Source organism: Robertkochia flava, from assembly GCF_020166515.1.
Taxonomy (GTDB): domain Bacteria; phylum Bacteroidota; class Bacteroidia; order Flavobacteriales; family Flavobacteriaceae; genus Robertkochia; species Robertkochia flava.
The window spans coordinates 288,358-346,028 of record NZ_JAINZT010000006.1; the positions used below are offsets into that span (position 1 = coordinate 288,358).

Annotated in this window: 56 protein-coding genes, 1 other RNA gene and 1 pseudogene (1 of these 58 running past the window's edge); 42 read left to right on the forward strand and 16 right to left on the reverse strand. The window is 43.9% G+C overall.

Annotated features, from left to right (window positions below; translation table 11 throughout):
- Positions 1-338 precede the first annotated feature (338 nt).
- The 9 genes from K7R11_RS10390 to K7R11_RS10430 all read left to right on the forward strand — a co-directional run bounded on the left by K7R11_RS10390 (position 339) and on the right by K7R11_RS10430 (position 3,837).
- Positions 339-500 carry a hypothetical protein gene (locus tag K7R11_RS10390; RefSeq protein WP_224490529.1) on the forward strand — a complete coding sequence of 54 codons (162 nt, stop codon included), beginning with the start codon at positions 339-341 and terminating at the stop codon, positions 498-500.
- 46 nt (positions 501-546) lie between these two features.
- Positions 547-705 (forward strand): hypothetical protein, encoded by a 159-nt coding sequence (locus K7R11_RS10395; protein ID WP_224490530.1) that lies wholly within the window; start codon positions 547-549, stop codon positions 703-705.
- 47 nt (positions 706-752) lie between these two features.
- Entirely contained in the window at positions 753-911 is a 159-nt protein-coding gene (locus K7R11_RS10400) for a hypothetical protein (protein ID WP_224490531.1), read from the forward strand.
- Between the two features lie 47 nt (positions 912-958).
- The gene (locus tag K7R11_RS10405) at positions 959-1,117 is read left to right on the forward strand and encodes a hypothetical protein (protein WP_224490532.1); all 159 of its coding nucleotides are present in this window, start codon (positions 959-961) and stop codon (positions 1,115-1,117) included.
- Between the two features lie 47 nt (positions 1,118-1,164).
- A complete protein-coding gene (locus K7R11_RS10410) occupies positions 1,165-1,323 on the forward strand; it encodes a hypothetical protein (RefSeq protein ID WP_224490533.1) in 159 nt (52 codons plus the stop codon).
- Positions 1,324-1,370: 47 nt separating this feature from the next.
- A complete protein-coding gene (locus tag K7R11_RS10415) occupies positions 1,371-1,529 on the forward strand; it encodes a hypothetical protein (RefSeq protein WP_224490535.1) in 159 nt (52 codons plus the stop codon).
- A 163-nt stretch (positions 1,530-1,692) separates the two neighbouring features.
- Positions 1,693-2,214, forward strand: coding sequence for a hypothetical protein (locus K7R11_RS10420; RefSeq protein WP_224490537.1), 522 nt, complete (start codon positions 1,693-1,695; stop codon positions 2,212-2,214).
- 38 nt (positions 2,215-2,252) lie between these two features.
- Entirely contained in the window at positions 2,253-3,452 is a 1,200-nt protein-coding gene (locus K7R11_RS10425; RefSeq protein WP_224490539.1) for an alanine dehydrogenase, read from the forward strand.
- A gap of 7 nt (positions 3,453-3,459) precedes the next feature.
- Positions 3,460-3,837, forward strand: coding sequence for a DUF4258 domain-containing protein (locus K7R11_RS10430; protein WP_224490540.1), 378 nt, complete (start codon positions 3,460-3,462; stop codon positions 3,835-3,837).
- Here K7R11_RS10430 and K7R11_RS10435 read toward each other — a convergent pair.
- On the reverse strand, positions 3,834-5,003 hold the full coding sequence (locus K7R11_RS10435; protein WP_224490542.1) for a proline dehydrogenase family protein: 1,170 nt from the start codon (positions 5,001-5,003) through the stop codon (positions 3,834-3,836). The two genes, K7R11_RS10430 and K7R11_RS10435, sit on opposite strands and share 4 nt — an antisense overlap.
- Positions 5,004-5,099: 96 nt before the next feature.
- Here K7R11_RS10435 and aroB point away from each other — a divergent pair, with 96 nt between their 5' ends.
- The 5 genes from aroB (at position 5,100) to K7R11_RS10460 (ending at position 10,067) form a co-directional block, all read left to right on the forward strand.
- Positions 5,100-6,170, forward strand: coding sequence for a 3-dehydroquinate synthase (gene aroB / locus K7R11_RS10440; protein WP_224490543.1), 1,071 nt, complete (start codon positions 5,100-5,102; stop codon positions 6,168-6,170).
- A gap of 288 nt (positions 6,171-6,458) precedes the next feature.
- Positions 6,459-7,856 (forward strand): arginine decarboxylase, encoded by a 1,398-nt coding sequence (locus K7R11_RS10445; RefSeq protein WP_224490544.1) that lies wholly within the window; start codon positions 6,459-6,461, stop codon positions 7,854-7,856.
- The gene (gene speB, locus K7R11_RS10450; protein WP_224490547.1) at positions 7,849-8,733 is read left to right on the forward strand and encodes an agmatinase; all 885 of its coding nucleotides are present in this window, start codon (positions 7,849-7,851) and stop codon (positions 8,731-8,733) included. Before K7R11_RS10445 ends, speB begins: the two co-directional genes overlap by 8 nt.
- Positions 8,723-9,697, forward strand: coding sequence for a deoxyhypusine synthase family protein (locus K7R11_RS10455; protein ID WP_224490548.1), 975 nt, complete (start codon positions 8,723-8,725; stop codon positions 9,695-9,697). The genes speB and K7R11_RS10455 overlap by 11 nt, the downstream gene beginning before the upstream one ends.
- A 70-nt stretch (positions 9,698-9,767) precedes the next feature.
- On the forward strand, positions 9,768-10,067 hold the full coding sequence (locus tag K7R11_RS10460; RefSeq protein WP_224490550.1) for a hypothetical protein: 300 nt from the start codon (positions 9,768-9,770) through the stop codon (positions 10,065-10,067).
- Between the two features lie 44 nt (positions 10,068-10,111).
- Here the strand turns inward: K7R11_RS10460 and K7R11_RS10465 are convergent, their stop codons facing one another.
- Positions 10,112-10,633: a DinB family protein gene (locus K7R11_RS10465; RefSeq protein ID WP_224490552.1), complete on the reverse strand. Its 522-nt coding sequence runs from the start codon at positions 10,631-10,633 to the stop codon at positions 10,112-10,114.
- Between the two features lie 158 nt (positions 10,634-10,791).
- Here K7R11_RS10465 and K7R11_RS10470 point away from each other — a divergent pair, with 158 nt between their 5' ends.
- Positions 10,792-13,611: a metalloprotease gene (locus tag K7R11_RS10470; RefSeq protein WP_410528197.1), complete on the forward strand. Its 2,820-nt coding sequence runs from the start codon at positions 10,792-10,794 to the stop codon at positions 13,609-13,611.
- 216 nt (positions 13,612-13,827) lie between these two features.
- On the forward strand, positions 13,828-16,236 hold the full coding sequence (locus tag K7R11_RS10475) for an alpha-ketoacid dehydrogenase subunit alpha/beta (RefSeq protein WP_224490555.1): 2,409 nt from the start codon (positions 13,828-13,830) through the stop codon (positions 16,234-16,236).
- 42 nt (positions 16,237-16,278) lie between these two features.
- Here the strand turns inward: K7R11_RS10475 and holA are convergent, their stop codons facing one another.
- On the reverse strand, positions 16,279-17,289 hold the full coding sequence (holA, locus tag K7R11_RS10480; RefSeq protein ID WP_224490558.1) for a DNA polymerase III subunit delta: 1,011 nt from the start codon (positions 17,287-17,289) through the stop codon (positions 16,279-16,281).
- A 77-nt stretch (positions 17,290-17,366) separates the two neighbouring features.
- On the opposite strand from holA, the gene K7R11_RS10485 reads away from it, so the two are divergent.
- The 3 genes from K7R11_RS10485 to K7R11_RS10495 all read left to right on the forward strand — a co-directional run bounded on the left by K7R11_RS10485 (position 17,367) and on the right by K7R11_RS10495 (position 19,849).
- A complete protein-coding gene (locus tag K7R11_RS10485) occupies positions 17,367-17,813 on the forward strand; it encodes a type I restriction enzyme HsdR N-terminal domain-containing protein (protein ID WP_224490560.1) in 447 nt (148 codons plus the stop codon).
- A gap of 41 nt (positions 17,814-17,854) precedes the next feature.
- Positions 17,855-18,853, forward strand: a complete 999-nt coding sequence (locus tag K7R11_RS10490; protein ID WP_224490562.1) for a glycosyltransferase family 2 protein — start codon at positions 17,855-17,857, stop codon at positions 18,851-18,853.
- A gap of 132 nt (positions 18,854-18,985) precedes the next feature.
- The gene (locus K7R11_RS10495; protein WP_224490564.1) at positions 18,986-19,849 is read left to right on the forward strand and encodes an OmpA/MotB family protein; all 864 of its coding nucleotides are present in this window, start codon (positions 18,986-18,988) and stop codon (positions 19,847-19,849) included.
- Between the two features lie 71 nt (positions 19,850-19,920).
- Here the strand turns inward: K7R11_RS10495 and K7R11_RS10500 are convergent, their stop codons facing one another.
- Together K7R11_RS10500 and K7R11_RS10505 are read right to left on the reverse strand one after the other, a co-directional pair.
- Positions 19,921-20,547 (reverse strand): L-threonylcarbamoyladenylate synthase, encoded by a 627-nt coding sequence (locus K7R11_RS10500; RefSeq protein WP_224490567.1) that lies wholly within the window; start codon positions 20,545-20,547, stop codon positions 19,921-19,923.
- A 68-nt stretch (positions 20,548-20,615) separates the two neighbouring features.
- A complete protein-coding gene (locus tag K7R11_RS10505) occupies positions 20,616-22,952 on the reverse strand; it encodes an ATP-dependent helicase (RefSeq protein ID WP_224490570.1) in 2,337 nt (778 codons plus the stop codon).
- A 181-nt stretch (positions 22,953-23,133) separates the two neighbouring features.
- Here K7R11_RS10505 and K7R11_RS10510 point away from each other — a divergent pair, with 181 nt between their 5' ends.
- From K7R11_RS10510 to K7R11_RS10520, 3 genes and pseudogenes are all read left to right on the forward strand, one after another.
- A complete protein-coding gene (locus K7R11_RS10510; protein ID WP_224490571.1) occupies positions 23,134-23,679 on the forward strand; it encodes a DsrE family protein in 546 nt (181 codons plus the stop codon).
- Between the two features lie 222 nt (positions 23,680-23,901).
- A pseudogene (locus K7R11_RS10515) lies at positions 23,902-25,191 on the forward strand (amidohydrolase).
- Between the two features lie 149 nt (positions 25,192-25,340).
- Positions 25,341-25,856, forward strand: a complete 516-nt coding sequence (locus K7R11_RS10520) for a DUF7935 family protein (RefSeq protein ID WP_224490572.1) — start codon at positions 25,341-25,343, stop codon at positions 25,854-25,856.
- A 2-nt stretch (positions 25,857-25,858) separates the two neighbouring features.
- Here the strand turns inward: K7R11_RS10520 and K7R11_RS10525 are convergent, their stop codons facing one another.
- From K7R11_RS10525 to K7R11_RS10535, 3 genes are read right to left on the reverse strand one after another with little or no spacing between them, the layout of a single operon-like run.
- Positions 25,859-26,782, reverse strand: coding sequence for a patatin-like phospholipase family protein (locus K7R11_RS10525; RefSeq protein ID WP_224490573.1), 924 nt, complete (start codon positions 26,780-26,782; stop codon positions 25,859-25,861).
- Entirely contained in the window at positions 26,779-27,684 is a 906-nt protein-coding gene (locus K7R11_RS10530; protein ID WP_224490575.1) for a patatin-like phospholipase family protein, read from the reverse strand. Before K7R11_RS10530 ends, K7R11_RS10525 begins: the two co-directional genes overlap by 4 nt.
- 17 nt (positions 27,685-27,701) lie before the next feature.
- The gene (locus K7R11_RS10535; RefSeq protein WP_224490577.1) at positions 27,702-29,834 is read right to left on the reverse strand and encodes a M1 family metallopeptidase; all 2,133 of its coding nucleotides are present in this window, start codon (positions 29,832-29,834) and stop codon (positions 27,702-27,704) included.
- A 126-nt stretch (positions 29,835-29,960) separates the two neighbouring features.
- On the opposite strand from K7R11_RS10535, the gene recG reads away from it, so the two are divergent.
- The 4 genes from recG to K7R11_RS10555 all read left to right on the forward strand — a co-directional run bounded on the left by recG (position 29,961) and on the right by K7R11_RS10555 (position 35,848).
- The gene (gene recG, locus K7R11_RS10540; protein WP_262899807.1) at positions 29,961-32,066 is read left to right on the forward strand and encodes an ATP-dependent DNA helicase RecG; all 2,106 of its coding nucleotides are present in this window, start codon (positions 29,961-29,963) and stop codon (positions 32,064-32,066) included.
- A gap of 161 nt (positions 32,067-32,227) precedes the next feature.
- Positions 32,228-34,654 carry a phenylalanine--tRNA ligase subunit beta gene (gene pheT / locus K7R11_RS10545; RefSeq protein ID WP_224490579.1) on the forward strand — a complete coding sequence of 809 codons (2,427 nt, stop codon included), beginning with the start codon at positions 32,228-32,230 and terminating at the stop codon, positions 34,652-34,654.
- A gap of 170 nt (positions 34,655-34,824) precedes the next feature.
- On the forward strand, positions 34,825-35,541 hold the full coding sequence (locus tag K7R11_RS10550; RefSeq protein ID WP_224490581.1) for a hypothetical protein: 717 nt from the start codon (positions 34,825-34,827) through the stop codon (positions 35,539-35,541).
- A 37-nt stretch (positions 35,542-35,578) separates the two neighbouring features.
- Entirely contained in the window at positions 35,579-35,848 is a 270-nt protein-coding gene (locus tag K7R11_RS10555; RefSeq protein WP_224490583.1) for a DUF2007 domain-containing protein, read from the forward strand.
- A gap of 73 nt (positions 35,849-35,921) precedes the next feature.
- Here K7R11_RS10555 and K7R11_RS10560 read toward each other — a convergent pair whose 3' ends face one another.
- Positions 35,922-37,547, reverse strand: a complete 1,626-nt coding sequence (locus tag K7R11_RS10560) for an ABC-F family ATP-binding cassette domain-containing protein (RefSeq protein WP_224490586.1) — start codon at positions 37,545-37,547, stop codon at positions 35,922-35,924.
- 188 nt (positions 37,548-37,735) lie between these two features.
- On the opposite strand from K7R11_RS10560, the gene K7R11_RS10565 reads away from it, so the two are divergent.
- Positions 37,736-39,154, forward strand: coding sequence for a TlpA family protein disulfide reductase (locus K7R11_RS10565; protein WP_224490588.1), 1,419 nt, complete (start codon positions 37,736-37,738; stop codon positions 39,152-39,154).
- A gap of 109 nt (positions 39,155-39,263) precedes the next feature.
- On the opposite strand, the gene fsa is transcribed toward K7R11_RS10565, so the two are convergent.
- The 3 genes from fsa to ffs form a co-directional block, all read right to left on the reverse strand.
- Entirely contained in the window at positions 39,264-39,917 is a 654-nt protein-coding gene (gene fsa, locus K7R11_RS10570) for a fructose-6-phosphate aldolase (RefSeq protein ID WP_224490590.1), read from the reverse strand.
- Positions 39,918-39,987: 70 nt separating this feature from the next.
- On the reverse strand, positions 39,988-40,797 hold the full coding sequence (locus tag K7R11_RS10575; protein WP_224490592.1) for an SDR family oxidoreductase: 810 nt from the start codon (positions 40,795-40,797) through the stop codon (positions 39,988-39,990).
- A 48-nt stretch (positions 40,798-40,845) separates the two neighbouring features.
- Positions 40,846-40,944, reverse strand: an RNA gene (ffs, locus tag K7R11_RS10580) — signal recognition particle sRNA small type.
- Between the two features lie 90 nt (positions 40,945-41,034).
- Here ffs and K7R11_RS10585 point away from each other — a divergent pair.
- Genes K7R11_RS10585 through K7R11_RS10595 form a run of 3 tightly spaced genes read left to right on the forward strand, consistent with a single transcriptional unit; the run spans position 41,035 to position 44,058 of the window.
- Positions 41,035-42,084, forward strand: coding sequence for a glutaminyl-peptide cyclotransferase (locus K7R11_RS10585; RefSeq protein WP_224490593.1), 1,050 nt, complete (start codon positions 41,035-41,037; stop codon positions 42,082-42,084).
- Positions 42,081-42,470 (forward strand): acyl-CoA thioesterase, encoded by a 390-nt coding sequence (locus K7R11_RS10590; protein WP_224490595.1) that lies wholly within the window; start codon positions 42,081-42,083, stop codon positions 42,468-42,470. Before K7R11_RS10585 ends, K7R11_RS10590 begins: the two co-directional genes overlap by 4 nt.
- A gap of 49 nt (positions 42,471-42,519) precedes the next feature.
- On the forward strand, positions 42,520-44,058 hold the full coding sequence (locus K7R11_RS10595; RefSeq protein WP_224490597.1) for a choice-of-anchor Q domain-containing protein: 1,539 nt from the start codon (positions 42,520-42,522) through the stop codon (positions 44,056-44,058).
- Here K7R11_RS10595 and K7R11_RS15100 read toward each other — a convergent pair.
- Together K7R11_RS15100 and glyA are read right to left on the reverse strand one after the other, a co-directional pair.
- A complete protein-coding gene (locus K7R11_RS15100; protein WP_224490599.1) occupies positions 44,045-45,289 on the reverse strand; it encodes a glycosyltransferase family 4 protein in 1,245 nt (414 codons plus the stop codon). The two genes, K7R11_RS10595 and K7R11_RS15100, sit on opposite strands and share 14 nt — an antisense overlap.
- 75 nt (positions 45,290-45,364) lie before the next feature.
- The gene (glyA, locus tag K7R11_RS10605; protein WP_224490600.1) at positions 45,365-46,639 is read right to left on the reverse strand and encodes a serine hydroxymethyltransferase; all 1,275 of its coding nucleotides are present in this window, start codon (positions 46,637-46,639) and stop codon (positions 45,365-45,367) included.
- Positions 46,640-46,750: 111 nt separating this feature from the next.
- On the opposite strand from glyA, the gene fahA reads away from it, so the two are divergent.
- The 6 genes from fahA (at position 46,751) to K7R11_RS10635 (ending at position 52,397) form a co-directional block, all read left to right on the forward strand.
- A complete protein-coding gene (fahA, locus tag K7R11_RS10610; protein ID WP_224490601.1) occupies positions 46,751-48,043 on the forward strand; it encodes a fumarylacetoacetase in 1,293 nt (430 codons plus the stop codon).
- Between the two features lie 97 nt (positions 48,044-48,140).
- Positions 48,141-49,340, forward strand: coding sequence for a hypothetical protein (locus K7R11_RS10615; RefSeq protein WP_224490603.1), 1,200 nt, complete (start codon positions 48,141-48,143; stop codon positions 49,338-49,340).
- A 55-nt stretch (positions 49,341-49,395) separates the two neighbouring features.
- Entirely contained in the window at positions 49,396-49,842 is a 447-nt protein-coding gene (locus K7R11_RS10620; protein WP_224490605.1) for a DUF2059 domain-containing protein, read from the forward strand.
- Positions 49,843-49,928: 86 nt separating this feature from the next.
- Positions 49,929-50,483 carry a RidA family protein gene (locus K7R11_RS10625; RefSeq protein WP_224490607.1) on the forward strand — a complete coding sequence of 185 codons (555 nt, stop codon included), beginning with the start codon at positions 49,929-49,931 and terminating at the stop codon, positions 50,481-50,483.
- A gap of 16 nt (positions 50,484-50,499) precedes the next feature.
- Positions 50,500-50,946, forward strand: coding sequence for an SRPBCC family protein (locus tag K7R11_RS10630; RefSeq protein ID WP_224490609.1), 447 nt, complete (start codon positions 50,500-50,502; stop codon positions 50,944-50,946).
- Positions 50,947-51,080: 134 nt separating this feature from the next.
- The gene (locus K7R11_RS10635) at positions 51,081-52,397 is read left to right on the forward strand and encodes an adenylate/guanylate cyclase domain-containing protein (RefSeq protein WP_224490611.1); all 1,317 of its coding nucleotides are present in this window, start codon (positions 51,081-51,083) and stop codon (positions 52,395-52,397) included.
- A 50-nt stretch (positions 52,398-52,447) separates the two neighbouring features.
- On the opposite strand, the gene K7R11_RS10640 is transcribed toward K7R11_RS10635, so the two are convergent.
- Positions 52,448-52,954: a cupin domain-containing protein gene (locus K7R11_RS10640; RefSeq protein WP_224490613.1), complete on the reverse strand. Its 507-nt coding sequence runs from the start codon at positions 52,952-52,954 to the stop codon at positions 52,448-52,450.
- Positions 52,955-53,123: 169 nt separating this feature from the next.
- Here K7R11_RS10640 and K7R11_RS10645 point away from each other — a divergent pair, with 169 nt between their 5' ends.
- The 5 genes from K7R11_RS10645 (at position 53,124) to K7R11_RS10665 (ending at position 56,740) form a co-directional block, all read left to right on the forward strand.
- A complete protein-coding gene (locus tag K7R11_RS10645; protein WP_224490615.1) occupies positions 53,124-53,630 on the forward strand; it encodes a hypothetical protein in 507 nt (168 codons plus the stop codon).
- 262 nt (positions 53,631-53,892) lie between these two features.
- Positions 53,893-54,063, forward strand: a complete 171-nt coding sequence (locus K7R11_RS10650) for a hypothetical protein (RefSeq protein WP_224490618.1) — start codon at positions 53,893-53,895, stop codon at positions 54,061-54,063.
- 315 nt (positions 54,064-54,378) lie between these two features.
- Positions 54,379-54,912, forward strand: coding sequence for a GNAT family N-acetyltransferase (locus tag K7R11_RS10655; RefSeq protein WP_224490619.1), 534 nt, complete (start codon positions 54,379-54,381; stop codon positions 54,910-54,912).
- 66 nt (positions 54,913-54,978) lie between these two features.
- Positions 54,979-56,013: a hypothetical protein gene (locus tag K7R11_RS10660; protein WP_224490620.1), complete on the forward strand. Its 1,035-nt coding sequence runs from the start codon at positions 54,979-54,981 to the stop codon at positions 56,011-56,013.
- A gap of 103 nt (positions 56,014-56,116) precedes the next feature.
- The gene (locus K7R11_RS10665) at positions 56,117-56,740 is read left to right on the forward strand and encodes a class I SAM-dependent methyltransferase (protein ID WP_224490621.1); all 624 of its coding nucleotides are present in this window, start codon (positions 56,117-56,119) and stop codon (positions 56,738-56,740) included.
- Positions 56,741-56,744: 4 nt separating this feature from the next.
- Here the strand turns inward: K7R11_RS10665 and ytxJ are convergent, their stop codons facing one another.
- Positions 56,745-57,131, reverse strand: coding sequence for a bacillithiol system redox-active protein YtxJ (gene ytxJ / locus K7R11_RS10670; protein WP_224490623.1), 387 nt, complete (start codon positions 57,129-57,131; stop codon positions 56,745-56,747).
- Positions 57,132-57,295: 164 nt separating this feature from the next.
- Here ytxJ and clpB point away from each other — a divergent pair, with 164 nt between their 5' ends.
- Positions 57,296-57,671 carry the 5' portion of an ATP-dependent chaperone ClpB gene (clpB, locus tag K7R11_RS10675; protein ID WP_224490625.1) on the forward strand. The gene runs 2,240 nt beyond the window's last position, so only the first 376 of its 2,616 coding nucleotides appear in the window; its start codon is at positions 57,296-57,298; its stop codon lies beyond the right edge, outside the window.

Sequence of the window (57,671 nt, forward strand, 5' to 3'; positions counted from 1 at the left end):
TATACCCCCCAAATGTCCCCCATAAAAACATTTGACGGTTACCTGTGCCTGAAACCGAAAAAACCAATGATCCCGGATAGCCGTTTATAACAAAACCAGAAACCAAAAGATAACAGCCTAACCAGATCTTAAAATGAAAGCCACCAAGAGCTACTACAATCTCCTGTTTCCTGATCCAGGGAAGCTTTCCAAAAAATCAAACTTTGCACCATGGCGGAATTCAGGTCGAATCTCCACTGCTCACTAGGTGCATTATCCTGTTTTCCTGGAAGGCACTGCCTAAATATCTTAAATCAGTAGATTATTCAACTATCAGAACCTTATAAAACACCATTATCATGAAAACAACCGGAAAAATTTTATCATTTGTTTTTGCCATCGGCATCCTGAGCATTAGTGTCGTATCCTGCTCTAAATCATCTGTTGCTGACGAAGATTCTCTTTACGAACAACACGAAGGAGTTGACAGATATAAAGTTCAGGTGCCTGAAAACGGTTAATCTTTAATAACAAATTTTATCAAACTAACATCTTAAACAATCACACATGAAACCTTCAAAACTAATAACCTGCACCTTCGCTATTGCCCTGCTGGGACTAACCACCGTATCCTGTTCTAAATCATCTGTTGCTGACGAAGATTCTCTTTACGAACAACCCGAAGGAGTTGACAGATATAAAGTTCAGGTGCCTGAAAACGGTTAATCCTTAATAACAAATTTCTATCAAACTAACATCTTAAACAATCACACATGAAACCTTCAAAACTAATAACCTGCACCTTCGCTATTGCCCTGCTGGGGCTAACCACCGTATCCTGCTCTAAATCTGCTGTTGCAGACGAAGATTCCCTTTACGAACAACACGAAGGAGTTGACAGATATAAAGTTCAGGTGCCTGAAAACGGTTAATCTTTAATAACAAATTTCTATCAAACTAACATCTTAAACAATCACACATGAAACCTTCAAAACTAATAACCTGCACCTTCGCTATTGCCCTACTGGGACTAACCACCGTATCCTGTTCTAAATCATCTGTTGCTGACGAAGATTCTCTTTACGAACAACACGAAGGAGTTGACAGATATAAAGTTCAGGTGCCTGAAAACGGTTAATCTTTAATAACAAATTTTTATCAAACTAACATCTTAAACGATCACACATGAAACCTTCAAAACTAATAACCTGCACCTTCACTATTGTCCTGCTGGGACTAACCACCGTATCCTGTTCTAAATCATCTGTTGCTGACGAAGATTCTCTTTACGAACAACACGAAGGAGTTGACAGATATAAAGTTCAGGTGCCTGAAAACGGTTAATCTTTAATAACAAATTTCATCAAATTACCTTCCAAAAATAATCACATATGAAACTTTCAAAACTGATTACCTTCACCTTCGCTATCGCCCTGCTGGGACTGACCTCCGTATCCTGCTCTAAATCTGCTGTTGCTGATGAAGATGCCCTCTATGAACAACACGAAGGAGTTGACAGATATAAAGTTCAGGTACCTGAAAACGGTTAAGTAAAGTATAAGTACAAGTCTTTTTTTTAGAATTTAACATACCATGACTTAATTGGACTTATCACTAAGCAATCTTCAAAAATTATTTTTGCAAGATAATTCTTAGCCATTTTGTCAAATTATTTAATTTTGGTATTATAGTTATTTCAAAGCCCCTAGAAATATGATACCTACTAAATTCAAGAAACGCAAAGAGTCTTTCAACTTGGTCACTGGCTCTATAGTTGCAATTTTAATTGCGGTTTCACCTTATATATTTTATTTATACGAAAGTTTCCCTCGTGAAGAAACTTGGAAAACTTGGTTTTTTTATTTCTCAAGTAAAAGAGATCTTTTTACAACTGCTTGGCTAATTTTCAGCAAGCTAGTACCACTATATTTAATTACTATTTGGTTTCTAACTTGTAAACACTGGTGGTATCATGCTATACTTATTCCTATATCAATGTATGTTTTCCAACTAATGAGTTTATTCAATGAAGATATTCGTTTTATTGATGAATTTGAAATATATTATATCATTCCCATTATGATGATCGTAATTCCTCTTGTCTATCTTATCCGATTAAAAATTTTCGATAAGGTTGTACATGGAATTGATCTAAAACAAATTGATAAGGAATTGGAAAAATACGATGCTCTTGACCGGGAATTGGAGCGGGAGTCCAGATTCTACCAATCTTAAAAAGATTACTTAACTTTAGGGAATTCAATTAACCGGCCATGTCCTATCCAAATTCGCCCTTCAGCAAACAGGAACTCATTCCTCAGGAAGAAACGCTGGAGATCCTCAAGAAAAAAGGAGAGTTATTCATTGGAATTCCCAAAGAAAGCTCTTACCAGGAACGGCGTGTATGCCTCACTCCGGATGCTGTAAATGCCTTAACAGCCCATGGACATCGGGTAATTATAGAATCCAAAGCCGGAGAAGGGGCTAATTACAGTGATCGGGAATATAGTGAGGCTGGGGCCGAGATCACTTCCGACACCCAGAAAGTATACTCCTGCCCCATTGTCCTCAAAGTAGAACCCCCTTCCCTTAAAGAACTGGAATTGATCAACCCACAAACGATCATTATTTCAGCCCTTCAAATAAAAACACAAAGCAAAAAGTACTTTGAAACCCTGGCCAAAAAACGCATCACGGCCATGGCTTTCGAATTCATCAAGGATGAGGTTGGCAACTACCCTGCCGTTCGTGCCCTAAGTGAAATAGCCGGTACTGCTTCGGTGCTTATAGCCGCCGAGCTCATGACCAATATGAATCACGGTAACGGACTCATGTTTGGTAATATCACCGGGGTACCTCCGGTAAATGTAGTGATCCTTGGCGCCGGCACCGTTGGGGAATTCGCTGCCAGGGCCGCACTTGGACTAGGAGCCGATGTTAAGATCTTCGACAACTCCATCACGCGCCTAAGAAGCCTCCAAAACAACCTGAACAGGATCCTGTACACCTCTACCCTTCAGCCCAAGAATCTGCTGAAAGCACTAAAAAGATGCGATGTGCTTATCGGTGCAGTAAGAGGAATTGAAAGAGCTCCTGTAGTGGTAACAGAAACCATGGTCGAAAACATGAAGAACGGAGCCGTACTTATAGACGTAAGTATAGACATGGGAGGCTGTATCGAAACTTCGGAGATTACCACCCACGATAACCCTACCTTTGTCAAGCACGGCGTCACCCATTATTGTGTACCCAACATCCCTTCGAGGTATGCCCGCTCTGCCTCCGTGTCTATCAGCAATATATTTACGCCTTATCTTCTGAAAATTGGCGAAGATGGCGGACTTGAACAATCCTTAAGATTTGACAAGGGTTTAAGAAATGGTTTGTATTTTTACCACGGAATTTTAACCAGCAAGGCTGTTGCCGACTGGTTTGATCTTTCCTATCGCGATATAAACCTATTGATCTTTTAATTCAAGAATGTCTTTTCTAAAAAAAATCGGATTTTACCTTATTGGCCTTTCTATCGGTATTGTTTTTCTCACCTTTTTCTTAAAAGGTAAGAACACAGAGATTTGCTACTTCCCTACTTGTCGTGTACTTAAGGATATCAGATCCAAAGATCTTAACTACAGTCCTCAGGTCCAGGAACTCCTGAACAACAACGTATTAAAATCCGAGCAGATCGACCTGATCCTGCGAAACGGAGATATCGATTTTGGTCGTAGCGAAACCGAGAGCAAACCCTGCAAATCGTATATTATTGAAGGGGATATCAATGAAAAAGCCATCGAGCTGGTGGTAAAAAGCTGCGATGGCTATGCTGAAATCGTTTCTGTAACGGAACTTCAGGATTAATTTAGTTTTCTCCTTCTTCGCTCCTCAGTGAGTAAACTCAATTCTCTTGTGGTTTGTCCGGCTACAGAGGTATTCTCCTCTGCCCTGCGTATCAGGTAGGGCATCACGTCCCGCACCGGTCCAAATGGAAGGTATTTGGCAACGTTATAGCCATTTCCGGCAAGGTTAAAACTAATATGATCACTCATACCATAAAGCTGGCCGAACCATATCCGGGGATCATTTTGTTCGATTCCTTTTTGCGCCATAAGATCCATAAGAAGGTATGAACTATCCTCGTTATGAGTTCCCAGAAATACAGCCATCTCTTCGAGATGCTCCATCATATAATGCACGGTTGCATTAAAATTATCATCCGTATCTTTCTTTGAGGCACAGATCGGAGTGGGATAGTTCTTTTCCTTCGCCCTGGCATTTTCCTTCTCCATATAAGCCCCTCTTACCAACTTCATTCCAATCACGAATTTTTCTTCCCGGGCTTTTTGATGGAGGGCCTTCAGGTAATCCAGTCTGTCCCAACGATAGAGTTGAAGGGTGTTGTACACTACAGCTCTTTCTTTATTGTACTTCTTCATCATAAGTTCGCAGAGCTCATCTGCGGCATCCTGCATCCAGCTCTCTTCTGAATCGATAAGTAAGGAAATCTCCAGCTCATAGGCCTTTTTACAAATCACTTCATAGCGCTTTTTCACACGATTCCACTCGTTGATCTCCTCTTCATTAAGCGCCTCACCTGAACTTACTTTTTTATACAGATCGAATCTTCCAACCGCCGTGGGTTTAAAGACCGCGAAAGGAATCGCATCCTTTTCCTTTACAAAATCGAGTATCTTCAGGGTTCTGGCCACTACATCATCAAATTGCCTGTCTGATTCTTTTCCTTCTACTGAATAGTCGAGTACGGAGCTCACTCCGGCCTCATACATTTTATCAATTACCGGCATACAATCCAACTCGCTTACTCCTCCGCAAAAATGGTCAAATACCGTAGCGCGGATCAAACCGTCTACAGGTAAATGCGCTTTAATAGCAAAATTGGTAACGGCAGTGCCGATACGAACCAGGGGTTCATTTGCAATCATGCGGAAAAGGAAGTATGCCCTTTCCAGTTCAGAGTCACTTTTAAGCTGAAATGCAACCTGAGTATTGTTAAATATCTTATCCATAAGCCACTTTCAATCTTTGGCAAATATAGGAAGTGGAAATTGTATATTTTCAAACAAAATCTTCTTATTTTGCCCCTGTTTATTAACAACCGGACCATGCAAGAATTATCCGCCGGGAACGAACAGGCTCCCGTATATTTCTCAGATCAATACCTTCTTTTAGAAGAATTTCTGGCAACGGCAAAACCTTCCAGAATCTTTATCCTCGTAGACGATCAAACGCATCAGTTTTGCCTTCCCTTATTTCTGTCGAGACTACAGCAAGTTTATGATACAGAGGTGATAGAGGTGCCTTCCGGGGAAGAAAACAAACAAGTAGAGACCTGTATCGGGGTTTGGAATGCACTATCTGAGTTAGGGGCCGATCGGAAATCCCTGCTCATCAATCTTGGTGGCGGCGTAGTCACAGACATGGGTGGTTTTATTGCAGGGACCTTTATGAGAGGTATCTCCTTTATTAACATCCCCACTACCCTTCTGGCGATGGTAGATGCCTCTGTAGGAGGAAAAACAGGGGTAGATCTTGGCGGATTAAAAAATCAGGTCGGACTTATTCTGGAACCGGAAATGGTACTTATAGACAGTGAATACCTGAACACCCTGCCCTCCAGAGAACTGAGGAGCGGACTTGCGGAAATGCTAAAACACGGCCTTATCCGGGACGCCCGCTACTGGGAGCAGCTGGCAGGTATGAAAGATCTCACCCTGGATGATCTCGATCGTCTTATCCAACATTCCGTAAACATCAAAAGCGAAGTGGTGGCACAAGATCCCCGGGAAGGCGGCTTACGGAAGATCCTGAATTTCGGGCATACCCTCGGTCACGCCATTGAATCGTTTTTCCTTCAGAATGAAGACAGGGAAACCTTACTGCACGGAGAAGCTATTGCCATTGGAATGGTCATGGAAGCCTACCTGTCTCATGAACTCTGCCAACTTCCCCTGGAAAAAGCAGAATGGATTAAAAAGTGCTTTCTGGAATACTTCGGGAAGGTGGAAATTAGTGCAGAAGATCTTCAGGAGATCATCTCACTTTTAAAGTTTGACAAGAAAAATGCATCGGGAACGGTCAATTTTGTATTACTGCGGGATATCGGAAAGCCCGAGACCGACAAGGCAGTTTCAAATGAATTGATATCCAAGTCTTTAGCATTTTACAATAATTAAGTTTTTTGTTTGGAGGGAATAAAAAAAAACTTAATCTTGCACCTGTAATTATGAATAGATGAAGCTAAATTCAGCCTTTGGCTTTTGGCAATTTGTAACCAAAACAGGCTCCGCCATTCCATACAGCGTAGTATACTGTTATGGCGGGTTCATCAAAACCAGAAGCATTCCCTATTTCTTCCCATCCAATAGCTATCTACGGATTTGATTGAAGACCCCTCTTTATTTAGTTTTGTGTAAAATCCTACAATCAATTTTTTAATTTTTAAATTCTTACGATCCGATAGAATGAAAACCAAATACATCGATCTGATTGACCAAACCTACTACTTCCCACAGGAAGAGTTCACCCTTAAAGACAATTGTCTGAGATTTCACGATATCGACCTGATGGAACTCATTAAAGAGTATGGTGCTCCTTTAAAGTTCACCTACCTCCCTCAGATATCCAATAATATAAAAAGGGCTAAGTACTGGTTTGGCAATGCCATGAAAAAGCACGATTATAAAGGGAAGTACCACTATTGTTACTGTACCAAAAGTTCTCATTTTGAACATGTACTTACCGAAGCCTTAAAAAATGATATCCACATAGAAACTTCTTCCGCCTTTGATATTGATATTGTCAATCATCTTATCAAAACAGGAAAGCTCACCAAAGACCAGTATGTCATTTGTAACGGATTTAAAAGAGATCAGTACATTAACAATATTGCCGATCTTATCAACAATTCCCACAAGAATTGCATCCCCGTTATCGATAATTACGAAGAATTAAAATTACTGGAGGAAGCTACCACATCCCCTTTCCAGATCGGGATACGAATCGCTTCTGAGGAAGAACCAAAATTCGAGTTCTACACCAGCAGATTGGGCATTGGGTATAAGAACATTGTTCCTTTCTACAACAGAGAGATCAAGGAGAACCCAAGGGTAAACCTTAAAATGTTGCACTTCTTTATCAACACAGGGATCCGCGACACTGCCTATTACTGGAACGAACTCCAAAAATGCCTTAAGGTTTATATTGAACTAAAAAAGGTATCCCCCTCTTTGGATTCCCTTAACATCGGAGGTGGATTCCCGATAAAGAACTCCCTTACTTTCGAATATGATTACGAGTATATGATCGATGAGATCATTTACCAAATCAAGGCATCCTGCGAAGAAGCCGGGGTGGATGTACCTAATATCTTTACCGAATTCGGCAGTTTTACAGTAGGAGAAAGCGGAGGAGCCATTTACGAGGTGCTTTACCAGAAACAGCAAAACGACAGGGAAAAGTGGAACATGATTAATTCATCTTTTATCACCACCCTGCCCGACAGCTGGGCGATAAGCAAGCGCTTTCTGATGCTGGCGGTTAACCGGTGGAACGATGAATATGAAAGGGTATTACTTGGTGGGCTCACCTGCGACAGCGACGATTATTACAACTCTGAGCAAAACATGAATGCCATTTACCTTCCCAAATACAGCAAGGCAAAACCCCTTTATATCGGGTTCTTTAATACCGGTGCCTACCAGGAAAGCATAGGTGGATTCGGGGGCTTACAGCACTGCCTGATCCCCAGTCCGAAACACATCCTGATCGACAGGGATGAGGAAGGAAACATCACAACAAAATTATTTTCTGAACAACAAAAAGCAACCGACTTCTTAAAAATTCTTGGATACGATGAGTAAAAAAAACTATGCAGGTATTCCTGACAAATACGGTCGCCTGGAAGACGCACAAGTGGTATTGATCCCGGTTCCTTATGACGGTACTTCTACCTGGCAAAAGGGGGCAGACAAAGGCCCTGAAGCATTTTTGGAAGCTTCTGAGAACATGGAGCTCTTCGATATTGAAACCCGGTCTGAACCTTATAAAAAAGGAGTATATCTCGCGCCACCGGTTAGCGAAAACAGCTCTCCTGAAAAAATGGTGGAGGCCGTTCATAAAACAACGAAGAATTATATTAAACAGGATAAGTTCGTTACACTTTTCGGAGGAGAGCATTCTATTTCCATAGGATCGATACGAGCCTTTAACGAATGTTTTTCGGACCTCACCGTACTCCAGATCGATGCGCACGCCGACCTGAGAGAGGAATACGAAGGTTCTAAATGTAATCATGCATGTGCAGTTCACGAAGCCAGTAAGAACACCAAACTGATCCAGGTGGGAATACGAAGCATGGATATCAGTGAATTAGAACATATGACTGAAGACCAGGTTTATTTTGCGCATCAGATGATCAGTGACGAAGACTGGATGACAGATTCTATTAATCAAATGACAGAAAATGTATTCATCACCATTGATCTCGATGCCTTCGACCCCTCTATCCTTCCCTCAACCGGAACTCCGGAGCCCGGGGGTATTTTGTGGTACGAAATGACGGAATACCTGAAAAAGGTCTTTAAAAAGAAGAATGTGGTAGGTTTTGACATAGTTGAACTTTGCCCGAACCCGGAAGAAAGATCTTCTGATTTCCTGGCGGCAAAGCTTTATTACAAAATGCTTGCCTATAAATTCAAATACTCCAATAACAAAAATCAAGATGACGATGAAGACTAAAGGAGCAATCACAGAATTCATTCAGAAATATTACCTGCATTTTAATGCTGCCGCACTTGTTGATGCGGCTAAAGGCTACGAAGAGCAGCTCGAGAAGGGTGCCAAAATGATGGTTACCCTGGCCGGAGCCATGAGTACGGCAGAACTGGGTAAGATCTTTGCTGAAATGATTCGCAAGGATAAGGTGCAGATCATCTCCTGTACCGGAGCCAACCTGGAAGAAGATATCATGAACCTGGTGGCTCACAGCCATTACAGAAGGGTTCCTAACTACAGAGACCTAACTCCCAAAGAAGAATGGGAATTGCTTGAAAAGGGACTCAACCGGGTTACCGATACCTGTATCCCGGAGGAAGAAGCCTTCCGAAGACTTCAAAAACACATTTACAAGATCTGGAAAGATGCCGAAGCCAAAGGAGAGCGTTATTTTCCGCATGAATTCATGTATAAAATGCTCCTTTCCGGAGTATTGGAAGAATACTATGAGATCGACCTGAAAGACTCCTGGATGTACGCTGCGGCCGAGAAAAACCTCCCTATCGTAGTTCCGGGATGGGAAGACAGCACCATGGGGAATATTTTTGCATCCTACGTCATGAAAGGTGAGCTCAAAGCCTCTACCATGAAAAGCGGAATTGAATATATGACCTACCTGGCCGACTGGTACACTAAAAATTCATCCAACGGTGTTGGATTTTTTCAGATCGGAGGCGGAATTGCCGGAGATTTTCCGATATGTGTGGTGCCAATGCTTTACCAGGATATGGAGATGGAAGACATTCCATTCTGGAGTTATTTCTGCCAGATCTCTGATTCAACCACTAGTTACGGTTCGTACTCCGGAGCAGTACCCAATGAAAAGATTACCTGGGGGAAACTCGATATTGATACACCAAAGTTCATCATTGAATCTGATGCCACTATCGTAGCGCCCCTGATCTTTGCCTATTTGCTAGATATGTAATTTAGATCAAAAAAGTTTTGGGTATAATCTTTTTTTTCGTTTACATTTAAATAACCGTTACAGTCACGCTATGAAAAGAGTAATTGTTGATTTTAAGAAACTTACGAACGAAATCCTCACCATGCTGGTGGAAAAATATCCGGACGGTTATGGTGACGACGACATCATCCGATTCCGCAATGCCAACAACGAAACGGTGGAAGCCGTAGAGGTTCGTACGGAAGATACCGTGTACCTGGTCAAGGTAAGCACCAAGCTTGCTGACACCATGGAAAATTTTGACGAAGACGATGATGATTTCGGATCTGACAACTCTGACCTGGAATCAGATAACCTGGAAATCCCCGATGAGTCGGACGACGATAAATAATTCTTCAGTAAAAATCTCTATAAAGCCCCGATAAGGGGCTTTTTTTATTTCGCCAGATACCTGTCTTTTAACACTAATTCATGATGTTTCTGATGCCCGCTTATCATAAAACCCAAGGCGCGAACACTTACATCCTTCCCGTCTGCCTGTCCAACACGCAACATGGAAGAACTGGAAAAACTTCGGAATAAAGCAAGAGAAGCAGCTCTAACCGCATTAAACTCCTCCCTTAAGGAAACTAGACTCCGTTTTTCGGCTTCAGAGGCTTTCACATAGGTATCCTGGTCATATCCTGGAAACGAGGTCATATCCCCTCTTGCTATGCACAAGGCCCGATACTGAAAAACCCTTTCCGCGTCGATAATATGAAGAATCAACTCCGCAATGGTCCACTTACCCGGGGCATAGCTATACCCCAAATCGTGTTGTTCTAAGCCATTTAAAATAGTATTGAACGCCTTTTGCCTGGCCACCAGTTCCTCCAATAAGTCAACCGCTCCCACTACATTTATATAGGGTGCGTAAAATATCGCATACTCACTTTTATTCAGGTCTTTTGTCTTCATACAATATTTCTTTATCTTAGATAGATTCTAAGTATTTTGAGGCGTAATTTTAAGGAATTTTTCCATATTATTGCTGCGGTTTGAAGGTTTGGTTATCAAAAATAACGTTGTAGCCTTAATCAAGATATTCCCTTAATTCAATAAATGATCCTGTGTAAGTGTTGAAGCCTTTTACTTATTACCTTATTTTCTTTCTCCTCCTGGTTTGTAAGGGACTAACTGCTCAAAACAGTCATCGAATTCGCGCACAGCTACTCAACGAAACCAAATCCCTGCAGATTCAACAGGAAATCATCTTCTATAATCACAGCCAGGACACCCTGAATGAAATCTGGTTATACGACTGGAACCATGCGTATTCCAATAAAAGTACCCCCCTGGCCAAGCGGTTTACTGAAGATTTTAAAAAAGAGTTTCATCTTGCCAAGACATATCAGCGGGGACGAACCAAGGTCCAGAATATAGCCGACAGGAATTTTAATTTCCTCAATTGGGACCGCACCCCTGAAGATGACCTGATCAGAATTCAGCTTCAATTTCCGGTATATCCCGGGAAATACTATTTGCTGCGACTCAATTACACCACCGAATTTCCCTCTGACCAATTTACCGGATACGGCTACAGCGATAACCTGGAATACAATTTAAGGTATTGGTATCTTACCCCTGCCCTGTACCGGGACGGCTGGCATAAGTACAGTAATAAAGACCTGAATGACATTAGTCAATGGCATGAAAGTTTTGAACTCAAAATTACCTATCCGGGAAATTACACCCTCTTGTCGGATCTCAACCTTACAGAGAAAGACAGAAGCCGACTTTATCATACAGACTTACTTTATGGCGAAAACCGTGGAGACATTAAACTTTTCCTTCGCAAGAAGAATGATTTTGAAATTTTTCAAAACGAAAACCTTTCACTGATCACTAATATAAAAAGTGAGGACCTGTCGGTAATCACAAGGGTTAATGCGGCAAACCGGGTTATTAATTTCATTCATGAGAAACTGGGCGATTACCCGCACGACAAACTCCTGGTTTCTCAGCAGGAATACAATGCCAATCCACTCTACGGCCTCACCCAGCTTCCTTCATTTTTAAGGCCCTTCCCGGAAGAATTTCAATATGAATTCAAATTACTTAAGACCACGGTTCAGAATTATTTGCAGAACAGCATATTTACAGATCAGCGAAAGGAGCGCTGGGTAACGGATGCTATTCAGATTTGGCTCATGATGGATTATAAAGACCGCTATTATCCCGACATGAAAATGCTGGGAAAGCTCTCCAACTCTTTTCTCCTTAGCCGCCTGAAACTGGCGGAAATGGATTTTAACGAACAATATCCATTTTTTCAAATGCTCATGGCCCGAAGAAACCAGGACCAGTCACTCCTTACCCCTACAGATTCCCTGGTGAAATTCAATGAAAAAATCGCTAATAAATACAAAGCCGGAGTTGGACTAACCTACCTGGAGAGTTATTTAGGTAATGACTATCTGAACCAAAGTATAAGCGAATATTTCAGCACCTATAAAGAACGTTATGCTACGGCATCTGATTTTGAAGCCGTTCTAAGGGAAAAGGCCACGAAGGATATAGACTGGTTTCTCGAAGAGTATGTACGTCAGAACAGGCGTATCGATTTTAAGATCAAAGATTACGAAAAACAAGGCGACAGCATTTTAGTTTCCCTGAAAAACAAGACCGGAGCAAAGGTGCCTGTAACCCTTTTTGGACTGGATAAAGATGAGCATATTCTGTTTAAAGAGTGGGTTTCCGATATCGAAAATGAAAAGCAGGTCACCGTGTCAAACGGAGATGTTAACCGCCTGGTTCTTAACTATGATCACGTAATTCCTGAATTCAACCAAAGAGATAACTGGAAATCCCTTGGAGGGTTCTTTTCAACGAACCGCAGGCTGAAACTGCAATTTTTTAAAGATGCAGAAGATCCCAATTACAACCAGATCTTTTATGTTCCGGCCTTCAACTATAACATTTATGACGGCCTTACCCCTGCCCTTCGTTTACATAACAAGACCCTGAGAGACCGCCCATTTATTTTTGACGTTTCTCCGGGCTACGCACTAAAAGAAAAATCCCTGGTAGGGAATGGTTCCCTGACCTACAGGAAATACTTCCAGGAAGGAAACCTGTATGTAATCAGCGCTGCGATATCAGGAGCCAGTTTTCATTATGCGGAAAATTTAAGATACAGTACCATAACCCCTTTTCTCAACTTCGGATTTCGCGATAGCGATCTGAGATCTAACGAAAGACAATTTCTCTATACACGGTTTGTCAACGTTCTACGCCAAAACTCTCCTACAATAGATACAGATCCCGATTACAGTATTTTCAATGCCAGGTTTAGTTACAGCAATAACGGGATCGTGAAATATAAATCCTGGTTCATCGATCTTCAGATCGCAGCAGAATTCTCGAAAATATCCTTTAACTGGGAGTGGAGAAAACTGTTTCAGAACAACAGGCAGCTCAACCTGAGGTTCTTTGCTGGGAAATTTATATATAACGAAAGTGAGTCCGATTTTTTCAGTTATGCCCTTGACCGCCCAACCGATTATCTTTTCGATTACGGCTATCTGGGTCGTTCCGAAGAAACCGGATTTGCCAGTCAGCAGGTCATCATTGCCGAGGGAGGTTTTAAATCTAAACTCCCTGACCCCTTTGCCAACGACTGGATCACCACCTTTAATGCCTCCATGAACATCTGGAGATGGGTTGAGCTGTATGGCGATATTGGCTTTATTCACAGTAAGGATGAAAGTACGCGATTTGTATACGATTCCGGGGTGCGATTAAACCTGGTTACAGATTACTTTGAATTGTACTTCCCTGTCTACTCGAATCTTGGATGGGAAATTGCTCAGGACCGGTACGACCAGAAGATAAGGTTCGTGGTCACACTGTCGCCAAGAATCCTGAGCGGACTTTTTACGCGTAAATGGTTCTGAGACAAGGACTTAAAGCCTTAAGATCATTATCTGCAACCTGTTGATCGTGTGTTTTGCAATTGCGATATTCTTAAAAATGTCTAATAATTTCAATTAAATATCCATTTTTTACTAAAATTATGAAGATTTATTAAGGATTTGTTATTATTATTAGCAAAAGCTGATTGTTTTTGAACCGCTTTTTATCTACTTTTGCAAGAGTCTCATAAATTACATATGGAAACCAAAACAGAATCACACAAAGACATTTCATTCGAAACTTTTAAAAGTCAGGTACTTAACGATTACCGCATTGCGGTAACCAGCAGAGAGTGCAGTCTTCTGGGGCGTAGAGAGGTGCTTACCGGAAAAGCCAAATTCGGAATTTTCGGTGACGGAAAAGAGGTGCCGCAATTAGCGATGGCCCGAGCCTTTAGAAATGGTGATTTCAGAAGCGGTTATTACCGTGATCAAACCTTTATGATGGCTATCGGCGAATTGACGGTAAAGAACTTCTTCGCCGGACTTTATGCCCATACGGACGCTGAGAAGGAACCCATGAGCGCCGGACGTCAAATGGGTGGCCATTTCCAGACCGAATCCATCAATGCCGATGGTTCCTGGAAAGACCTCACCAAGCAAAAAAACAGCAGCTCCGATATCTCCCCCACTGCAGGGCAAATGCCAAGGTTACTTGGTTTGGCACAGGCTTCTAAAATTTACAGAAATGTAAAGGATGCAGATGCTACAGGTTTCTCCGAGAACGGAAATGAAGTTGCATGGGGAACCATTGGAAATGCCAGTACCAGTGAAGGGTTGTTTTTTGAAGCCTTTAATGCGGCAGGTGTAATGCAGGTACCTATGGTAATAAGTATCTGGGATGATGCCTACGGTATTTCTGTTCCTGCCAAATATCAGACCACTAAAGAAAATATCTCTGAGATCCTGAAAGGGTTTCAAAGAGATGGAGATCAAAACGGCTACGAGATCATAAAGGTTCAGGGATGGGATTATCCTGCCTTGATAGCGGCCTATGAAAAAGCAGGTAAAATTGCCCGCGAAGAGCACGTCCCTGTTATGATCCATGTGATCGAGCTTACCCAGCCACAGGGTCACTCCACTTCCGGTTCTCATGAACGCTACAAGAGTGAGGAGCGCCTGGAATGGGAAAAGCTTCACGATTGCAATTTGAAGATGCGCGAATGGATGCTGGAAAATGAGCTGGCCACAACTGAAGAGCTCGAAACCCTGGAGAAAGAGATCAGGAAAGAGGTTAGAAATGCCAAAAAAGAAGCCTGGAATGAATTCCTGGCTCCTATGAAAGCGTCGAAACAGGAAGTGGTAACCCTCCTGGAAAAACTCGCTGCATCCAGCAATAATAAAGCCTTTATTGATAAACTGAAAAATGACCTTATCGCCAAAGACGAACCGATCAAGCGACATGTGATCACCGCGGCGAGAAAGGCCTTAAAATACGTTGCCGGAGAAACCTCTCCGGAGAAAAAAGCACTCAAAGCCTGGATCGATCAGTATTACCAGCTCACCCAACCTGAGTACAGTTCACATCTGTACAGCGAAAACCGAAATAATGCTACGAATATTGCAGAGGTTGATGCCTCTTACGATGAGGAGGCGCAGATGGTTGACGGAAGGATCGTTATCCGTGAGAATTTTGATAAGCTTTTCAGCAAACATCCCAACAGCCTTATCTTCGGGGAAGATACCGGTAATATCGGAGATGTGAACCAGGGCCTTGAAGGTCTGCAGGATAAATACGGAGAATTAAGAATTGCGGATACCGGAATTCGGGAAGCCACCATCATAGGACAGGGCATTGGAATGGCCATGCGAGGTTTGCGCCCCATTGCCGAGATACAATATCTGGATTACATTCATTATGCACTCAATGTTCTAAGTGACGATCTTGCAACCCTGCTATACAGAAGCGCAGGAAAGCAAAAGGCCCCACTGATCGTGCGAACCAGGGGCCATCGCCTGGAAGGAATATGGCATGCCGGATCGCCAATGGGAGGGCTTATTCACCTGCTCAGAGGGATGTACATACTCACGCCCAGAAATATGACCAAGGCCGCAGGATTTTACAATACCCTGATGGAAAGTGAAGAGCCGGCCCTGGTAGTAGAGTGCCTTAACGGGTATCGTTTAAAAGAAAAACTCCCTAATAACCTTGGGGAACTCAAAACCCCTATCGGGGTGGTGGAAACCATTAAGGAAGGGAAGGATATCACTATTGTTTCCTACGGTTCAACCCTGCGCATTGTAGAACAGGTTGCCAAAGAACTCCTTGAGGTGGATATTGATGCTGAAGTCATCGATGCCCAGACTCTTCTTCCTTTTGATATTGACCATAATACGGTCAAGAGCCTGAAGAAAACCAATCGACTGCTGGTGGTAGATGAAGATGTACCCGGAGGCGCATCTGCCTATCTCATGCAGGAGATTCTTGAAAATCAGGGCGGGTACCGCTATTTAGACAGCGCTCCTCAAACTCTTACTGCAAAAGAACACAGGCCGGCTTACGCCAGTGACGGCGATTATTTCTCCAAGCCTAATGCAGAGGATATTTTCGAAAAGGTCTATGCCATGATGCATGAGGCCAACCCAAAGAAATATCCAGAATTGTAAAATAACGATCAAAAAAAATCCCGGACATATCCGGGATTTTTTTTAATACATGATCTTGAACATCAATTCTTTATAAAGGTCACCAGGAGGAAGCTGATACACCCCCACCCCTTTGGATTTAGCATCGACTTCCCTCAAGACATGAATAATATTACTCACCTTTTTCATCGGGTAATTTCTTGCTGCAGTACCTATATCCCTTAAAGGATAGGTTCCTTTTAATCCTATTGCCCTGGCTACGGCATTTTTATCATGATGACTGGGCAAACCCTGGTATGCCAAAACCTGTGCGAAAAAACTGTGCAAAAGAGCAACGGTAAGCAATACCGGATGGTCTCCGGGATTTTGTGAGAAATACTTAATGATCCTGCCTGCCTTCATCACGTCGCGTTCTGCTATGGCACTTTTAAGCTCAAAATTATTAAAGTCCTTGCTGATCCCAATATTGGTCTCTATATGCTCGGGAGTAATTACCTCGGTCCGGGGAATAATACCTTTCAGCTTTTCAAGCTCATTGGCAATACGTCCCAGATCATTCCCTAAAAATTCAACCAGCATCTCAGAAGCTTTAGGGTCTATGGTATATCCACCTCCCTTAAGTACACGTCTGATCCAATCCGGAATCTGATTGTCATAGAGTTTTTTGGCATCGAGAATAACCCCATTCTTCTGAAGGGCCTTGTAGATCTTCTTGCGTTTATCCAGAGACTTTCCCTTGTAAGCAAAAACCAATACAGTAGTGGGTTGCGGCTGTTCTGCGTAAGGCAGGAGTTTATCTATAGAACGCACCAGGTGCTGGGCCTCCCGAACCACTATCACCTGCCGCTCTGCCATCATAGGATACCGCTTGGCATTGGAGATCACTTCATCCATATCCACATCCTTTCCGTACAATATCACCTGGTTAAATCCTTTTTCTTCTTCACTTAGGATATTATTCTCGATGTATTTGGTAAGGCTGTCGATATAATAAGATTCTTCTCCCATCAAAAAATAGATGGGTCGGATCTCTCCTTTTTTAATATCAGAAACAATGCCTTTGATCTCGTTCATGATGTGTGTGTTTTCTGGGACCAGCCCCACATGACCTTTTTCTTTGTAAAATGCGGTTGAATTAGCATCTTTGTGGCATGCAGAAACTTAATTTTCCGGAATACTCCTTCCGATTCAAAAATAGGGAAAATACCCTCCAGATCTTTGATCCGGTCAGGAAAAAATTTCTGGTTTTACAGCCTGAAGAATGGGTTCGGCAGCATGTGATTCAGTTTTTGCTAGTAGAAAAAAAATGCCCACTATCCCTGGTAAATGCTGAAAAAGAACTGAAAGTGAACGGGTTGCGAAAACGTTATGATGTGGTCGTTTATAATTCAGACGGGAGTATTTTCCTGATCGTGGAATGCAAGGCTCCGGAGGTTAAAATTACCCAGGATACTTTTGATCAGATAGCCAGGTACAACCTTCGGCTCCAGGCGCAATACCTGATGATCACTAACGGATTGCAGCATTATTTCTGCAAGATGGATTACGCACTTGAAAAATACAGTTTTATCAAGGATATTCCGGCCTATATACTTTAATTTGCAAGTCTTTGAACCCTAAATACCTTACTTAACAAAACATGCACATCGCAATCGTCATCTTAAACTGGAACGGAAAGGAATTACTTAAAAGATTTCTTCCTAAGGTTCTGGATTATAGCGAAGGCGCTACGATTTATGTGGCCGACAATGCCTCTGATGATGATTCTGTCGAATACATCAAAGACAACCACCCTGAAGTAAAGATCATTAAGAACGCAGAAAACGGTGGCTTTGCCAAAGGATATAACGATGCGCTGAAAAGCGCGGAAGGAGACCTGTGGTGCCTTTTAAATTCTGATGTCGAAGTTACTCCGGGATGGCTGGAACCGATCAGGGCATTGTTTAAAGCATATCCCGACACAGCCATCGCCCAACCAAAGATCCTGGATCACAAAAAACCCGCTTTCTTTGAATATGCCGGTGCAGCCGGAGGATTCATTGACCGGTTGGGTTACCCATTTTGCAGGGGAAGAATTTTCCAGTCGCTCGAGGAAGACCATGGTCAATACGATGATATAAGGGAAATATTCTGGGCAACAGGGGCCTGCATGTTTATACGTGCTGAAATATACAGGCTGCTCGGAGGATTTGACGAAGATTATTTCGCACACCAGGAAGAGATTGACCTGTGCTGGAGGGCCCACAATAAAGGATATATGGTGAGGTATACCGGACATTCCAGGGTTTATCATGTAGGTGGAGCCACCCTGAATAACATGAACCCCCAAAAGACCTTTTTAAATTTCAGGAATTCATTATATTCCATCACGAAAAACTTGCCTAAACGAAAGGTTTTTCCTTTATTGCTGGCACGTTTGATCCTTGACGGAGTGGCAGGTTTGCACTTTCTTAGTCAGGGAAAACTTAAACATTTTTTGGCTATAATTCGCGCTCATTCAAGTTATTACAAAAACTTTATGCGGATTTTCCTTAAAAGAGATGAAATAAATAAAGACTTTAAATATTTCAGCTGCACATCCGTGGTGTGGAGTTATTACGTATATAATAAGAAATTGTTTAACCAGATTACGGACTAAGCGACCGGGACGGCAAGGGTATTTGTATTTAATAAAATATTAACGAATTCCCCCGTTTGAGGTATTGCTTTTTCTATAATTTTGCGGTAAACTGAAACTGTTAACACTTAAAATTTTAGTAAATCATTCATTATGAAAAAAATTCTTTTACTCGGTGCTGCAGGAGCCTTAATCCTTTCTTCATGTGTTTCTTCAAAGAAGTATTCTGAACTGGAATCTAAACAAAAAGAAACTCAGGATCTTTTGGACTCAGCAACTGTTAAATTAAACAGCTGTCTGGAAGACAAGGCCACCGCTGACGCTGAGCTTGCCTCGCTTAGAGAACAAAACGCCATGTTACGCGCCAATAACCAGGAGCTTATCAACAACATGGGTAACCTGACCACACTGACAACCAAAGGAGCCGAAAATCTTGAGAAATCTCTGGAAAGCCTGAGAGAGAAAGACCTGACCATTCGTAAACTTCAGGATGCAGTAACTAGAAGAGATTCTATCAACCTGGCACTCGTACAAAGCCTGAAAGGTGTACTTGGTAACCTTGACGACGAAGACATCAACATCAGCGTTGAAAAAGGTGTTGTTTACGTGAACATTTCCGACAAGCTTCTTTTCGCTTCAGGAAGTACCACAGTAACAAAAAGAGCCAAAGAGGTTTTAGGAAAAGTTGCTACTGTTGTTAAGAACAAGCCTGACTTCGAATTTATGGTTGAAGGACATACAGACAGCGATAAGGTAAAATCTACTGCTCCTTTCAAAGACAACTGGGACCTGAGTGTACTTAGAGCTACTGCAGTTGTTAGAATCCTTCAGGATGACTTCGGAGTATCTCCAGCAAGAATGACTGCTGCAGGTCGCGGAGAGTACGTTCCTGTTGCAGACAACGAGTCTAGCGAAGGAAAAGCTAAAAACAGAAGAACCCGTATCGTAGTATTACCTAAGATCGATCAGTTCTACAGCATGATTGAAGAGGGACTTACAGATCCTGAAATCAACTAAACTGTTTCAGTTCACTATAAATAAAAAGCGTTCCCATGTGGAACGCTTTTTTTATTTCAGGTCGTGAAAAATTATCCCAGGATCAGGTCTGCATCACCCTTACCCTGCCTGATCACCTCCGGTACTGCCCCGGAAAGATCGATCACCGTGGTTGGAATATTATCGCCATACCCCCCATCGATAACCACATCCACCAGTTTTTCCCATTTCTCCCTGATCAGTTCCGGATCGGTGGTATACTCTATCACTTCATCCTCGTCGTAAATTGAAGTGGAAACAATAGGATTCCCTAACTGTTCCACCAACAAACGGGCAATACTATTATCGGGCACCCTGATCCCTACGGTCTTTCTTTTCTTGAAGACCTTGGGCAGGTTATTATTACCCGGAAGAATAAATGTAAAAGGCCCGGGAAGGGCTTTTTTAAGGATCTTAAAGGTTGGGGTGTCGATCTGTCGCACATAGTCCGACAGGTTGCTCAGATCTGCGCAGATAAAGGAGAAATTTGCCTTTTCAAGCTTTACACCACGAATACGGGCAATCTGCTCCAGGGCACGTGTATTGGTAATATCGCATCCCAGTCCGTAGACCGAATCCGTCGGATAGATCACAAGGCCACCATCCCGTAAGATATCCACTACCTTTTTGATAGCACGCGGATCCGGATTCTCCTCGTAAATTCGAATTAACTGGGCCATATCGACGTCGCTTTATAAGAACAATAGTAAATGTTCCTATAAAGTTAACTTAATCTGGCGGAATATAATTATTCGAGAATGGTCAATTTCGCAAAACGAAGTAAAAGTTTCTTCACTCCCCCTGTTTCAAATTTGATCTCGGCTTTTTTGTCATTTCCGAATCCTTCCAGGCTAATAATCTCCCCTTTCCCGAATCTGCTATGCTCTACCCGCTTTCCCACTTCCAGCTCATTTATGAAATCTGAACTCGCGTTGTTCGCCTTTGGTACACCAAGATCGGGTTTGATCTTTCGCAACTTCCTGAGTTTATCTTCAGAAGGTTTATGATGCGATGGCGGGGTTCCTGCAATGGGTTTTGTAGTGCGCAGCTTACTCTTATCCACAGGGCCAAAAATATCATCATCCATCATGGGCTTATAGCGATACCCCGATGCCATCGGGGGAGTAAGATGCTCCAGGAACTCATCGTCTATTTCTTCTATAAACCTGCTGGGCTCGGCATCGATTAGTTTTCCCCAACGGTACCTGCTCACAGTATAAGTGAGATAGGCCTGCTTCTCTGCCCGGGTCAGGGCCACATAGAACAAGCGCCTTTCCTCCTCCAGTTCACTACGGGTGTTCATGCTCATGGCAGAAGGAAAGAGATCTTCTTCCATACCAACTATATAGACATAGGGAAACTCCAAACCTTTTGCCAAATGGATGGTCATAAGCGCAACCCGGTCGTCATCACCGGTATCCTGATCCAGGTCGGTTGCCAGGGCCACATCCTCTAAAAACTCACTGAGGTTTCCTGTGGCATCAGCCAGTTCCTTTTGCCCCTCAACAAAATCCTGTATCCCGTTTAACAGCTCCTCAACATTTTCCATCCGCTGTATTCCCTCCGGGGTACCATCCTTTTTGAACTCCTGTAAAATTCCGGTTTGTTTGGCTACCTGTTCAGCCAGTTGAAAGGCATCCACAGATTGGTTGGCGACCTGAAAGCTGCGGATCATCGTTACAAAATCTTCCAGTTTTCGCTTTGTGCCCCCGTGAATTTTAAGATCGATCTTATCGAGATTAGCCATAACCTCGAAAATGGATCTTTTGTAGTGATTTGCAGCTACAGTAAGCTTCTCAACAGTAGTCTGGCCTATCCCTCTTGCCGGGAAGTTAATAACCCTTTTCAGCGCCTCTTCATCTTTAGGATTAATGACCAGGCGAAGGTAAGACAGCACATCCTTGATCTCCTTACGCTGGTAGAAAGACAATCCTCCATAGATACGATAGGGAATATCCTTTCTCCTGAGGGCATCCTCAATAGCTCTTGACTGGGAATTGGTTCTGTACAACACTGCAAAATCCCCATAGGTCAGTTGCTTTTGCATGGCGTTTTCAAAAACGGATGACGCCACAAACCTTCCTTCTTCAGCATCTGTATCCGAACGGTGCACTTTAATGAGATTCCCGTCATCATTGGCGGTCCAAACCACCTTATCCAACCGGCTCTTATTTTTTTCGATCACAGAATTTGCCGCCCTTACAATATTCCCGGTTGAGCGGTAATTCTGTTCCAGGCGATACATGGCTACGTTATCATAATCTTTTTGAAAGTTCAGGATGTTGTTGATGTTCGCACCCCGAAAAGCATAAATACTTTGGGCGTCGTCGCCTACCACACATATATTCTGGTACCTGTCGCTAAGCGCCTTCACTATAAGGTATTGCGAATGATTGGTATCCTGGTACTCATCCACCAGGATATAGCGAAAACGATCCTGGTATTTAGCGAGCACCTCTGGAAACCTGGTCAGCAATTCATTGGTTTTCAGTAAGAGGTCATCAAAATCCATGGCCCCCGCCTTAAAACACCTTTCGCAATATTCATTATAGATCTCTCCCATCCGTGGTCTTTTGGCCATGGCATCGGCCTCCATCAGATCCGGATTGTTGAAATATGCCTTTACGGTGATCAGACTGTTCTTAAAGGATGAGATCCTGCTTTGTACCTGCTTGTACTTATACACATCTTTATCCAGACCCATCTCCTTGATAATAGCACTTATCAGGCGTTGAGAATCCTGGGTATCGTAAATGGTGAAATTATTGGGATACCCCAGCTTATCACCCTCGATCCTGAGGATCTTTGCGAAAACCGAGTGAAAGGTACCCATCCAAAGATTTTTGGCTTCACTACTTCCTACAATAGAGGCAATACGCCCCTTCATCTCACGCGCTGCCTTGTTGGTAAAGGTAAGTGCCAGGATATTAAACGGATCTACCCCCTGATACATCAGGTAGGCAATACGATAAGTTAACACCCGGGTTTTTCCGGATCCCGCGCCGGCAATTACCATTAATGCACCATCCTTATGTAAAACAGGCGCCCTTTGCGCATCATTCAGTTCAGCTATATAATTCTCCAAGACCTAACGCTTTAATTTTCTGAAATTTACATTCTCACATGTTCCCTGCAGGAATATCCGCATGGTACTCCTCACAAAAATTGCGACAATTTAACCAATACCTGCCTATTTCAGGCGATGTAATTTGATAATTTATAAACATCATGGATGATTATATTATATTAGCATTAAAACCAAAAACATGAATAAAAACCTACTGCTTTTTTCCTTCCTCCTTCTATCTGGATTTTTCGGCACATACGCACAGCTTCAGACCAAAACAGGCCCCATGTCCAAAAATTTCGGGCCGGTCTACCCGGTTCCCGAAGCTAATTTCCGCACAGATAAAAGCGCGAAGTTCCATGCCGTTTTTGATGTCAGCAGAAAACCGGCTGATTCCTCCCGGGTAAATCCCAGCTTAGAAACCGCAGCCCGTTACCTGAATCTACACCTGCAAAATGGATTTGAAAAGCAAAACCTGAAGGTGGCCATGGTGATTCATGGAAAAGCAGTAAAGGATCTACTGCTATCCGAATCTTACCAGCAGGAATTCGGCATCGATAATCCAAACCTGCCATTGGTGCGCACCCTGATCGAGGCAGGGGTAGAATTGGTGCTTTGCGGGCAGTCTTCTGCCTACCACGGAGTACAACTGTCCGAGACGATTCCGGGAACCCAAATGGCCCTCTCAGCAATGACCGCTTTGGTGCAACTTCAAAATGAAGGGTACCGGTTAATTCACTTTTAGTAGTTTTCAATACAACACAAAGGCATGCACGAATCTTCCATTTTATTTCTCAACTTTAAGATCAGGATAGTCGACCTTAGTAAACCAACGGGCTTTTAATACATGCCTCCATTAATAAAATGATATTCCTCCACCACCAATACCGTTAAAATAGCAGGCGATCTCGAGAGATAGTGCCGATGAGTAGATAAAAAATAATACCGACCCATGAAAAAATTTAAAATGAAAAATATTTTACCAGTCCTGATTGCAGTCATTTGTTCCGGCATTTCCGGATTACACGCCCAGAAGAACGTGGATGGTGCTATTGCAGACATTGAACAAAAGGTAATTGAATGGCGGCATTACTTCCATCAAAATCCTGAATTGTCTAACCGGGAATTCAACACTTCCACTAAAATTGCTGAACATCTCAGGTCACTCGGACTCGAAGTAAAAACAGGCGTTGCCAAAACAGGCGTTGTGGGAATATTAAAAGGGAAAGCTTCGGGAAAAGTTATCGCCCTGAGAGCAGATATCGATGCCCTTCCTGTAACCGAACGTACGGAGGTCCCCTTTAAATCTACAGTGACCACCAACTATTTAGGAAAGGAAACCGGGGTTATGCACGCATGCGGACACGACACCCATATTGCCATTCTTATGGGGGTGGCTGAAGTCTTATCCAGGAACAATGATTTTGCCGGTACGGTAAAGTTTATTTTTCAGCCTGCAGAAGAAGGCGCACCTCCGGGGGAAGAAGGAGGAGCAGAACTTATGGTTAAGGAAGGGGTTCTCAGGAATCCGGATGTAGAAGCTATTTTCGGATTACACATCAGCTCGGATACCCCTGTTGGACACATCGGATACAAGTCGGGAGGAGCCATGGCTGCATCCCAGCGTTTTGTTATCGATGTAAAAGGAAAACAGACGCACGGTTCTGCACCCTGGAACGGAACTGACCCTATTATGGTATCTGCTCAGATCATCAACGGGATGCAAACCCTGGTGAGCCGGGAAATGGAGCTCACCAAGGAAGCAGCAGTGGTCTCCGTTGGCAAGATCGCTGGTGGTGTGAGAAACAATATCATCCCTGAACGTGTAGAAATGGTAGGGACGATCCGGACTCTTGATTACGATATGCAGGCCAAACTCAATCAGCGTTTGAAAGAAATGGTACCAGCCATTGCTGCCGCCTATAATGCCGAGGCAAGTATCGATATTGCCTCGGGTTACCCTATCACCTATAACGATCCGGAACTTACCAGGTAAATGCTTCCAGCTCTTATCAAAACCGCCGGAGAGGCAAATGTAAAGGAAGAGAATGCTACCACCGGGGCTGAAGATTTTTCATTTTTCGCGAAGGAAATACCGGGATTTTATTTTTTTATCGGTGGAAAACCAGCAGATGCGGCTCCTGATGCTTATTTCCCTCATCACACCCCTGACTTTTATGTAGACGATAGTGGAATGCTTACCGGGGTAAAGGCTTTCATCAATATTGTGTATGATTACCTGCAGCCGGATAAGTAATAACAAGCAGTGTTCAGCCACGTGAAGGGATCGTTCGGGATGCCGGAATAAATCACCTTAACCCTCAGGTCAATGGTATAGCTGAGGATGAATATTTAAAAAAGTAAGAACGAAATAGTATTATTGCATTTAAAATATCAAGAACAACCATGTACGAATCTAAAATCATCGAACTTTTATTTTATCTCTTGCCTGCACTTATCACCGGGCTTATCGCTTATTACTTCTTTAACCTTCACACCAGGAACGAAGAAGGAAGAAGACGATTTCTGTTACATAAAGAAACCAAAAAGAATGCCCTGCCCCTTCGGCTACAAGCCTATGAGCGCATGGCCCTGTTTCTGGAGCGCATAAATCCTGCAAAGCTCCTGGTTCGAATTGCTCCGGCATCAGCAGATAAGGATCAATATGAATCCCTTCTGATATCGACCATAGAGAACGAATTCGACCACAATATTTCCCAGCAGATCTATATCTCAGATGAGTGCTGGAATGTGATCAAAGCCTCTAAAAATGCCACGATCCAACTTATCAGAAAGGCGGGAATGCAGTCCGATTCTGCTTCCAAATTAAGAGAAGGGCTTTTAAATGAACTTCTGGATAAGCAACCCCCATCGAATGCAGCTCTGGGGTATATTAAAAAGGAGGTAGGAGAGCTCTGGTAATATTATCCGGCCAGGTCAATGCTTTTAGCGTGGTCTGACTTTAATTTTTCGGTGCGAATGGCTGCATACTCCTTACCCTGTGCCCACCAGTCGGTCATAAGTTTTTTATTGAAATAAAGGGAGTTTTCCGTAAGGCGGGTTGGGGTGAAATAGATATTTAATTTTACATCCTTATTCATTGCTGCCAGCCGGCCTTCAATGATATCGTGGGATTCCAACTGATCAAGAACAAAGGAATAGAGATTCACCAGAAGAGAGAAGGGATTTTTACCCAAAACCTTGGAATGTTCCTTATTCTCGGTTTCCAAGATTATGGCATCCACCTCCGTGGCACCTCTTTTGATGGCTTCCCGAATGGGGATCACGCAGCCCAGACCACCATCTGCGTACTCATGTCCGTCTTTTTTTGCTAAAGACATAAAAGGCACGTAATTACAACTCATCCAGATCCAGTCACAAAAGTCTTCATAATCAAAATCATTAATAGACTTGTATTCCACACGATTCATGGAAAGATTGGAAACAGTGACCACAACATCTTTACTGCGCTCTTTTAATCTGTAGAATTCCTCCGGAGAAAGGGTGCGGCGAATATTTCGAAGCAGGTTCTTGCTCTCACCGAAAGTGCGTTTCCCTTTTATAAGCTGCCAAAGTACATTGAGGTGATTTATGGCTACATACTCCTTATCCCCTTTCTTTTTAACCACAAAAGGGTTTTTGCTGAAGATTGACCGCTGATTCACCGAAGTGTACATATCATACACTTTGTTGATATTGCCCAGGGCCAGGTGTGGGATTAAAAGACTACCCGTTGATGTTCCAAGATACAGCTCGTAATTTCGCTTTTCCTGTTCGATAAGATACTGAGCAACTCCTCCGGCGAAAGCTCCTTTGCTTCCTCCGCCGCTAATAACCAAGGCTTTCATAAAATTTCCAATTGACTTGTTTGCTGGCTTTGGAACTGTGCAAATTCATACCCTCGCTCCCACCATTCGGACATTCGTTCTTGGTTAAAGATAAGGGAATTTGTAGTTAATACAGTTGGGGTGTAATAGAAATTTATAATTGCATCATTGTGAGTTGCTGCAAATTTACCGATCCTTATATTCTGTTTTTCAATACGATCCAGCATAAAGGAAAACATATTGGTAAGCAATCCGAAGGGGTTTCGAGACGGCATACGGTTCAATTGCGTTACCTCTGTTTGCAAAATAATCGCATCCACTACCTTCGCTCCCCGCCTGATGGCCTCTTCAATTGGCACCATACACCCCATGCCTCCATCTGCGTATTCACATCCGTTGCGACGGGCGAGAGACATGAAAGGGGTATAATTGCAGGAGATCCAGATCCAGTCAGTGTAAGATTCGTAGTCGAAATCGTTAATGGAAATGTACTCTACCTGATTCAGGGAAAGATTGGATACGGTAACCACAACTTCCTGGAGTGAATTTCTAAGGGCATTGAAATCCTCCTTGGTGAAGGTTCTCTTTATCAATGCCTTAAGCTGGTGGCTCTCACCAAAGGTTTTGCTTCCGCTGAGGATGTTTCTCAACACGTTCACATGGTTAATGGCGATCTGTTCGACCCCGTACTTTTTTCGAATCACAAAAGGGCAAACGCTGAAAATATCGTCATTCGTAACCGAGGTGTACACCTTTTTTATTTCCCTTACCTTTTTAAGAGCCATATGATTCACGAGAAGGCTTCCTGTTGAGGTCCCGATATACAACCCGTACTCCCGCCTGAGATCTTCGATCAAATATTGCGCAACTCCTCCGGCAAAGGCTCCTTTGCTCCCTCCTCCTGATATTACTAATGCTCTCATAAAATCAATTCTAGGGTTTATTTGGTGCCGGAAATAACCGCTTCCATTCTGGTTTCGATAGTATCCTTCAATGGTGATTTTAAGTCAGGTAAAATACTCCTTATCTGGATCCTGGTTTCCGGGTTCGACAGCAGCCGGTCCATCATACTTTTGCAAAACCTCGAAAATTGCCAGGCCGGGTGATGCATACCCTGCATCAAATTCAGATAAGAAGCCCTGGTAAAACCCCCGATCTCATACAGCATGTTAAAAGCCTGTTGCCTGGTATCAAAAGGGTAACCCGGACCTGTATAGGCGGTTAAGTCCCCGAAGTATCGCTGTGTAAGCTCCGGATCGTCAAAAGTAAACAAAGCAAGGGCCAGCCACAGCATACGAAGCGAATGATCTTCAAAACCGATCAGCGCTTCTGTTTCCCTTAAATAACGCGAGCGATCTTCAGGATACTCGATCCATAATTTCATTAATGCCTCCTGTACCGTTATGTAACTTGGGTCTTCCAGGAGCAATTCAAATTCCTGCTTTAATGTAACGCCGATGCTGTCTGCTGATTTGGCTACCCCTGCGCGGACGTAACCATCACCTTCCTTTAGGGCATAAAGCCACAGGGAGTCCCTGTACCTGCGTGGCCAATAGGCAGATCGTTCGGTTATCAATTGTTTCAACGGGTAAAAGGAATCTGATTTAAGGGCGTTTTTGGACTCGTTAAAAAGCACCACGGGGGGAGCATTATCCTCCTCTATCTCCATGTATCGCGCAATAAAAGCATTCCTCTTCAAGCTTTGGATAGCCTCCGCTGCCGGAAACTCGGGTTGCTCCAGCCATGTCTCGCGAAATTCCTGCAGGTTAACTTCCGTATAGCCCGACAACACCTCCAAAAGGTCCTCCGTCGTGGCATTTTTGAATGCGTAGGCATTGAGAAATGCCTTTATTCCTTCCCGGAACGCCATTTCACCCATTCGCTCTCTGAGGATATGCAGCGCCCATGCCCCCTTTTCATAAAAGGTCAGACTCCCGGCTTCAGGGTCAAGTAACGACTCTCCGTTCGTGTTATCGGAAAGTGCAATAAGCTGCCTGGCTGTGCCATACAGTTTCCAGTAATAGTGATCTTCCCCAAAGATCATTTTTTCAGTGAGCAAGGCATAGTAGGTGGCAAAACCTTCCTGCAGCCAGTGGTGCTTTCCGCTTTCTTCTGTTACCAGATTACCAAACCAATGATGTGCCAGCTCATGCGCATTCACATTCACGTAGTTCCTGTCGGTGAATCCTCTGGAATCTGTGATATAATTATCTGAAAAAATGGTCAGCGTTACATTTTCCATCCCGGCATATAAAAAATCCCTCACCGGTACCTGTTTATAATTTACCCAGGGATATGGAACACCCGTTTCTTTCTCCAGGAAATCAAAGATTTGCCGTGTATACCTGTAAGTGGCCTCCACCCTGCTACTGTCTGAAGGATAATAATAGAGATGGATGGGAACTCCCGAAGACGACCGAATTTCCCGTTTATCGTACAGTCCGCCTACAAATGCCAGTAAATAACTACTGACGGGATTTTTCATTTCATACTGCCAAATGCTCTCGTCCTTCTCATGTACTACCTTTCGCAATTCCCCGTTTGCAATTACCTGGTAATCGCGGGGAAACCGGACATCCAAAGAAAATCTGACCTTTTCATTCATGTCGTCAAAAGAGGGCACCCATGATGAAGTGTATTTGCCCTGGCCCTGAGTCCATACCTGCCTTCCGCCTTCCCCATTAACCACAAGGTTATCCTCTGAAGGATACCCGGAACGCCATCCCGGAAAATACACAGCACTTTCAGGATGGGCCTTATAGATTATCTTTAAACCTTTATAGCGTCCGCGATCAAGAGAAAGGTCCAGTACAAGGCTTTTATTATAAGTCCTGAACCCTATTTCCCTTTCCCTGAAGGTCACTTTAAGAATATCCAGGTTCCTGGAAGAAAGCAGGATACTGTCTACTGGTTTGAGCACCCTGAAATTATACAATACCTCCCCTGCTATTTCCTGTGCAGCAGGATTTACCGCTATATTGATCTTACCTTCCGTAAAATCCACAGCGTCTCCATTCTGAGCAAAAAAGGAAACCGAAAACAGCAGACTGAAATACAGAAGAAATTGTTTCATTTATATGATCTTAAGCAATTACCCCTACAATGTAATCAATTTTATATTCTGCCTCCTCACCCTGCCATACCCCGCAGGAGTAAAGCAGAGGTCTGAGGTTTCAAACGAATGTTTTATATTCGTATCATGGTGCAAACAAACCTCCTGCAAACTCCCATTGATTACCTGAAAGGAGTAGGTCCGAACCGGGCTGATCTTTTGCGGCAGGAATTGGGTATTCATACCTACCAGGATCTGCTGAACCTCTTTCCAAACAGGTACCTCGATCGCACCCGTTACTATAAGATCAATGAATTGCAACGCAATAATGCAGAGGTTCAGGTCATAGGAAGGGTAGTACACCTTAAAACGGTGGAACACAAGGGCAAAAAGCGCCTTGTAGCCACCTTAAGGGATGAGACCGGAGAAATGGAATTGGTTTGGTTCCGGGCTCACAAATGGATTCGGGAAAGCCTTAAGATCAATCAGCCCTATGTGATTTTCGGTAAAACCAATTGGTTTAACGGGTTTTCCATGGCACATCCCGATATGGAGCTCCTTGAAGACCATAAGAGAAGTTTACAATCGGGCATGCAGCCTGTTTATCCGTCCACAGAGAAGCTTGCCAACAAGGGAATTACCAACAGGGTGATCAACAAACTCCTCCAGCAACTCTTCAGGGAAACGCGAGGGCGATTTTACGAAACCCTTCCCTCCGATCTTTTGGCAGAACTCAAACTAATGCCCAAGAGCGAGGCGATGATCAACATACATTTCCCCAGAAATGGCGAATTGCTGGCAAGAGCCCAATACCGGCTAAAGTTTGAGGAGCTCTTTTATATTCAATTGCAGCTAATCGCCAGGAACCTGAGCAATAAGAAGAAGATCAAGGGACTGCCCTTTGAGGAGGTAGGCGAACACTTTAAGAATTTTTATAATGACCACCTCCCCTTTGAACTCACCAACGCTCAAAAAAGGGTGATACGCGAAATCAGGAACGACCTGGGAAGCCATGCTCAAATGAACCGGTTACTTCAGGGAGATGTAGGGTCGGGAAAAACCATTGTCGCCCTAATGAGCATGCTTCTGGCAGTCGACAATAACTATCAGGCTTGCCTGGTGGCACCTACCGAGATCCTGGCACAACAGCATTATAACGGACTGTCGGCGTTGCTGGAAGGTTTGCACATCGGGATCAGGCTCCTTACCGGCTCTACATCCAGGGCAGACCGAAAGGAGATCCACGATGGATTGAAAAGCGGAAGCCTTCATATTCTTGTCGGTACCCATGCGGTGCTGGAGGACAAGGTGAAGTTTAAAAATCTCGGTCTTGCCATCATAGATGAACAACACCGTTTCGGGGTAGCACAGCGCTCCAAGTTATGGCATAAAAATCATACCCCTCCACACATCCTTGTCATGACAGCCACCCCTATACCCAGGACCCTGGCCATGAGCCTGTACGGAGACCTGGACATTTCTGTGATAGACGAACTTCCCCCCGGCCGTAAACCTATTAAAACCGTGCACAGATATGACGCCAACCGGCTAAAGGTTTTCGCCTTTATCAGAGATGAGATCAAAAAAGGAAGGCAGATCTATGTGGTCTATCCCCTGATTGAAGAATCGGAGAAACTGGATTACAAGGATCTCATGGACGGCTACGCCAGTATAGAAAGGGAATTCCCCAGGCCGGACTACCAGATCTCTGTTGTGCACGGCCGGATGAAAGCAGAAGATAAAGATTATGAAATGGACCGGTTCCTCAGAGGAGAAACCCAGATCATGATCGCTACTACTGTGATCGAAGTAGGGGTAAATGTACCTAACGCATCTGTTATGATTATCGAAAGTGCAGAGCGGTTCGGATTATCTCAGTTGCACCAGCTAAGGGGACGTGTTGGCCGGGGTGCAGAGCAGAGCTTTTGCATCCTGATGACGGGCCACAAATTATCGAACGACAGCAAAACGCGCCTGGAAACCATGTGTGCCACCAATGATGGCTTTGAAATCGCGGAAGTTGACCTCAGGTTGCGAGGCCCCGGAGACCTGATGGGCACCCAGCAAAGCGGTGTTCTTAACCTTAAGGTAGCCGATATCGTGAAAGACAATGAGATCCTTAAAGCGGCACGTTACTACGCTATCAGAACCCTTAAGGACGATCCGGGACTTAAGCAGGAAAAAAACAGACCTGTAGCCTATACTTACCAGCAGATGGCCAAACATAAAAATATCTGGACCTACATTTCCTGACACATGATAACTATCCTGATTCCAGCCATTTAAATCTGTACGCTGTCTCGTGAGCCACTCACCTGCCGGAATAGTTTGGAAATCCACCTTACAAACACCTTCGGTAAGGGGGTAAATTATAGCTGTATTATTATCTTTGCCCAGCATCTATAATCAAAAGCATGAAAATTTCATACAACTGGTTAAAACAATTCATTAATACGGATCTCGAGGTTGAAAAAGCCGGAGAGCTACTCACAGATCTTGGTTTGGAAGTTGAGGGTATCGAGCCCTTTGAATCTGTAAAAGGAGGATTAAAGGGTATCGTTGTTGGTCACGTTACCGAATGTGAACAGCATCCAAATGCAGATCGCCTCAAACTAACCAAGGTGGACCTGGGAAATGGATCACCCGTACAAATCGTATGTGGAGCCCCTAATGTTGCAAAGGGCCAAAAGGTACCCGTAGCAACCGTTGGCACTACACTATACGATAAGGATGGTGCGCCCTGGGAGATCAAAAAAGGTAAGATTCGGGGAGAGGTTTCCATGGGTATGATCTGCGCGGAAGATGAACTTGGGCTAGGTGAAAGTCATGATGGCATAATGGTTCTGGACGAAACTCTTGCCCCGGGAACACCTTGTGCAGACTTATTTAAGGTGGAAAACGATCAGGTTTTCGAGATCGGACTTACCCCAAACCGGGCAGATGCCATGAGTCATTATGGGGTGGCCAGAGACCTCAGAGCAGGTTTGCTTCAACAGGGGAAGCACTTGGAACTCATTACGCCATCCGTGAGCAGTTTTCATGTAGACAACCGTACCCTTCGTGTAGATGTTGAGGTAAAAGACAAAAAACTGTGTCCGCGGTATTGTGGATTAACCATTACAGGAGTTCGGGTTTCTGAATCCCCGGAATGGCTTAAGAACCGACTGCTGGCCATAGGTATCGCACCCAAAAATAATGTGGTTGATGTTACCAATTACGTGCTTCACGAATTGGGACAGCCTTTACACGCCTTCGATGCAGCCAAGATCGACGGCAATAAAATTGAGGTAAAAACTCTGGAGGAGGGTACTAAATTCGTCACTCTTGATGAGGTTGAGCGGGAATTAAGTGCCGAAGACCTCATGATATGCGATAAGAGCAAACCCCTGTGTATTGCCGGGGTGTTTGGAGGACTGCATTCGGGAGTTACCGAATCTACCAATCAGGTTTTCCTGGAAAGTGCATATTTCGATCCGGTATCTGTAAGGAAAACGGCCAAACGCCATGGATTAAATACAGATGCTTCCTTCCGGTTTGAAAGAGGAATCGACATCAACCTTACCAAATACTCCCTGCTGCGGGCGGCACTTTTGATTAAGGAAGTAGCCGGTGGCAATATTTCCAGCGATGTGGAGGATATCTATCCTGTGAAGTTTGAAGATTTCCAGGTATTTCTGACTTTTGACAAGATTCATAACCTGATCGGTCAGGAGATCCCCACAGAAACCATCAAGGCTATTCTAACCTCACTGGAGATCAAGATCAATAACGTAACAGAATCCGGGATCGGACTCACCATACCTTCTTACCGCGTAGATGTTCAGCGCGAGGTAGACGTGATCGAGGAAATCCTTAGGGTTTACGGTTACAACAATGTGGAGGCTAGCCAGAAATTTAATGCTTCGGTGGCCCCGACATCGCGATTCGAAGATCATAAAATAAGCAATATTGCAGGTGACCTTCTGGCTTCCAGAGGTTTTTACGAGATCATGGCCAATTCCCTGACCTCTCCAAAATACGGAGAATTAACAGACACCATCAGGGAAGAACACCAGGTAAAGATCATCAATCCGCTAAGCAATGAATTGTCGGTTTTACGCCAGAACATGCTTTTTAGCGGCCTTGAAGCTCTTAGCTACAACATCAACAGAAGAAATGGCGATATCAAACTTTTTGAGTTCGGTAAAACCTATGACCGGTTCGAAGACAAAAGGAAAGAAACAAAACATCTTACCATGTTCGTTACCGGAGAACAGCACCGGGAAAGCTGGAATGTGAAATCCGGTCCTTCCGATTTTTTCTATCTCAAAGGCACCATTGAGCTTCTGTTGGAGAGGTTAGGCATTTCCGGACTAAAAAGTAAACCCGCTAAGGAGGATTACCTGAGTGAAGGCCTCTCCTACCACGCAGGAAAAATTCCGGTGGTAAGTTTTGGACTGGTAAGTAAAAAGATCCTTAAGGCTACAGAGATCAAACAAAACGTACTTTACGCTTCTTTGAACTGGGATAACATCCTGATGCTGATCAGTAGAAAACAGGTGCTTTTTGAAGACATTCCTAAATTTCCGGAAGTAAGAAGAGACCTGGCCTTACTGATCGATGATTCGGTGAGTTTTAATGACCTGTATCAAACCGCCATGCAATCGGAAAGAAAATTACTTAAAGAAGTTCATCTCTTTGATGTGTACCAGGGCAAAAACCTTCCGGAAGGCAAAAAGTCGTATGCATTAAGTTTTATTCTCCGCGACGATGTAAAAACCCTGAATGACAAACAAATTGACAAGGTCATGCAAAAACTGCAAAACAGTTTTGAAAAGCAGTTTAACGCCAGCCTGAGATAATATCCAATAAGGGCCCGGCCTGTTCCGGGTCCTTAATTGTTTATGTTAAATTCTTACCATCCTCACCTAATTTTAACAATTACAGCACGCATTCCTCTGTAACACTCTTGTAACCAAGCTTCTATTTCCTTATTTTTGAGAAGCTATGAAAACGGTTAAATAAATCAGAGATGTTGAAAAAGACGAATGTAGAGGAAAAGTTGCGCGCTTACCGCGATCGCATCAATGCAGAGAAGAACATCCTTCACCAGGTACAATCCATCCTTAGAAAAGAACAGGAAAAAGAGGTCCTTATTGTTAATGAGTTAACCGAAGGGAAAGACGAAAATTTTAACAATTTTACGATCTCTAAACTGGATGTAGACCGGGTATACCACCTGGATCATATTAAAAAGATCTGTATCGATTACCGCCTCCGGTTTCTGGCCAGCAGGTATTTTAAAGGAAAAATACCACCCGAGGCGCTCATTGAAATCAAATCCCTGGAAAAGCAACACCAGACCCAGCTAAAAGGTTTTAAGATCATTGCGCCTTCTAAGTTATTCAAACTGGAGAATGCAGACGATCCCTTACTGTTCGCTCCCATTGGAAACGGATACTATTACCTGGTACACAAGTGGGGAGGTGATTTACACCCTATGCGTAAATTCCTGGTCATGCCATTTCGCAATTTAACAAATCTTATCATCACGGTCCTCATGGTCAGTTGGGTATGCACGAAAATGATGCCTCTAGGGCTGTTTACCGGGGAGGATGATGCAGGCAGCTTCTGGCTGCTTTATATGTTTATGTTCAAGATGATTGGTAGTATTGTTATCTTTTACGGTTTTGCCCTTGGGAAAAATTTCAATACCCATATCTGGAACAGTAAATACTTTAATGCCTGATCGTCTGGTAAATTCGAAAACTTTTAAAAAACAATCTATGACAACCGATTCATATACTCACCTGTTCACAGGAAACCAGGTTCAGGTCATGTTACTCATGGAGGAACTAAAGAAATTTGATATTATTCCGGTAACCCGAAATGAATCTGAATCGGGCCGACTGGCCGGGTTTGCCCCTCCTGTATTTAATCAGATCCAGGTTTTTATTCACAAAGATGAAATGGATAAAAGCAGGGCGGTTCTGGATAATTTACAGCATGAACTGGACAATATACAACGGGAAGACTCTGAGGAAGAGACCCGATAGCAACAATAGAAAAAGCCTGACTCTTAAAAGGGTCAGGCTTCTTTATAATGCTATAAATTAAGTATAATACAGGCTATACCTCTACTGCGTACATTTTATCTCTTTGCTCCCTGATCCCTTTATCCGTCATGTAATCATCGAAGGTAAGGTAACGGTCGATTGCTCCTTTTGGAGTGAGCTCTATAATCCTGTTTGCAACGGTTTGAGCAAACTCGTGATCATGAGTTGTCAATAATACCGTACCCGGATATTTCTTAAGGGAGTTGTTGAACGCTGTAATACTTTCAAGATCCAGGTGGTTCGTGGGCTCATCCAGCATCAGTACGTTTGCCCTTAGCATCATCATCCTGCTTAACATACAGCGAACCTTTTCACCTCCGGATAATACCCGGCATTTTTTAAGAGCCTCTTCTCCACTAAACAACATTTTCCCTAAAAATCCCCGAATATACACTTCTTCACGCTCCTCTTCGGTTTTGGCCCACTGACGCAACCAATCCACAAGATTGAGATCATTATCGAAAAAGTCAGAGTTGTCCACCGGAAGGTAGGCCTGGTTGGTGGTCACCCCCCACTGGAAGGTTCCCGCATCGGCCTTCATATTCCCGTTGACGATCTCATAGAAAGCAGTTGTCGCCCTGGAATCCCTGGAGATCACAGCTACCTTGTCTCCTTTAGCCAGGTTTATATTTACATTGCTGAATAATGGCTCTCCATCACTAGAAGCTGCTAATCCCTCTACATTCAGGATCTGGTCTCCTGCTTCCCTTTCACGATCAAAGATAAGTGCCGGGTACCTTCTGCTTGATGGCTTAATATCCTCCACTTTCAGCTTTTCCAGCATTTTCTTTCTTGAAGTTGCCTGCTTACTCTTGGCCACGTTAGCAGAGAATCGCATGATAAACTCCTGCAATTCCTTCGCCTTTTCCTCGGCCTTCTTATTCTGTTGGGCACGTTGTCTGGCCGCCAGCTGACTGCTTTCGTACCAGAACGTGTAATTACCACTGAACATATTGATCTTTCCGAAATCAATATCCGCTATATTGGTACATACGGCATCCAGAAAGTGACGGTCGTGAGACACAACAATTACTGTGTTGTCGTAGTTGGCCAGAAAGTTCTCCAGCCAGTTGATGGTTTCAAAATCCAGGTCGTTCGTAGGCTCGTCCATGATCAAGACGTCCGGATTTCCGAATAAGGCCTGGGCCAGAAGCACACGAACCTTTAATTTATTGTCCAGATCTTTCATCTGGGTGTAATGCAGATCTTCTGAAATTCCGAGGTTCGACAACAGCGCTGCAGCATCACTATCTGCATTCCAGCCATTCATCTCCTCGTAGGCCACCTGCAATTCACCAATGCGATCGGCTTTGGCATCATCATAATCTGCATACAGGGCATCCATTTCCTGCTTTATGGCAAACAGGGGCTTATTACCTCGTAGCACAGTTTCCAGTACAGGGTATTCATCATACGCATAGTGATCCTGCTCCAGGACAGACATCCTTTTACCAGGCTCCAGATGCACATGTCCGCTGGTAGCGTCCTGTTTCCCGGATAATATTTTTAGAAATGTGGATTTCCCGGCACCGTTGGCACCGATGATTCCGTAGCAGTTACCCTGGGTAAAATTTACGTTGACTTCATCAAAAAGCACACGCTTACCAAATTGAACGGAAAGGTTTGATACTGATAACATTAAGTTCCCTCTTTTAAATTATGCCGCAAAAGTAAGAAATAATGAACACATAATACAGGGAGAGCAAAGCCTAAAAAAGTCTTATTTAACTAGGCCTTAACATCAGGAATTAGGAAGCTTTTATAGATTTGTTATAATGAGGGAAAAAGGAGACAACTCCCGGAAAATTTGAACAGAACTCTGAATTCATGAAGAAATTTTTACTGGTACTTGTAGGTCTTCTGATGTACAGCTGCGATCAGGCAGATCCGGTCACCTATTTTGGTGGAGAAATCGTCAATCCAAAAGATGACTACGTGTATCTGTTCTACGAAGAAGTACAGTTGGATTCAGCAAGTCTGGACGACCAAAACCGGTTTCATTTTAGCCTTAATAATCCTGAAGAAGGAGTTTACAAATTCTTTCACGGACGGGAATACCAGTATATTCTTCTGGAAGCGCAGGACAGCCTGATGCTTCGTCTCAACACCATGGAGTTTGACGAGTCCCTGATTTTCTCCGGTATAGGTTCGGAAAAGAACAATTTTATGATCGATATGTTCTTGCTCAAAGAAGATGAGAAGAATCTGGTCGACAACTTTTACAAGGCCTCCCCGGAAATCTTCGTCAAAAAGCTGGACTCCATGAGGGCTATGAAGGTCGTCGAATACGAGGAACTGCTTTCCGAGACCGATCTTTCGCCCCTGGCTAAACACGTAACCAAGGCTACCATCGACTTCCCGTACTACACCAACAAAGAGTATTATACCGACATGCACAAATACTGGCTGGGATTAAAGGAGAAACCGGAACTGCCGGAATCTTTTTACAACCATCGCATGCAGGTAGACATTAACGATAAGTCCCTGGCACACCTGGAAGCTTATTCAAATTATGTAAATGCATATCTTGACAGATTAACCAAGGATAATTGCAGAGGAGCGTGTCAAATTGGAGGAAAATGGAGCCCCTATCACTACGGTACACATAAACTTCACCTGGTAGACAGCCTGATCTCCCTCGGTAATCTCCGTTCGAAACTCTTCGAAACTACCGCATTCAAATATTTTCAGTACGACCATCAGGAAGAAACCAATAAGAAATTCATCACCCTTTACAAAAAACTTACATCCGGTAATTCGTCTGCAGATATAGACATGGTATACCAGGCTGTTAACAACCTGCGCAAGGGCGCTACCTTTCCTGTTCTTGAGCTCTACGATAAAAAAGGTGAGAAACACCGGCTTGATTCTTCCTGGTACGATCAGAAAACGGTATTCTACACCTGGCATTCCGACCGTAAAATGCTGGCCAGGGAAAAGATCCAGCATATGACTGAAATGGCCTCCAAATATCCCGAATTTCAGTTCATCGGTATCAATCTTGATCCGGACCATCAGACCTGGCTAAACACCATGAATGAACTTGGTGTAAGCGATAAAAACCAGCTCAGAGCACCGGATATGGAATATATAGTAAAGCGGTTTGCCTACCTGCGACTTAACCGAATGGTTGTTGTGGACAAGGATGGAAAAGTTATCGAAGGATTCGGAAACATCTATAATTTCGCTCCTATAGAATATAATAAGGTGGCATCGAAATTAACCGAATCCCTGCCGGAATTATAAAGCGTTAAACATTTATTCAGTTATATTTTTTCATTAAAAAAGCCTGTACAAATTGTACAGGCTTTTCTATATCATGTGAGGTCTGCAAATTTAAATTTTGCAGCTGCTCTTAATTTCCCTTTTTATGATCTGCAAGGAATTGAGCCAGCCCAGAATCTGTTAACGGATGCTTCAGAAGTCCGGTAATGGCCGATAAAGGTCCTGTCATTACATCAGCTCCTATCCTCGCGCACTCAATCACGTGCATGGTGTGCCTAACGGAGGCGGCAAGGATCTCTGTTTCAAAACCATAATTATCATAAATGGTTCTAATATCCTGAATCAACGCCAGACCGTCAGTAGAGATATCATCAAGCCTTCCGATAAATGGAGACACATAGGTAGCCCCTGCTTTGGCAGCCAAAAGGGCCTGCCCGGAAGAAAATACCAGCGTACAGTTGGTTCTGATACCCTGATCTGAAAAATATTTAATAGCTTTAATTCCATCCTTGATCATCGGAACTTTAACCACGATCTGCTCATGAAGTTCTGCAAGCTCCTCACCTTCCCTGATAATACCTTCATAGTCGGTAGCGATCACTTCTGCAGAAACGTCACCTTCAACCAGGTTACAAATATCCACGTAGTGCTTTAAAATATTATTTCTGCCGGTGATCCCTTCTTTTGCCATCAGGGATGGGTTTGTAGTTACCCCGTCCAGTACTCCAAGAGCCTCTGCTTCCTGGATTTGCGCAAGGTTTGCCGTATCGATAAAAAATTTCATAGGTTAACTTATAAGGAGTTATGATAATTATAAACTTGTGCCGTTTGAACCTTCAAATGGCCCGGCAAAGTTATAATTTATAATGGTTAAGCAGTAATTTATTGAAAACTTTATCCGGTAAAACCTGTTTTAATTTTACCGACATCTTCTCCATAAAGGCTCCTGCCTTGTAATGCAGCTTCCTGTTCTTTTTCTCAATAATGCGTTCCACCTTTTTGCCAATAAGGGAAGGGTCTGCAGAGTCCGCCATTTGCTCATTGATCACCTTCATGACTCGTCCGTAGTGTTTTTTGTAATCTGAAGTATCCAGAACCGGAGAGTGATAACGTCCATGTGCAATATTGGTATTGAAATCACCCGGGGCAATATTGCAGATATCAATTCCCATATGGTACAATTCCATCTGCATACTTTCTGAAACCAGGCTCAGAGCTCCTTTGGTGGCACTGTACACCCCTCTGTAGGGCAATCCCATGTAACCGGCAATGGAAGTGATATTAATGATAAGACCCTTCCTGTGTGCCCTCATATAGGGCAATACTGCCTTCATCATATGAATCGGACCGTAAAAATTAGTATCAAAAGCCCTTCGTATCTCTGCTGTGGGAGTTTCTTCCAGTGGACCGGTAATACCCACGCCTGCATTGTTGATCAGTACGTCTATACGTCCCTCTTTTTCCTGAATCTCATGCGCTACAGCTATGGCATTTTCAGGATCAGTTACATCGAGTTTTAATAAAGGAAAAGGAAGTGAGTGACCTGAAAACTGCTCCGGATTTCTGCTGGTACCATATACGATGTATCCCCTGGAAACCAGGTGTGTTCCAATCGCCTTTCCGATACCTGACGAACCGCCCGTTATAAGTACAACTTTAGACATTTTTACTCAGGGTAGACAGAGTTAATTTAATCGGGAAGAAATAAAAAAAAACGGCAAGCTACCTACATCGCACCGCTGCGACCACATACCCTTGCTGCGTTCCCGCCCTGGGGGATTCTGCAGGAGCTGGTCGTGTAGGACTTGCCGGGTGCAAATATACAAACTCTTGTAGCTTTCACAATAATTTTACCATGTAAATTTTATTAAATACCTTGCCCTGAAAAAGCAACAATCCCCATGTTTACACATAAAATAATAGCCCTCAGTCTCTTATCAGTCCTCGCCTTAGGATGCGGGGGCGATAAAACAAATGCTAAAAAATTATTCAGCCTTAACGTAAATGCAGCTGACAAGAAAATCAACTATGGCGAAGAGGTAAACATCGCGCTTCAAAACCTTAAAAATCTGGAGATCGATTCGGTACAATATTTTCTGAATGATCAAAGAGTTTCCCCTGAGAACAACAAGATAGTGGTTACGCCCCCAAAGTTGGGAGAGCAATCACTTAAGGCTGCGATTTATATGGATGAAGAGCGTCTGGAAATTGAAACCGACTTCCTGGTGCTGGCCGAAAACCCTCCGCAACTGTTCACCTATGAGATTCTGAATACCTTTCCCCATCAGAAAGATGCGTTTACCCAGGGGTTTGAATTTCACGAAAACAACCTCTATGAGGGCACGGGCAGAAAAGGATTGTCCAGTCTCAGGCAGCTCAATCTGGAAACCGGAGAGGTCATTCGCAAGGCAGACCTGAATCCGAATTATTTCGGAGAAGGCATTACTATCATGAACGGGAAGATCTACCAACTAACCTGGAAGTCAGGAACAGGGTTCATTTATGACCTGGGAAGTTTTGAAAAAACAGGGAGTTTTAAATACGGAAAAAGTAAGGAAGGATGGGGCCTCACCAACGATGGCATCTCGCTTTACATGAGTGATGGTACAGATAAGATCTGGATACTTGACCCGGAAACCCTGAAGGAAACCAACCACATTCAGATCGTTACCAATACTTCCGTTTTTAATAAGGCCAACGAGCTGGAATATGTTGATGGCAAGATCTACGCCAATGTCTGGCTTAAAGACAGTGCCATGATCATTGATGCTAAAACCGGTGCCATCACCGGGGTTATCGATTTTCGGGGTTTAAAGGATAAGGTCACTCAACACGATGAACTCGATGTGTTAAACGGAATTGCATACCATCCCGAACGCAAAACTTTTTTTGTTACCGGTAAAAACTGGGACAAAATCTTTGAAGTAAATATCATTCCTAAAACCCCATGAAAATATATGAGTATGTCATAACAGTGGGACGGGAAGATATTGACGAATTGGAGCATGTGAATAATGTTCGTTATGTACAATGGGTTCAGGATGCTGCCGAAGCCCACTGGAATGCCCTTGCTACCGATGAGATGAAGGCCCGGTATATATGGATGGTATTAAGTCACCAGATCAGCTATAAAGGTCAGGCCTTTGAACAGGACCGGATTCGCATCAAAACGTATGTCACCCACTCGGAAGGGGTTACCTCCCGAAGGGTAGTGGAAATGTACCAGGAACCTTCCAACCGGCTGCTTGTAAAGGCGCAAACCGATTGGTGTTTGTTAGGTAAAGAAAGTAAACGCCCCGCTCGTCTTACGGAGGCTTTAATAGAATTATTTCAGTAAGCCGGATGGATTACATAAAAAATTCTAATTTTAGAAAAAGCTTTTCCCTATGTCCAGGTACCCGGTATTTTTGATCACTGTACTATTCGCTGCTCTTTTTTGCAGCTGCAGGGAAGACTTTACGTACCGATCATCCACCGGAGAACTGCGCTTTTCGAGAGACACCGTTTACCTTGACACTGTTTTTAATAGTCTCAGTACATCCACTTATAACCTTAAAGTATACAACACTTCGAATGACGATATCAGGATACCTGAAGTAACCCTTGAAAATGGAGAGAACAGTGCGTTCAGACTTAATGTAAACGGGCAGTCAGGCAAGACATTCACTGATGTGGAAATACCGGCCAAGGACAGCATTTACGTTTTTATTGAAGGTACTTTCGACATCACCGATTTCAACGGGCAAAGTTTCCTGGCCACTGACGCCATTAACTTTGGAAATACCACCTCCCGCCAGCAGGTGCACCTGGTAACACTTGTAAGAGATGCCGTCTTTCTCTTTCCGGACCGGAATTCGGGAATCACGGAGACCATCCCCATAGGTACAGATGAATCCGGGGAAGAGATCAGGATCTCCGGCTTTGAGCTCGATGATGATGAACTGATCTTCACCAACGAAAAGCCCTATGTTATCTACGGATACGCTGCTGTACCACCAGGAAAAACCCTGGAGATCATGGCGGGGTCAAGATTGCATTTTCATGAAGGGTCCGGTATCCTTGTACAAGACGGAGCCAGTATAAAGGTTACCGGGGAATTAAGTTCAGACCCCGTTGCCCTTGAAAACGAAGTGATCTTCGAAGGCGACAGGCTGGAACCCCTGTACAGTACAATTCCCGGACAATGGGGTACCATCTGGCTTGCACCGGGGAGCATTGACAACTCCATCAGACACCTTACGGTAAAGAATGCGATCGTAGGAATGCTTGTCGAAGGAAATGCCGGTGCTGCATCACCAAAATTATTACTGGAAAATACCAGGTTCCTTAACAGCTCCAACGTTAATATTTTAGCACGAAACACTTCTATACGCGCATCAAATACCGTCACCGGAAATGCAGGACAGGTAAGCCTGTATCTTACCGAAGGTGGCAATTACCAATTTACACACTGTACCGTGGCCAATTTCTGGAATTCCGGGTTGCGAAACTTTCCGGCACTTCTTATCGATAATTTCCGCCAGACCGATGGAGGTACTGCAGAGGTATTTCCATTGGCAGAGGCGAATTTTACCAACTCCGTCATAACAGGTAACGCCAATGTGGAGCTTGTACTCAATAATGACCCCTCTCAGGCTTTTAACATATTTTTTGACCATTGCCTTCTCCAGTTCGAAACCACCAACAGCGAACTTCTGAACAACCCATTATACGATTTTGAAAATACTTCAATTTATAAGGCCGTTATCCGCAACCAGGATCCTGGCTTCGAGGCACCGCTTGCTGAGAAATTCAGGCTAACCCCTGGTTCCGCAGCCATTGATGCCGGAAATCCGGCCACACTAGCCGACTTCCCTCTTGATATTTCGGGAATGGAAAGAGATGAATTGCCTGATGCCGGAGCTTTTGAATTTAGCGGGAATTAGTATTCTTGGCCATGATATACTTACTGAGGTATCTGGCAGCCATATTACGTTGATCCATCAACATCTGCCCTGTGAAATTTCCTGAACGGTGAAATGAAAGATCCAACATACAGGCGTTGATCCTCCCGGCAAAGGTTTTCTCATAACTCTCCCTTCTGAATCTGTGGTCAATAATTCGAAAACCCTGTTCAACCGCCTTGATCCAAGACTCCTTATCGGTGTAGAGTGTTATCACCGCTGCTGTAAAATCTTCCCCAAGAGGTACTACCGCTCCTCCCCAATTCGTCTTATCCGAGATACCCTCTGCTCCAACCGGCGTGGTCACCGAAGGTAATCCGTTTTCCATAGCACGGATCAGCTTTCCTTTTAAGCCGGCTCCGAAACGCAGAGGCACCAGGCACACCCTGGCTTGCTGCATTACAGCATCAACATCTTCTGCCCGCCCGTGAAAAACAACATTTCTTTTTAGTAATACAGAGGATGTTTTTAAGGATTCCGGCATATAGGCCCCGTAAATATGTAATTTCACTCCGGGAAGCCTCCTGTGAATTTCTTCCCATACCCCTTCTTCCAGGCACTTTATGGCATCTGCATTGGGTTCGTGAAAAAAATTCCCTATAAATACGATGTCTGCTCGGTGTTGATATCCGGGAAGTTCATTCCTCTCTTGAATTAATCCATCTTCTGCAAATAAGGGATGATAAACCAGAATATGGGCGGGAACTCCAAAAATAGATTGAAGAACTTCCATCTCGTGTTCTGAAATGATCAGCGTAAGGTCGCAGCGGTAAATAGCAGCGATCTCTCTTTTGGCTAAGGCATCCCTTTTCAATACAGCAGGATCCGGATCAAGAGGGTCACCTGCTGACTTTTGACGGAACTTCCTCAAAAAATGAAGGTCTTCAGTGTCCAGTATTCGCAACGCATTAGGCACATGTTCAGCTACCCTCCAGGAGAACTGTTCCTCCATCATAAAGCGGTCAAACAGAACGATCTGTGGATCAATGCCAGAGACCAGGGAATCAAAATTATTGTCATTCACTGCGATCTCATGGGTTGTAACCCCCAATTTACCCAGGTCAAATGCAGTATCCGGTTTTTGAGCCGGCGTACCAAATTGCACCTCATACCCTTCCTCCCGGAAAAACCGGATAAGCTGCAACATACGAATGCCCGCAGCCGAGGCCGTAGGTTCCGGCCACACATATCCTATAATGAATACCTTTTTCACACTGTAAATTTAAAATAAAAAACCCCGAAAACTGCGTTTTCAGGGTTTCTGTACATCATCAGATGTCTAATATTATTAGGATTGGAACAAAGGTCTGTGCCCCATAAGTTCCTGAACTTTTGCCTTAATGGTATCCAGTCGGGTGTCGTCGTTGTTATTCATTAAAGCCTCATCAATAAGGGTAGCTACGGTTGCCATGTCGGTTTCTTTTAATCCTCTTGTGGTTATAGCAGCTGTACCAATTCGGATCCCACTGGTAACAAAAGGACTTTGATCGTCAAAAGGCACCATATTTTTATTCACCGTGATTTCTGCCTTACCCAGGGTTTCTTCCGCCAGTTTCCCGGTCAGATCCTTATTCCTGAGATCAATAAGCATCATGTGATTATCGGTTCCCCCGGAAATAATATGATACCCCATCCCTGTTAAGGCCTCGGCCATGGCTGCCGCATTTTTCTTAACCTGAACAATATAATGAAGGAAATCGTCGGTTAGCGCCTCCCCAAAAGCAATGGCCTTTGCGGCAATGATATGTTCGAGAGGACCTCCCTGGTTACCTGGAAATACGGCACTGTCAAAAAGTGAAGACATTTTTCTCAGGTTTCCGTTCTTTAGCTTTAAACCAAATGGGTTATCAAAATCTTCTCCCATCAGGACCAGGCCTCCACGTGGCCCTCTCAGGGTTTTATGGGTGGTTGTGGTTACCACATGACAGTGAGGTACAGGGTCGTTAAGAATACCCTTGGCGATCAGGCCTGAGGGATGTGAGATATCTGCCATTAAAAGTGCTCCCACCTTATCGGCAATAGCTCTGAAACGTGCAAAGTCGATATCGCGGCTGTAGGCCGATGCTCCTGCTATAATTAACTGAGGTTTTTCCTTTTCGGCGATCTCCTCGATCTTATCGTAATTTAACAGGCCGGTTTCCTTGTCTACACCATAGAATATAGGGTTGTATAACTTCCCTGAAAAATTTACAGGAGACCCATGGGTGAGGTGACCTCCATGAGACAGGTCAAAGCCCAGGATCTTATCTCCCGGCTTAAGGCACGCTGCAAAAACAGCAGTATTGGCCTGAGACCCACTATGGGGTTGTACGTTGGCCCAGGCAGCACCAAAAAGCTCTTTGGCTCTTTCAATGGCAAGGGTTTCCACCTTGTCTACCACCTCGCAGCCTCCGTAATAACGCTTCCCGGGATAACCTTCGGCATATTTGTTGGTAAGAACAGAACCAGCAGCCTCCATTACCTGGTCGCTGACAAAGTTCTCTGAAGCGATTAACTCTAATCCGTTTAACTGCCTTTGTTTCTCAGCCTGGATAAGTTCAAAAATTTGCTCGTCTCTTTGCATTATACAGTTTTTCGTTAAAGAATGGTCAAAAATAGCAAATACATTCGGTAAATAAAGAGAATTTAATACCTTTAAAATCTATTTTTTGAACACAAAACCAACAACGAAAATATGCCGATTTTAGCTAATGATCCGACGAGAAAATCCTGGATAACAGTCAATAAGGATTCCGATTTCCCCATCCAGAATATTCCCTTCGGAGTTTTCTTAACACGGGATGATGTGATTACCATCGGAACAAGGATTGGTGATAAAGCCATCGATCTGGGTGCTCTGCACCAACTTGGATATTTTAAGGACATTCCGCTGACTGATGATATTTTTCTTCAGGATACATTAAATGACTTCATATCTGACGGAAAAAAAACATGGAGGCTGGTAAGGAACCGTATCGCCGAGATCTTTGACCAAACGAACCCGGAGCTAAGAGACAATAAAGAACATTGCACTATCGTATTATTCGATCTTGAAGAGATCGAGATGCAACTCCCGGTTCAGATCGGAGATTACACCGACTTTTACAGCAGTAAGGAACATGCCACCAACGTAGGCAGCATGTTCAGAGACCCTGATAATGCCTTACTTCCCAATTGGCTTCACATCCCGGTTGGCTATCACGGAAGAAGCTCCTCTATCGTTCCCAGCGGGATCCCTGTTCACCGTCCGGTTGGACAAACCTTACCCGCCGGTTCCGAAACCCCGGTTTTCGGCCCTTCTAAACTGGTAGATTTTGAATTGGAAATGGCCTTTATTACCACAGATGCAAATCATCTTGGAGAACCTATCCCGATTGAAGAAGCGGAAGACTACATCTTTGGTATGGTTTTATTTAATGACTGGAGTGCACGTGATATTCAAAAATGGGAATACGTGCCCCTGGGCCCCTTCCTGGCGAAAAACTTTGCCTCATCGATCTCTCCGTGGATCGTAACACTTGATGCCCTGGAGCCCTATCGCACTTCGAGCCCGGAGCAAGATCCCAAACCTCTGCCATACCTTCAGTATGAAGGAGAAAAGAGCTTTGATATTCACCTCGAGGTTGATCTTACCCCGGAAGGAGGAGCCGCTCAGACCATTACCCGAAGTAATTTCAAATATATGTACTGGACCATGGCTCAGCAACTCGCCCACCACACAGTGAACGGATGTAACGTAAACAGTGGCGATCTGATGGGTAGTGGTACCATCTCCGGTCCCTCGCCGGATTCCTACGGATCGATGCTGGAACTTACCTGGAGAGGAGAGCGTCCGATAAAAATGAAGGATGGCAGCGAGCGTAAGTTCATTGAAGACGGAGATACAGTTACCCTGAGAGGGTACTGTGATAACGGCACCACCCGTATTGGCTTTGGAGAAGTTAGCACCAAGCTTTTACCCACATTTAACAAAGAGAAAAAGAAGTAAATTTCATTAAGAAAATACCTATGTTTTTTAAACCCCTATATATTTTATAGGGGTTTTTTATTACTTTAGCCCCGAATCCCATAACCAACTGAAACCTATGAGGAAAGCTTTACTTCTGGCTGTATTAGTGCTTTCAACAGCCTGCAGCAGTGTTAAAAAAACACAAGTAGCACTGAATTCAGGTAATTACGACGGAGCTATTTCCATAGCCCTTGATAAACTTCGTGATAATAAAACCAAAAACGGAAATCAGCCATACATCATCATGTTAGAGCAGGCATTCGCCAAGGCCACCGACCGGGATCTTCAACAGATTCGGTTTTTGAAGGCCGGAAACAATCCTGCAGACCTGGAAACTATCTTTGAAACCTACAACAAGATCACAAACCGACAGGATCTGATTCGTCCCCTCCTCCCCCTTTACCTGAAGGATGAGAACAGAAAGGCGCAATTTGAATTCAAGGACTACACCAAACAGGTGATCGCATCCAGAAATGAGCTTTCAGATTATTTATACGAACACGCCAATCAATTACTTGAAGCAGGCAGCAGCAAGTACGATTACCGGCAGGCATACGACGATCTGAGTTACCTTAACAATATCAATCCCGGGTATAAGAATGCGGAATTTCTCATGCAGGAAGCACGAGCGCTTGGAGTTGATTATGTAAAGGTTGCCATGAGTAATTCCAGTGATAAAATCATTCCTGAAAGACTGGAAGATGATCTTCTGAACTTCAACACCTATGGCCTCAACGACCTTTGGACCGTTTATCACAACGAACCCCTGGAAGATGTAGCCTACGATTATGAAATGGAATTGAATATTAAGGAAATTAACTTCACCCCGGAACAGGTCAGTGAAAAGATCGTTATCAGGGAAAAACAGGTTCAGGACGGATATAAATATATCCTCGACCAAAACGGAAATGTCAAAAAGGACAGTCTGGGCAACGACCTAAAGGTGGAAAATTTCATTACGGTTCGGACAAAATTTCAGCGATATACTCAGTTTAAAGCTGTGAATGTGGTAGGTCAGATTAATTTTAAAGACCTGCAATCCGGTCAAATGGTAAACTCCTACCCGCTTGGCAGTGAATTCATTTTCAGGCATTTTTACGCCGAACACCAGGGTGATCAAAGAGCACTGGAAGCAGCAGACCTGGAATTGCTACAGGCAAAACTGGTTCCATTCCCCACCAATGAAGAAATGGTATATAATGCCGGGGAAGACATCAAGAACAGGGTGATCAATATCCTTAAGCAGCAACAATTCGATGAGCGCGGAACCCGCTAAAAGGATTCATTACTTTCTAAGCATATTTTTTCACCCTTGCATCAAAACGGAATTAATGATCAAAAGAATATTCCTCCTGGCTCTGGCACTGGGCAGCATGTTTGCCGCTCAGGCCCAGGAGCTGTCGGAATACGACAGGGAGCTTATGAAAATGTTTCAGGTTAGCGGAATGGAAAATACCTATACCGGACTCCTGGAAACCCTTATGAAAATGCAGGCAGAGCAGTACCTGGAAGTACCACAGGAAATCTGGACAGAGCTTAATAATGAATTTTTAAAGTACGGAATCCGGGAGTTAACAGTTATGCTTAGTCCGGTATACCAAAAGCACCTTTCCTTATCAGACCTTAGGTCCATCACCGGTTTTTACACGTCTGCACCCGGGAAGAAACTGGCAGAAGCCACCCCCGGAATTATGCAGGAATCCATGCTAATAGGTCAACAATGGGGACAGAAAATCGGAGAGGAATTTGCGAGGAAACTGGAGGCGAGAGGGTATTAAAATCGTAGAGGTTTTACCGCACCTGCAGGGCTGCTGAAGCGTAAGAATTTGTATTTTAGTCTATAAACCAGAAAAAACATCGTCGTATGCGTCCAGCTTTTTACCTATTGATCCTGATCGCCCTTGTATCCTGTGGCCAGCCACAACCTACAGAAAAGGAAAACTTGCCCCTTTACGATGTTGATGTAGAGACCCGAATTCAGGATCTTGGCATCACCCTTACCCCACCTGCGGCACCCGTAGCCAATTATGTGAACGCAACCCGTGCAGGAAATCTTGTTTTTCTTGCCGGTAAAGGGCCGAGAAAAGCAGACGGCACATACATCTCAGGCAAGGTTCCTTCCGAAGTTACCGTGGAAGAGGCCTATGCAGCAGCCCGTCTTACCGGCATTCAGCTTCTCAATGCCCTGAAAGCAGAGATCGGCGACCTGAATAAGGTTGAACAGGTGATCGAGGTTTTCGGTATGGTCAACGGCGATCCCGACTTTGGCGACCATCCTGAGGTGATCAACGGATGTTCTGATTTATTGGTCGAGATTTTCGGAGATCGGGGAAAGCATGCCCGCGCAGCGGTTGGAATGGGATCACTCCCTTCGAATATTGCTTGTGAGATCAAAATGATCGTCCTCGTCCGGGATTAAATTAAACCAATAGCGTATGAAAACAACAGATGCTCCGGTAATTGTAAGTCAATCCTTTTCATTGCCGGGGGAAAGGATTTGGGAGGCCATTACTCAGCACAGGGAGATGGTTCAGTGGTATTTTCAGGATATTCCCGATTTTCGTCCCGAAGTTGGATTTACAACCTCATTTACAGTGGAAAACGAGGGGCGTAGCTTTACGCATACCTGGGAAGTAGTTGAGGCTACCCCTAATAAATGCATTGCATATCAATGGTATTACAAGGAATATCCCGGATGCTCTGTGCTGCGCATGGAACTCCTCGATAAAGAACAGACCACCGAACTACAGGTATCTCATCTTGTCACTGCAGATTTTCCTTCCGGTATTCCCGAATTCCAACGAGAGCAATGTGAACTGGGGTGGAAATATTTTATTCAGGATGCCTTAAAGCAGTACCTGCTCGGGAAGACCGGGGAATAAATCCTTTCTTAAAATACCTAGCCCGGGATCGTCCTGTCCAAATGTCGGCAAGAAAAATGCTGACATGTCTGATAATTTCTTATTTTTAATAGACTCCATTTCTTACCCCCCCTGCCTGCAATAAACAAACCATTATGAGGTATCAGATTACCTATGCAGGAATCAATAAGGTGGTTGAGGCTGCAGACGACCTCGATTCATTACTTGACATTTCCATCCGCAACCAACTTCCTCATCTTCACGAATGCGGGGGACATGGCCGATGTACCACCTGTCGCGTAAGAGTCCTTGACGGAATACAAAATCTTACCCCGAAATCCCCGCTTGAAAAAGAAGCTTCCTTCCTGCGTAAATGGGACCCTTCCATTAGACTTGCGTGCCAGACCTACCCAAAAGGAGATGTGGTACTACAGCGACTGATATGGTCTATGGCCGAAGTCACCTCCCTGCAAAAGGAACTTGCACCAGAGGGCAAAGCCGAGGAGCGGCCCATTACCATTCTCTTCTGTGATCTTCGGAACTTTACCCCCTTGTCTTCAAAAAGCATGAATTTTGACCTGGCCTATATGCTCAACAGGTTTTACACTGCAATGGGGGAACCCATATTAATGAACAACGGCATAATCTATCAGTATGTAGGCGACGAAATTATCGGGGTATTCGGTACTACCGGCGGAACCCGGGAAAAGAACTGTACTGACGCCATCAGGGCGGCCCTGGGAATGCAATATGCCCTGGCCCATCTCAACCAGGTGGAATTAAAAGACCTGGATATGGAACTTCAATCCGGAATCGGTATCAATTTTGGAAAAGCATATGTGGGACATCTGGGACACCCCACCCACCGCCAGTTTTCGGTGATTGGTGACCCTGTAAATGTTGCCAGCAGAATTCAGGGGAAGACCAAAGAAACCGGCACTAAAATACTGATCTCAGAGAGCGTATTAAACAGTCTTCCGGAAAATGTTCTTGACACAGGTCAGAGTTTTGAGCTGGAACTCACAGGTAAGGAAGGTCTTGCCCGGTTAACTGAAGTCAGGGGATTCAGGGAGATGGATACACAACTGGAATTGCAGTCTTCGCTCCACCTTATGCTTGACGACCAGGATAAATTTGCCTCCCTCTTTTACGATAAGGTATTTAGTATCAGTCCTGAAACCCGTTCCCTGTTCAAGCGAAACATGACCGATCAGGGCCGGTTGCTTACCCATATGCTGTCGGGAATAGTCTACACCCTTGCCAGGCCCGACCACCTGGTAGAAGGCATAAGAGCCCTGGGGAGAAATCACCAAGCATACGGGGTTACCTCCGCTCATTATCCTGTGGTAAGAAAGGCCATGCTCGAAACCATAGACCAGGTGCTGGGTAATAATAAAACCCAAAACACCATGACTGCCTGGACAGAAAGTCTCGATTTTATACTGAAGGAAATGCAACAATCGCAATCGTAAACCCGGGGCACCTAACATGCCCGGAACAAGCATTGACACTCACGGAAAACCTATTGGCTGAACAGGGATTCAGGAATTACCTCAATAGCCTGTTCCGGATTACCGTCAGACAGCGCCCTGATATCAATGCGAACCGGAGGTTGTGGGTTCTGAGCTTCCGTTCCCGGTGCAGGATTTCTCTCCAGGTAAAAAATATCGACGTACCTCGATGGAAAAACAGCAGAAATCCTGGCCGGAACATCCCCTACATTTTTAAATCCGTGCGCTTGTTTGGCTCCAATAAATATGACCCCTCCCTGCTGTACGATCTGTTTCTTGTTACCCAGTCGGGCTTCAATAGTGCCCTTATCAACCATCATCACCTCTTCTGAGGTATGCATATGCAATGGGATCTGATCTCCCGGAGCAATTTTTTCACGAAAGACCACCATATTTTCCACCCTTTCTCCCTCTTTTCCGGGATCAGTGCTAAAAGAAAGATAGGAATCCGGGCGGTAATCATCCGGATCGTCAAGATCGGCAACAGAAACGTATTTAAAATTGTGTATTACGGCCATAACAGTGTTGATTTTGGTTGTACTATTAAAGGTACACAGAAAGTCACAAAAACATTTGGAAAAACTCAGGTCTCGAATTACCTAAGTCTTTCATCCTCAAATATATTCCCTCCAGAGCATTGTCTTGACATGTCAAATTACTTATATTCGTTTAAGAAATTGAAAGCTCATGACACGACAACTACTGCAAGTTTTATGCTTTTTGCTTATTGTACCGTCCTTTTTACATGCGCAATCTTCCTTCCCGGAGAAATGCCTTGGAACCTGGGAAGGTATGCTCCATATCTACAGCAGGGGCCAGCTTAAAGACAGTGTTCCTGTAACCCTGGAAGTGGAAAGAACTGCTGACCCTGCTACCTTTCAATGGGTAACCACCTATCATTCTGAAGAGCATCCTATGGTAAAACCCTATCAGCTAAAATTGCAGAAACCCGGATCCAACACCTATGTGATGATCGAAGAAGATGATGTATCCTTATTCATGTATGCTTTTGACAATAAGCTTTACAGCCTGTTTGAAACGGAAAACACCATCCTTAGCAACACCTATGAACTCAGAGATAACACCCTGTTGTTCGAGGTGAATTCCGCAAGTCAACAGGCAACCGGATCTGTGGTAAACAGCTACCAGATCGATTACCTTCAAAAAGCAGCTTTCACAAGAAAGAAACCCTGACATATTGTAAGTATTTCCCTCCCCTCCCCTTATATCTTTGGTGGATAAGTTGTTGATAACAATTATTACAAAAATTGTAAGTAATAAGCTAATTTCCATAAATTTAAACAACACAGTCGTTCAAAAACAACCCCAAAACCTTGGAATCATTACCTTTATTATGGACCAGGTATCAGAAAATTACGGCATATTGGGCAAAGGCTCCAACTCATCTAATCAAACTTCTTTCAGCTCCCATTCGGAGAAGAGAAGCTCCGGAGAGATGGTCAAAAAAATAAACTCACCGCTGTTTCTCAGCGATGAAGAGCTTGAACTTATCAAAGACCGGATCCGGAAAAAGCACCATACCAATACCACCCGGCTTTTAATACTCTATGGTCTGCTGCTCATTATCCTGCTTTCGATCTTCAGTTATTTTGATTTTCTGGGGTAACCCTTCCCCCGTCAGGGGTATGTCTGAAATGAATCACCTGTATGTAAGTGCATTTCCTATTCTGAAGCCCATCAAAATAAAACTTCCTGTTATTACCTTCTAAGTTCCTGCTTTCCGTTGCATATGCATCAAGGTGAATACATCACCTTCACATAAGACAAGCCACTGAATCGGCACCCGGAACCATTCCAGGCTCTCTAGAATGCCTTCCGTAACGATCCCAACTTTTGATCGCCCTGAAACCCTCTTACGCAACCAGGCTCATTCCATGTTTTATTGTAAATTACTATAATTCAAACCCTTCGTTTTAACAATATGCAATCCTTTACCCTCAGGCAAGCGACCAAGGACGATTACCCCGGGATATATGTTCTTCTCAGGAAAGCCTTTAAAGATGATGAAAACAGTGCTCACAACGAAGCAGAGATCGTTGCAGGACTCCTTAGGGAGGAATCCTTTTTAGCGGAGTTTTCAATAGTGGCTGTAATGGACGATCAGATCATAGGCTATATCCTCCTTTCACCAATTGAAATTATAAATGGCCCCGAAGTAAACAAGGCCCTGGCCCTCGCACCCCTGGCCGTGCATCCATCCTTGCAGCGCATGGGTATAGGTGCGGCGCTTATAGAAAAAGTACATGAGCTAGCCGAAGAAAAAGGTCACTCCCTTATCCTAGTAACAGGACATGACACCTATTACCCCAGATTTGGGTACCGGGAAGCCAAAAATTATAGTATCAGCGTTCCCTTTAATATCCCATCGAAATTTGTCATGGTAAAATTCCTGAACGGTTATTCGGGAAAGGCCATTAGTGGAAAGGTAAAATACCCTGCCCCTTTCTATTACTAAACAGATGCTGTTTTTTTGTAACATAAGGAGACGATATACTACTAACAGGTTAGAAATAACCGTTATATGACCATTCCCATTCCCAGAACAGGATTTCAACGACTCTTATTTTTGATCTTTCCCCTTTTGGCCATTACTACAGCCTGGATCATGACCGGCGACCCGGAACTCATAAAAAAGCCGGGAATAAGCCTCGGGATCACAGTAGATCTTATTTTCTTAATCCCGGTATCTTGGTTCTTTTTTATCAGAAGAACTCAAATTCCCCTCATCACCCTGGTACCGGTAACCCTCATCTGTATCGGACTCACTTCTGTTCTACTGCCGCAACAGTACCAGGAAGAGTTGTCCTTTGTAAAGCTTTATCTTGTTCCTATTCTGGAACTGGGAGTGATCCTGTTTATTATTTTAAAGACCAGTATGGCCATGTCCCGGATCCGAAAAAACCTTGATCCCGGGAGAGATGCATATGAGGTGATCAGGTCTACCTGCAAAAGTATGATCCAATCAGAAAAAGTCGCTTTGATCCTGGCCACAGAGGCAGCCATGTTCTATTATGCCTTTGCCGCGTGGAGCTCTGTTCCTACAAAAAAAGGTCAATTCTCCGGGTATAAGGAAAGTGGGGTCATTCCCATTCTTTGCGGAGTTTTGCTCATTCTGTTGATCGAAACTATCTGGCTGCACAAGTACCTTCTTACCCTTAGTTCAGTCCTGGCCTGGATCGTTCTTGGCTTAAGCATTTACTCCGGCATCCAACTTTTCGCACATTTAAAGGCCTTACGAAACAGGGCACACTCCCTAAATGAAACCGATCTAACCCTCAGGTACGGTTTATTTTCTGAGGTTACCATTCCATACGGGTTTATCCGAGAAATTGTGCTTACTTCTGAGCTACCTGAAAAAGGAACTTCCAAGAAACTGGCATTACTTGGCGAAATGGAACCGCATAATACGGTATTGAAACTTACCCGGCCTGTCTTTATAAGAAAGGTCTATGGCCTGAGGGCAAAAGCCACCGAAATTTGTTTTCAATGCGACCACAATAAGGAACTTCAATTACAATTAAAGGAAAGGATTCAGAAACAACAGGGTCAGGAATAACAGGAATACTAAAGAACACCCGGAAATGGAGTATTAAGAATGGGGAGTTCAGTCGTTTTTTTAGTAGCTAGATAATTCAGATATTTGAAAAAACCTCCGAAACATGGAAAAAGTGAGCTTACAAAATCATTGGGAAGAAGTATATAAGAAGCAAGATTCCCCTGAAGCTGTAAGCTGGTACCAGGAGCACCCCCAGGTTGTAATGGAATGGATCGAGGAGCTACTCCCCGACCGATCTTCTTCTATCATAGACATCGGGGGTGGCGACAGCACGCTGGCACATGCACTGCTGCAGAAAGGCTACCAGCACGTATCGGTTTTAGACATCTCCTGTAATGCGCTGCAGAGAGCACGTAAAAACCTGGGAGAAGAGGCCTTAAAGGTCAACTGGATCTGTGAAGATGCAGCCGTATTCCAGCCCTCAAAGTCATACGACCTTTGGCACGACCGGGCCGCCTTCCATTTTCTGAATTCCAAAAAGCAAAAAGAAGGCTACAAACAGGCACTTACAGCCGGGGTAAAACCCGGTGGTTGGGTAATGCTGGCAACATTTTCCAAGGAAGGTCCTCGGCGGTGTAGTGGTTTAGACATCACACAATACTCCAAAAAAGAACTTCAGGATTTCATGGGCAGAGCCTTTAAGCTCGAAAAGGCGGTGTTTTTCGATCATACAACTCCCGGGGGTAAGGTGCAGAATTTCCTCTACACCCTTTTCAAGCGCATCTGATCTTCTAGAGATGTTTTAGAATCTCTCCCATATGGATTCCCGTATGTGATTCGTCATAAACCACCTCCCCTTTTTTAATAAGGAGGATTTGCGGACTTTCATGACGAACACCGAAGGCTTCAGCCACCATGTCAGATACTCTGCGGTACTTGATCAGGTCTATAAAATAGGGTTTTAGGCCTTCCCCTCCAGGTTCATATTCCCGTTCCAGGCGATTTAAAACCATAGAACTGATCCCACAACGGGTACTGTGCTTATAGATCAGAACGGGAATATCGTAAGACATCTCCCGAATCTGTTCTAATTGCCTCTCATCCTGTAATTGCTCCCAGGGAAGTGACGTTTTTTCAGGATCCCCGTTACTTCCTAAAAAAGAACCAAATAGCTTCATTTCTCAAAGGTTTTCTCTCATTTTGGCGTACATCCCAAAAACATTCCAACGTCAAATTGTCTGTATAAATTCTTCATTACCAGCCATTTTGACCGATTATATGCTTTGGAATATTTATTGACTTCATGCAGGCATAAGATAATTGTAAAAAGGAAATTAAGCATATGAATTTAAATAATTTCACCATAAAATCGCAGGAGGCCATACAGCAAGCCCAGCAGATCGCTCAGGGCTATGGTCATCAGCAAATAGAGAACGAACATATTTTCAAGGCCCTTTTAGAGGTGGATGAAAATGTGATTCCTTATATTCTAAAAAAGCTGAACGTAAATATCAGTCTGCTCTCGCAGATGGTAGACAGCACCTTGATAAGCTTCCCTAAAGTGGAAGGTGCAGAGCTTATGTTGTCCAGAGATGCAGGGACCACGCTTAACGAGGCCGGAAACCTGGCCAAAAAAATGAAAGATGAGTATGTAAGTGTAGAACACCTGTTCTGGGCGATTTTTAAATCCAGAAGTAAGGTGGCACAAATGCTCAAGG

What these genes read in the sequence shown, in the direction of transcription:
- K7R11_RS10560 (WP_224490586.1), bottom strand. Translation starts at nt 37,547, where the DNA reads ATGTTATCAGTATCAAACCTTTCCGTTCAATTTGGTAAGCGTGTGCTT.
- K7R11_RS10400 (WP_224490531.1), top strand. Translation starts at nt 753, where the DNA reads ATGAAACCTTCAAAACTAATAACCTGCACCTTCGCTATTGCCCTGCTG.
- holA (WP_224490558.1), bottom strand. Translation starts at nt 17,289, where the DNA reads ATGAACGAGATCAAAGGCATTGTTTCTGATATTAAAAAAGGAGAGATC.
- K7R11_RS10665 (WP_224490621.1), top strand. Translation starts at nt 56,117, where the DNA reads ATGGAAAAAGTGAGCTTACAAAATCATTGGGAAGAAGTATATAAGAAG.
- K7R11_RS10585 (WP_224490593.1), top strand. Translation starts at nt 41,035, where the DNA reads ATGTTTACACATAAAATAATAGCCCTCAGTCTCTTATCAGTCCTCGCC.
- K7R11_RS10650 (WP_224490618.1), top strand. Translation starts at nt 53,893, where the DNA reads ATGGTCAAAAAAATAAACTCACCGCTGTTTCTCAGCGATGAAGAGCTT.
- K7R11_RS10620 (WP_224490605.1), top strand. Translation starts at nt 49,396, where the DNA reads ATGATCAAAAGAATATTCCTCCTGGCTCTGGCACTGGGCAGCATGTTT.
- K7R11_RS10655 (WP_224490619.1), top strand. Translation starts at nt 54,379, where the DNA reads ATGCAATCCTTTACCCTCAGGCAAGCGACCAAGGACGATTACCCCGGG.
- K7R11_RS10475 (WP_224490555.1), top strand. Translation starts at nt 13,828, where the DNA reads ATGGAAACCAAAACAGAATCACACAAAGACATTTCATTCGAAACTTTT.
- K7R11_RS10410 (WP_224490533.1), top strand. Translation starts at nt 1,165, where the DNA reads ATGAAACCTTCAAAACTAATAACCTGCACCTTCACTATTGTCCTGCTG.
- K7R11_RS10465 (WP_224490552.1), bottom strand. Translation starts at nt 10,633, where the DNA reads ATGAAGACAAAAGACCTGAATAAAAGTGAGTATGCGATATTTTACGCA.
- K7R11_RS10530 (WP_224490575.1), bottom strand. Translation starts at nt 27,684, where the DNA reads ATGAGAGCATTAGTAATATCAGGAGGAGGGAGCAAAGGAGCCTTTGCC.
- K7R11_RS10455 (WP_224490548.1), top strand. Translation starts at nt 8,723, where the DNA reads ATGAAGACTAAAGGAGCAATCACAGAATTCATTCAGAAATATTACCTG.
- fsa (WP_224490590.1), bottom strand. Translation starts at nt 39,917, where the DNA reads ATGAAATTTTTTATCGATACGGCAAACCTTGCGCAAATCCAGGAAGCA.
- K7R11_RS10445 (WP_224490544.1), top strand. Translation starts at nt 6,459, where the DNA reads ATGAAAACCAAATACATCGATCTGATTGACCAAACCTACTACTTCCCA.
- K7R11_RS10615 (WP_224490603.1), top strand. Translation starts at nt 48,141, where the DNA reads ATGAGGAAAGCTTTACTTCTGGCTGTATTAGTGCTTTCAACAGCCTGC.
- K7R11_RS10510 (WP_224490571.1), top strand. Translation starts at nt 23,134, where the DNA reads ATGAATAAAAACCTACTGCTTTTTTCCTTCCTCCTTCTATCTGGATTT.
- K7R11_RS10405 (WP_224490532.1), top strand. Translation starts at nt 959, where the DNA reads ATGAAACCTTCAAAACTAATAACCTGCACCTTCGCTATTGCCCTACTG.
- K7R11_RS10550 (WP_224490581.1), top strand. Translation starts at nt 34,825, where the DNA reads ATGTTGAAAAAGACGAATGTAGAGGAAAAGTTGCGCGCTTACCGCGAT.
- K7R11_RS10500 (WP_224490567.1), bottom strand. Translation starts at nt 20,547, where the DNA reads ATGGCCCAGTTAATTCGAATTTACGAGGAGAATCCGGATCCGCGTGCT.
- K7R11_RS10630 (WP_224490609.1), top strand. Translation starts at nt 50,500, where the DNA reads ATGAAAACAACAGATGCTCCGGTAATTGTAAGTCAATCCTTTTCATTG.
- speB (WP_224490547.1), top strand. Translation starts at nt 7,849, where the DNA reads ATGAGTAAAAAAAACTATGCAGGTATTCCTGACAAATACGGTCGCCTG.
- K7R11_RS10420 (WP_224490537.1), top strand. Translation starts at nt 1,693, where the DNA reads ATGATACCTACTAAATTCAAGAAACGCAAAGAGTCTTTCAACTTGGTC.
- glyA (WP_224490600.1), bottom strand. Translation starts at nt 46,639, where the DNA reads ATGCAAAGAGACGAGCAAATTTTTGAACTTATCCAGGCTGAGAAACAA.
- recG (WP_262899807.1), top strand. Translation starts at nt 29,961, where the DNA reads ATGGTGCAAACAAACCTCCTGCAAACTCCCATTGATTACCTGAAAGGA.
- K7R11_RS10430 (WP_224490540.1), top strand. Translation starts at nt 3,460, where the DNA reads ATGTCTTTTCTAAAAAAAATCGGATTTTACCTTATTGGCCTTTCTATC.
- K7R11_RS10525 (WP_224490573.1), bottom strand. Translation starts at nt 26,782, where the DNA reads ATGAAAGCCTTGGTTATTAGCGGCGGAGGAAGCAAAGGAGCTTTCGCC.
- K7R11_RS10535 (WP_224490577.1), bottom strand. Translation starts at nt 29,834, where the DNA reads ATGAAACAATTTCTTCTGTATTTCAGTCTGCTGTTTTCGGTTTCCTTT.
- K7R11_RS10390 (WP_224490529.1), top strand. Translation starts at nt 339, where the DNA reads ATGAAAACAACCGGAAAAATTTTATCATTTGTTTTTGCCATCGGCATC.
- K7R11_RS10425 (WP_224490539.1), top strand. Translation starts at nt 2,253, where the DNA reads ATGTCCTATCCAAATTCGCCCTTCAGCAAACAGGAACTCATTCCTCAG.
- K7R11_RS10395 (WP_224490530.1), top strand. Translation starts at nt 547, where the DNA reads ATGAAACCTTCAAAACTAATAACCTGCACCTTCGCTATTGCCCTGCTG.
- K7R11_RS10435 (WP_224490542.1), bottom strand. Translation starts at nt 5,003, where the DNA reads ATGGATAAGATATTTAACAATACTCAGGTTGCATTTCAGCTTAAAAGT.
- K7R11_RS10495 (WP_224490564.1), top strand. Translation starts at nt 18,986, where the DNA reads ATGAAAAAAATTCTTTTACTCGGTGCTGCAGGAGCCTTAATCCTTTCT.
- K7R11_RS10660 (WP_224490620.1), top strand. Translation starts at nt 54,979, where the DNA reads ATGACCATTCCCATTCCCAGAACAGGATTTCAACGACTCTTATTTTTG.
- K7R11_RS10645 (WP_224490615.1), top strand. Translation starts at nt 53,124, where the DNA reads ATGACACGACAACTACTGCAAGTTTTATGCTTTTTGCTTATTGTACCG.
- K7R11_RS10565 (WP_224490588.1), top strand. Translation starts at nt 37,736, where the DNA reads ATGAAGAAATTTTTACTGGTACTTGTAGGTCTTCTGATGTACAGCTGC.
- pheT (WP_224490579.1), top strand. Translation starts at nt 32,228, where the DNA reads ATGAAAATTTCATACAACTGGTTAAAACAATTCATTAATACGGATCTC.
- K7R11_RS10485 (WP_224490560.1), top strand. Translation starts at nt 17,367, where the DNA reads ATGCAGAAACTTAATTTTCCGGAATACTCCTTCCGATTCAAAAATAGG.
- ytxJ (WP_224490623.1), bottom strand. Translation starts at nt 57,131, where the DNA reads ATGAAGCTATTTGGTTCTTTTTTAGGAAGTAACGGGGATCCTGAAAAA.
- K7R11_RS10520 (WP_224490572.1), top strand. Translation starts at nt 25,341, where the DNA reads ATGTACGAATCTAAAATCATCGAACTTTTATTTTATCTCTTGCCTGCA.
- fahA (WP_224490601.1), top strand. Translation starts at nt 46,751, where the DNA reads ATGCCGATTTTAGCTAATGATCCGACGAGAAAATCCTGGATAACAGTC.
- K7R11_RS10595 (WP_224490597.1), top strand. Translation starts at nt 42,520, where the DNA reads ATGTCCAGGTACCCGGTATTTTTGATCACTGTACTATTCGCTGCTCTT.
- K7R11_RS10575 (WP_224490592.1), bottom strand. Translation starts at nt 40,797, where the DNA reads ATGTCTAAAGTTGTACTTATAACGGGCGGTTCGTCAGGTATCGGAAAG.
- K7R11_RS10415 (WP_224490535.1), top strand. Translation starts at nt 1,371, where the DNA reads ATGAAACTTTCAAAACTGATTACCTTCACCTTCGCTATCGCCCTGCTG.
- aroB (WP_224490543.1), top strand. Translation starts at nt 5,100, where the DNA reads ATGCAAGAATTATCCGCCGGGAACGAACAGGCTCCCGTATATTTCTCA.
- K7R11_RS10590 (WP_224490595.1), top strand. Translation starts at nt 42,081, where the DNA reads ATGAAAATATATGAGTATGTCATAACAGTGGGACGGGAAGATATTGAC.
- K7R11_RS10555 (WP_224490583.1), top strand. Translation starts at nt 35,579, where the DNA reads ATGACAACCGATTCATATACTCACCTGTTCACAGGAAACCAGGTTCAG.
- K7R11_RS10490 (WP_224490562.1), top strand. Translation starts at nt 17,855, where the DNA reads ATGCACATCGCAATCGTCATCTTAAACTGGAACGGAAAGGAATTACTT.
- K7R11_RS10460 (WP_224490550.1), top strand. Translation starts at nt 9,768, where the DNA reads ATGAAAAGAGTAATTGTTGATTTTAAGAAACTTACGAACGAAATCCTC.
- K7R11_RS10635 (WP_224490611.1), top strand. Translation starts at nt 51,081, where the DNA reads ATGAGGTATCAGATTACCTATGCAGGAATCAATAAGGTGGTTGAGGCT.
- K7R11_RS10640 (WP_224490613.1), bottom strand. Translation starts at nt 52,954, where the DNA reads ATGGCCGTAATACACAATTTTAAATACGTTTCTGTTGCCGATCTTGAC.
- K7R11_RS10625 (WP_224490607.1), top strand. Translation starts at nt 49,929, where the DNA reads ATGCGTCCAGCTTTTTACCTATTGATCCTGATCGCCCTTGTATCCTGT.